The sequence below is a fragment of the Aquiluna borgnonia genome, from assembly GCF_013283855.1.
Lineage (GTDB): Bacteria > Actinomycetota > Actinomycetes > Actinomycetales > Microbacteriaceae > Aquiluna > Aquiluna borgnonia.
Genome location: NZ_CP054056.1, coordinates 54,880 through 110,207 on the forward strand (window position 1 = coordinate 54,880; position 55,328 = coordinate 110,207).

A 55,328-nucleotide genomic window follows, 5' to 3' on the forward strand; every position below is an offset into this window, starting at 1 on the left:
AACAGCTGGGCTGAAACCAGGGCCAACTGCCAGAGGAATCCCGGGTAACCCTGGAACTCAACCTCTTTGGTAGCTGCCGCATTGAAATCAAAGATGGTTCCCTCCATGGCAAAGGCAGACACCAGGTCTGTCTTTGCGGGAAGCAGGGAGGTTGCAATCGCGCCTCCGGAAACTCCAAACATGCCAAGTGATGAGGCAGGGATGCCCTTCTCGGTGTTCAACCACTTGGCCACCTGGGCGAAGTCCGAGGACTCTTCCTGCCCTGCCGAGTGACGACCATCGGTGCAGGTGGACTCTCCGGTGTCTCGCTGATCAACCAGCAGCACGTTGAACCCACCCTTGACCAGCATTGCGGTTGGCAGCAGGGTGTTGAAGTCTCGCTTTGAAGTTCCGATGCCGTGGGTGACGATTACGGTTTTGTTGGTTTCTTGGCTGGCAGGTATGTACCAGGCGGCAAGCGTTACACCCTCTGCAACATCAATCCGAACATCCTCAACCTTGGCATTTTCTAACCACCAGTCACTGAGGTCATGCCCCACCCACTTGTTCCAACCATCCCCGGGGAACGGGCCAGAGTTGTAGCCGGCCACAAAGAATTGCTGCGGAGTGTTTTCTAAATCGTCTGCGTTTATCGCACACGGCACCTTGGTGCCAGAGGTGTAGACATAGTCACCGAGGAACAGTCCAGCACCAGCGACCAGAACCAACGCTCCGGCCGCAATGCCTGCAATCAACTTTGATTTCCGCATTCTGGGAGGGTAACACAATTCACAAGATCAAGACTTGGGTGAGTTGGCTGTGTGGGCCGTGCATCAGCTCTTTAGCTTTGTAGTCTCCGAACTAATCCCCCTGCAGCAATAATCCAAGCGAGAGCAGAAGGGGGTTTGCTGGAGACCGCTCGAAGCCAAGTTTGAGATAGAACTCGGCAACTGATTCATCTAGGGCATGAGCCATAAGTCCAACCAGCCCGGCTGCTTGCTGAACCGCTAGGCACTTGATCACGGCGTCCTTGACCATGGCAGCTCCAAGACCCAGGTGCTGGAACGACTTGTCAACTCCCATTCGGGTTAGCAGCATCATCGGCACCGGATGCTGGCCAAGGTTGTTTCGTTGCGCTTGGGGCAGTTCTGCATAGAGCAGCGAGGCGGTAGCGAGTGAGAAAAAACCAACCACCTTTTTGTCCGAGAGCACAACAAATGTCCTTGAACTGTTAGCTAGTTGGGCTTTGAGCGCAGAGTTCTGCAGCCACGAGTTGATCACGTTTGAACCGCAGTCAAAACCCCAAAGGTGGTGCTCGGGGCCAAGCGGCTCGGGTTTGGTCATCCCTCCCACGGGCTCTTTACATTCAGGATCCCCGCAATAACTTCCCGGTTCTTCTCAACATCATTGGCCCGGGTCAAAAATGCGTCGTAGTCTTCCTCGCTAAACACAAATACCCGCTGATCCAAAAGAGCATTGGTAGCTTCCTCGACCGCGCTTTCCAAAACAAAGTCCGAGACGCTTCTGCCCCGGATTTGCGAAGCTCTAGCCAGCAGCTGTTTCTGCTCGCTGGTTGCTCGAATGTGGATTCGTTCTTCTTTTGCCATAGTGCTAGTCATACTATTCCTTGTGTGTCGATTGTGCACCCAAACTCACACTAAACATTCAACTAGCTTTTTCTAAATTTGGCTTGCTTTTATCCACAGCACGACAACTGCAGCCGCTCAGTCGCAGGCACGTGGTAGGTGGTTGAGAGTTGGGTTAACTCTTGGATTCGGTAAACCCCGAGGGCTCAGTCTGGCTTTTTGTCCGATAAATTGAAGTTCTAGAATTTGGGGGAATTCATGAAATCCAAAATAATTGCGGCCATTTCTTTAGCAGCCATCCTGAGTCTCGGAGCGATGCTGCCGAGCGAGGCTAAGACGTTTAAGAACTGCACAGATCTGCGGAAAACCTACAAGTACGGTGTCGCCCTCAGCTCGAAGTCAGCCAACAAGGGTAATGACCAAATTTTCACTCCAAAAGTTTCCCCTGCTCTTTACAAGGCCAACAAATCAAAGGATGCTGACAAAGACGGCATAGCCTGCGAGGTTACGAAACCCAAGGTGGTTGCAAAGCCCATCCCAGCTCCAGTTCCAACGGAGCAGCCTCTTCCAGTCATCACCCTCGATGCCCTTGATCCGAAGGCCACAAATCTAGTCGCCCAGCAGTTAGTTGCTGCCGCCATCGCCAGCAGCTCTCCAGTTTCAGAATCTCTACTGTCGGTCCAGTCCGGGCCAAGCCTCAGCCAACAGGACCTCGGGCCGGTCAAAAATTCCGTTCTGACTGCCGTAAAGCTGTTTCGACCTGTTGTGCTGCCTGAAAGGTGAATGTGAATTGGTTCACCGGCGCTGATGCTGACTGGGTTGACGATGCCATCAGGAATTCCGGCGCAAACCCAAATGCCACCCCCACCAGGGAAAGCTACTCGTCGTGGATTAGAAGCCTAAACAGTTGCAACATGGGTAATGCCGGAATTGGCTCAAAAGGCCCCTACATAAATCAGTGCCTCAAGGGTGCCCCCGCAACTCACGAGACCGAGACTGCATCCCACGAGTATTTCCACACTGTTCAGTCCAGCACAATGACTTGGTCCTCTCTTCCGCACTGGTTCATCGAGGGTTCTGCAACCTTTGTGGGAATTCACGTAGGTGGAAACAGCGCCGGAGAGTTCAAAGGAACTCGGGCGTTCACGGTCGGCAGGTGGACCGGTGGACTAGATCAGGGAATCCGAGACGCCGTCAGGACTGCGGATGCCAACGCAATTGTGCAGCGCTTCAAGGATCTTCAAGGAAGCCAAGCCCCCGGGCAAATTCAGACCAGCGGCTACGCTCTGGGCATGTTCCTGACCGAGGCCTTGGTTGCCTCGAAGGGTTTTGATCACTGGGTTGAATACCTAACGACAATTAAGTCCCTTGGCTTCGCCCAGGCCACCGAAAAGTCCTACGGACTCACCTTGGACCAGCTCTATGTCAAGGTAGCCCCATACGTAATCAGCCAGCTCAAAGGAAACTAATGTCAGACCCCCTAGCTAGCCTTCAGGAGCAAGCTAGGGGGAGACATGATTCGATTCTTGAAGTGGCTATTTGGTTTTGACTTTGGTTCTAGAACCACAAGCATCAGCCCAACCAACACACCGGTAACAATGGATGAGGGTGACTATCACTCTGGACCACATGGCTACTCGCCAAATACTGCCTATCCGCAAACCCAATACGGTTCAGGCTTTGACGAGAATGCTGAGTGGAATGAGGATGAGAGTTAGGCCCACCGGAGCCGGGGGTCCATGCACTGGTCTTTGGCGAAGCCAAATCCTTTGAGCAATTTAAGTAGCCTGAAATTTCTCATCGTCTCATCGTCTGTTTACTTTTCGTCCTTGTCAACTTCATGTTGACCGACAAAGTTCACCACATGAAAACTACACTGGTCTCATTTATCGCAGCCGGCTTGACCGGTGTGCTTCTTCTGTCCACTCCAGCGGTTGCTGAAACCGACTTCTTGGTCACCGAACTTTCAATTATGGATTCTGGCTCTGGCGAGGGTGGCGCAGAGATCCCCACCTACCACGCCGGCTCTAAGCAGATCTTTGCAACCAACGGTGTCAAGAACGCCATTGACATCTATGACATCTCTGACCCGGAATCCCCTCTGAAGGTGACCTCCGTTTCCATGGACAGCTTCGGTGATGGCATCACCTCGGTTGCCGCTGGAAAGAACGTGATTGCTGTGGCGGTAACCCGCAAGGCTACCTTTGCCGCCGATGGAACGCCGAAGCTCAACACCGGCCGAGTTGTGCTCATGTACCCTTCCGGAAAGCTAATTAGAAGTGTGGACCTGGGAGCAGTCCAGCCGGATGCTGTCACCTTTACCCCAGATGGATTGACCGCACTGGTCGCAATCGAGGGTGAGCCAATCTGCGCCTTGGACAACCCTGCTACCGCCGGTGTTGACGAATCTACCGACTATGCATTGGCAAAGGACCCTCGTGGTGCGGTTGCAATCATCGACGCACGCAAGCCAAGAACCGCCAAGGCAAAGCTGGCTGGTTTCTCCAACTTTGACGCCGATGAACTCAAGGCAAAGGGCCTAGTTATTTCTTTGACCTCAACTAACCCTGCCGTTGACCTGGAGCCAGAAACCGTCACCGCCCCAACCAACCTCAAAGCCTACGTTTCCCTCCAGGAAGCAAACGCCATCGCTGAGCTGGACATTAAGTCTGGAAAATTTACAAAGATCTACAGCGCTGGGACAACCGATCGTTCCGTCGTCCCCTTTGACTCCTCAGACAAGGATTCCTCCGCAGGTCTTCGCACCTACAACAACGTCAAGGGACTTGCGATGCCAGACACCATCGCCTCCTACACATCTCAGGGCTCAACCTATGTTGTGACCGCCAACGAGGGTGATGACCGTGCCGACTGGACCTGCTTCAGCGCCATTGATGATGCACGCGTGAAGGACCTGGACGCGAACACCACCGCGTTCCCTACCTGGGATGTGCTCAAGACCGACGCTGAGCTCGGGCGATCCAAGGTGAACCCAAACATCGGTGATGCAGACGGCGATGGCAAGTATGAGCAGTTCTTCCTGCTCGGATCTCGCTCGATGTCAATCTTCAAGGATGGCAAGCGCATCTACGACAGCGCAGCCCTGCTGGAAGAACTCCAGATTGAGCAGTTCGGTGTAGCTAATATCAACGGTTCACACTCCCTTACTGCCAGCACCATCAGTTACAAGGCTCAGGACCGCTCCGACGACAAGGGCCCCGAGCCTGAAGGCGTGGCAGTGGGAATGGTTGGCTCGAGCCGAGTTGCGGTTCTTGGCCTAGAGCGCATGAGCGCCCTGGTGTTCTTCGACATCACCAACCCAGAGGAGCCAGAGGTTATCCAGTGGGAGCAGTTGATGCCAACTAATACCACCGCCACCAGCAACTTGTTCAAGGGTGACAAGTGGTCCCCAGAGGGAATTGTGTTCATCCCAGCGAACAAGTCGCCCAACAAGAAGGCCCTTGTAATTACCTCCTACGAACTGAGTGGAACCATCTCCATCCACCAAATCGAGAAGTAAAACCAAACCAAGGAGTCCCGTCCCAGCCCAAAGGCTGGGGCGGGATTCCTGTTTTACTCGGGAATACCCTCGCTTGCGAGGTTTTGCTTGTGAGCCTTCGCCTCGTCCACCATGATCACTCCGAACCCCAAACCGCATGAAGGCTTTGACGATGGGGTTGAATGGTGTGCAAGTGAAACATTGATAAGAGATGGCCGAGGGGGTTGTGGCAAAGTTCAAGATCACACCCGGGACGATCGTCATCGGGGCAATAGTCCTTTGGGTCGGTTCATTTTTCTCAGGGTCCGACACGGCCGTTCAGCCCGAGCAAACCTCGAGTAAACCGCTAGCAACCAGGCCTGCCCCAGGTACCAGCACACCCCAGAGAACCACTTCACCAGAGCCAACCACAACCCCGGCAGCCACCACGGAGGCTGCCGAGCAGGTGGCGCAGGCCTCCGAGCTCAGCGCCCTGCTCTCAGCCCTAGAAATTACCCCTGAGATGAATGACGGTTATGACCGAGATCTCTTTAGGCACTGGGTGGACAACGATGGTGATGGCTGCGACACCAGGAAAGAGGTTCTGATTGCAGAGTCTCTCGAGCAGGTCAGTATTGGAGACCGGTGCAAGGTGCTGAGTGGTAACTGGTATTCCAGCTATGACGGCAGGGTGTTTACCGATCCTTCAGACTTAGACATCGATCACTTCATTCCCCTGAAAGAGGCCTGGGGTTCTGGGGCTTACGCCTGGGATGCGGACAGGCGCAGAGCATTTGCTAACGACCTCGGGATTGATGAAGCTCTTATTGCTGTGAGTGCCGGGTCTAACAGGTCAAAATCAGATAGAGACCCCAATGAGTGGTTACCAACCAACACCGACTACACCTGCGACTACATAGAGAACTGGATGGTGGTCAAGATCCGTTGGGAGCTAACAGTTGACCAGGCTGAGTTCAATCAGCTCAGTGGTCTTGCGACTAGGTGTGCAAACTAGTGGTTTGAAATAAAGAATTTCTTGAAGATGGCAATCTGACTACGGATCAGAAGGTTGGGGGTTCGAGTCTCCGAAGACCCCAAAAGAGTGAGTCAACTTTCTAAATTTGCCCAGCACCTGCGAATTGGCTATTTGCCTCAGCATTTACCTCAGAACAAATGAAGAAACTTTCAGGATTCTTTACCTCCTGAGCCTCTCCGCGGTGCTGACGGCTTCTAATCTGAGTGTTCGCACTGGACTACGTGAGCTCTTTGGCTTCTAGTTATTACAGAAAGCGTATGATAACTTTCAATTTATGAAAGATACGACTGTGCCCCTTATGCCGATTCTGCGAAGTGCGGTGCAGGGGAAATTGCTGGCGCTACTGATTGTGAATCCCCAGCAGGAATTCTCAATGACGGATCTTGCAGGGCGAGTCGGGACTTCGCTGCCGACAGTTCTGCGTGAGATAAGAAAACTTGAACAGGTTGGTTTTGTTACCGTGCGGCCTATGGGAAACATGCAGCTGGTTCGAACCAACATTGAGCATCAGCTCTTCAAGCCCCTTGCCGAAATAGTTCTCTACAGCTTTGGCCCGATTGAGGTGTTGAAGAACCTTTTTGTTGAACTCTCCGGTCTTGAAGAGGCTTGGATATATGGATCTTGGGCGGAACGCTATTCTTCGATAGCAGGGGCTGATCCCGGTGACATTGATCTGTTGGTAATAGGCGATGTGGACAGAGCCAAAAGTTTTGATTTAGCGCAGCGTGCCAGCGCCATGATTGGCAAAGCGGTGGCTGTGTATAACTTCCGCAGGGAGGACTGGGATAAGTCAGAATCATCGTTTGCTAAAACCGTAAGGGGTAAACCGATGATTGCTGTGATCCGAAGTGATTCCTAAAGAGCTACAGCCACTGATTCGTGCTGGGCAGCTGGATTCCATGGTTCAAACTCCGGAAGCCGTTATCCATGAAATTGACATCGCTAAGCGTCACTATGCCACGGCCAGACGCTCTCTGACTGTTGACCCAGAAGGTGCTTTTCAACTTCTTTATGATTCGGCTAGGAAGGCTCTTCAGGCCCTATTGGCGGCTCACGGTTATCGGGTGAGAAAACCGCCCAGAGGCAACCACTACACATACGTCTTAGTAGCAAGAACTTCGCTGGTGAACCAAGAGATTTGGCTGCCGCTCAATTGGATGCGGGAGCTACGAAATCAAACCGAATACTTTGACCCAGCAAGGCAATCAGCCTCTGAAGAGGATTGCGTCCAAGCTTTAGTGCACGTTGCACGAATGCTTGAAGACGTCGAATTTCGGCTGTTGGATTACCTGAAATAGCAGCAAGCCACTTATTTGGCGGGGCAGAGCTCAGACTCTTTTTCGAAGCTGGTGAAGAGTTCGTTGACACTTAGGAGCGTGGTGTTGCCATCACCATCTGCAATTGCCTGGGCCAGTTTGCTGGAAATCTCCGACAGTTCTGTGGCCCAAGGGGCAAGGTCTGATTGAGACTGTTTTGCGGTTTGGGCCAGTGCTCCTGAGGCGTTACTCAGGGTTAGGCGAATCTCCCCCTCCCCAGCACTTTGGTCCTCGAAGGTGCTGATCATGGAGTCGATTTCTTTGGAGATCTGCTCGCAGCTCTGAGCGCTGGTTAGCTCAACGGTTGCTGCGCAACCGGTGAGGGAGAGAGAAAGCGCAAGAGCTAGAGGGAGTAGTTTCATCGTTTCCTTTGATTATCGGGAAAGCATAATGGTGCAGTTTTGTCGGGTACTCAAGTGGCAACCACTGACTCACTCAGCGCTAGCCAAATAGCTCAGGCAGTGTGTTCTTCCAGCTCTCGCGAACCCTGTTCAGTTCAAGGCTTGCGATGTCTTTAATCTCAATAGCTTCGGAGGCTTTGTCCGTGACACCGATGCGAAGCACTGGAACTCCTCTAGCTTCGCAGAGGGCCTGGAACTTCACATCGTCCTCTCGGCCGACACTCACTAGCACTCTGGCCTGAGACTCAGAGAACAGCGCTGCAGTTTGGTCAACGTCGTCGCGCTCCATTAGCTCGTCCAGCCAGATTCTGGCGCCGACGTTAAACCTCAGTGCTGATTCAACTATTGCCACACCCAAGCCGCCCTCCGAGATATCGTGGGCGGAGGCGATTAGTCCTTGGATCGCTGCTCCATGAAGCAGCTCTGCGAGCAGCTTCTCTTTTTGCAGGTCAATCTTGGGTGGGAAACCACCGAGGTGGTTGTGAATGTCTTTTGCCCAGGCGGAGCCGTCAAGCTCGTCAAAGGTGGTGCCGAGCAGGTAGAGGTTGTTGCCATCGTCCTGCCAACCCGAGGGGATTCTTCTGGCTACGTTGTCGATTACGCCAAGGACACCAACCACCGGGGTTGGGTAGATTGCGACGTCACCGGTTTGGTTGTAGAAGGAAACGTTTCCACCGGTGACTGGAATGCCCAGCTCCTGGCAGGCATCGGCAAGGCCCGCGGTGGCCTGCTTGAACTGCCACATCACCTCTGGGTTCTCGGGGCTTCCAAAGTTTAGGCAGTTGGTTACCGCCCTTGGCTCAGCGCCGGTAACCGCAATATTTCGGTAAGCCTCGGCTAGCGCCTGTTGGGTCCCGGCGTAAGGGTCTAGGTAGCAGTACTTGCCGTTGGCATCGGTTGCGAGCGCTACACCGAGACCAGAGTCTTCTTTTACTCGAACCATGCCGCCGTCATCCGGCATTGAAAGCGCTGTGTTGCCCATGACGTATTTGTCGTATTGGGCGGTGATCCAGCTCTTGTCTGCCTGGTTGGGAGATGCCACCAGCTGCATCAGCTGGGTGGCGAGCTCGGTTGCGGTTTCTGCTCTCGGCAGGGTTGAGGAGGAATTGGCGTTCAGGGCGTCCTGGTATTTGGGGTATTCAACTGGGCGCTGGTAAACAGGTCCGTCGTGAGCCACGGTTCTCGGTGGCACGTTCACGATTTCTTCCTCACCCCAGTTGATGTAGAGGCGGTCTTCGGCAATTACCTCACCGATTACATCGTGTTCCACCTCCCACTTCTGAGCAATGCGGTTGAACTCCTTGAGGTGCTTTTTGGGAACAATCGCACACATGCGCTCTTGCGACTCACTCATCAGAATCTCTTCCGGGGTGAGGTTCTCATCGCGCAGCAAGACATTCTTGAGCTGCACCTTCATGCCCATGCCACCGTTCGAGGCAAGCTCGCTGGTGGCGCAGGAGATGCCGGCACCACCGAGGTCTTGAATGCCGGCTACCACGCCGGCATTGAATAGCTCCAGGCAGCACTCGATGAGCACCTTCTCGGCAAATGGGTCTCCCACCTGAACCGCAGGGCGCTTGGTTGGACCGGTTGACTCAAAAGTTTCTGAGGCTAGAACGCTGACGCCACCGATGCCATCGGCTCCGGTTCTAGCGCCAAACAGGATCACCAGGTCACCGGCGTTAGAGGCCTTGGCAAGTTTTAGCTCATCGTGTTTCAGGGCACCAATCGCCAGTGCATTGACCAACGGGTTGCCCTGGTAAACCTGATCAAATACGGTTTCACCGCCGATGTTTGGTAGTCCGAGGCAGTTGCCGTAGAAAGAGATTCCAGAAACTACGCCGTGAACGACTCTTGCGGTGTCCGGGTTCTCGGGGGCTCCGAATCTCAACTGGTCCATAACCGCAATTGGCCTGGCGCCCATGGAGAGAATGTCTCTCACGATGCCGCCAACTCCGGTGGCGGCACCCTGGAAGGGTTCAATGTAGGAAGGGTGGTTGTGGCTCTCGACCTTGAAGGTGACCGCCATGCCCTCACCGATGTCAACTACGCCGGCGTTTTCTCCCATGCCAACCATGAGGTGCTTCTTCATCTCCGGCGTGACCTTTTCGCCAAACTGGCGGAGGTAGATCTTGGAGGATTTGTAGCTGCAGTGCTCAGACCACATCACCGAATACATCGCAAGTTCGGATGAGGTTGGACGTCTGCCCAGAATCTGCTTGATGCTCTCGTATTCGTCCTGTTTCAGCCCGAGCTCTTTCCAGGGCTGAACCTTATCGGGGTCGTTCTTTGCCGCCTCAACGGTGTCGATGTGGATTGCCATTAGCTTTTCACCAGTGCCTTCAGTACTGACTGGAAGAATTTCAAACCGTCGGTGCCGCTGCGCATCGCCAGATCGGTGTCCGGTCCAAAGCCCGCCTCAACCGCGTGCTCGGGGTGGGGCATGAGCCCCACGACATTGCCGCGCTCATTGGTTAGGCCGGCAATGTCGTTCATTGAGCCGTTTGGGTTTACATCTAGGTAGCGAAACACCACTCGGTTTTCGGCCTCAAGCATCTTAAGGGTGTCAGGGTTTGCGATGTAGCCACCCTCCCCGTTTTTCAACGGGATGGTGATCTCATCGCCAACCTCAAAGAGGTTGGTCCAGGAGGTTTGGTTGTTTTCAACCTTCAGTCTTTGGTCGCGGCAGATAAAGTGCTGGTGTTCGTTCCTGATTAGCCCACCCGGTAGCAGGTGAGATTCGACCAGCACCTGGAAGCCATTGCAGATCCCCAAAACTGGAAGTCCCTGACCGGCAAGCCGGATCACCTCTTTGGTCGCGGGGGCCTTGGCCGCAATCGCTCCGCAGCGCAGGTAGTCGCCGTAGGAGAATCCGCCGGGTAGCACGACGGCGTCAACCTTTTTTAGATCCTCATCTGCGTGCCAGAGCGGAACCGGGGTTCCGCCCGCCAAGCGAATAGCTCGCTGAGCATCCCGGTCATCCAGAGTGCCCGGATAGGTGATTACGCCGATCTTCATTAGTCCTCTTTGGTGATTGCAACTACGTCTTCGATGACGTCGTTGGAGAGGAATGAGGAGGCAATCTCTCTGGCACTGGCGAGATCCGCTTCGGTAACTTCGCGCTCAAAGTGAATCTCAATGCGCTTGCCGATGCGAACGTTTGAGATTTCAGTGTGGCCCGAGCGGTGCAGGGCATTGGCTACGGCTTTTCCCTGGGGGTCTAGCAGATCCTGCTTGGGCATGATCTCAACGATGATCTTTGGCACTTTTCCCCTTCGGTTTGCTGGGCTTCCAGTTTCGGGATGGATAGATGTCTCGCGCCGCATTGCGTGAATGTCAACAGTTTAGCGAGGGATTAGTTGGCTATTCACAGACTTGCAGAATGCCTCGTTATCAACAGGAACCCAAATCCCTTTTACCGGTAAACCCCGGGGTCGGTAGCTTGCATTTGGGCACATAATTCTGGTCAAAATGACCTGAATTTTTTAGAATCTAGAAATGGTGAAATTTGTGGCACTTACCGAGGCAAAAGCACAACTCTCAGAACTGATTGATCGGACACTGGAGGGAGAAGAGGTAATCATCACTAGGCACGGCAAGCCGGTGGTGAAGCTGGTGCCCTATGAAAAGCCAAAGCTGGTTTATGGGTTGCTGGAGGGGAAGCTGTCAAAGGACTGGGCGGAAATTAACTTTGACGACAGCAGCCACATGGATGAGTCTTGGGCCGCTTGGAGGCAGAAGATTGAGCGGCTCGGAAATTGAGGTCCCTGCTCGACACCAATGTGCTGACACATCTGCACCTCAAGCCCGCTCGGATAGGACCGCGCACCCGCCAATCTCTCGAGAGTGCCGTGGCCATCTATTTCTCACCGATCACTATTTTTGAATGGCTGCAAAAAGACGATTTCCTAGGAACCAATACGGAAAGGCTCACCAAGTTCAGCGTTGAGATGGGGTTTCAAGAGCTCCCACTCACCGCAGCCGCTGCATTTCAGGCCAAGAGATTTGGAATTCTAAGAGGCAGCGACCCATTGGATTTCTTGATTCTCTCTCAGGCTGCACAGGATGGTTTGGATCTGTTCACATCCGACAGCCGACTTCTTGACCTAGGTCTTGACTTTGTGAGGGACTCGAGTCTGTAGTCACTACCTGGCTTTGCGCAGCAGTCAAGATCGATGGCTTATCCACAGATTTTCCTTTTCAATATTGATACCAGTTTGATACCATTACCGTTATGGCCATGACACTAAGACTTTCCGAATCGCAGGATGAGCTCCTGACGAAAATTGCTCAAGAGCTCAACTGCTCAAAACACCAGGCCGTCATTAGGGCCCTAGAGGCTTTCGATGCCAAAGCGCATAGAGAAAAACAAATTGAATACATCACCAAGTTGGTTCTAGAGCGCGACAAAGAGCTGCTGGAACGATTAGCCGACGCATGACCCAGTACTTGGATTTGGAGTCTGTGATAGCGCAGGTCCAGAGGTTGGGATTTTTTGTCAAGGATCCTGGTCTACTTGACTCGGCGCTAGCAAGGCCACGAACGACAATTTTCGGAGAGGATGCCTACCCGTCGCTCGAACGTAAGGCTGCCGCGCTGATGCATTCGATTATTAAGAATCACCCAATGGTTGACGGCAATAAACGCACTTCTTGGTTGGTCCTGAACACATTTCTATTCATCAACGGCTATTTCCTGGAGATGACTACTCAGACTGCGTTCGACCTGACAATCGGGGTTGCAACTGACAAGCTGGATTTAAGAGCCGCCTCTGAAATCATCGCTCGCCACATGGCTTCAATTAGCTAGCTTCTCGCAAAGCTCTCAATCGGTGGGCAGGTGCAGGTTAGGTTTCTGTCACCGTAGGCACCATCAATTCTTCTAACCGGTGGCCAGTACTTGCTCTTGTGCTGGTCCGGGCTTGGGAAGACCGCCAACTCTCTCGAGTAGGGGTGATTCCATTCGGAAGCCAGGTGGCTGGCCGTGTGCGGGGCGTTAACTAGTGGGTTGTTGTCCTGTGGCCAGACTCCATCTTGAACCTGCTGGGCCTCTGCACGAATCGACAGCATTGCCTCAATGAAGCGATCTAGCTCGTGCTTTGGCTCAGACTCGGTCGGCTCAATCATCAGAGTGCCAGCAACCGGGAAACTCATGGTTGGGGCGTGGAAGCCATAGTCCATTAGGCGCTTGGCGATGTCGTCGTTGGCAACACCGGCATCCTTTTGAATTGGGCGGATGTCGATGATGGCCTCGTGGGCGACCAGACCGTTTTTTCCGGTGTAGAGCAGCGGGTAGGCGTGAGCCAGTCGCTTCGCAACGTAGTTGGCGCTCAGAACCGCAACGGAAGTCGCCGCCATTACACCTTCGGTTCCAAGCAACTGGATGTATGCCCAGGAGATTGGAAGGATGCTTGCCGAGCCGTAAGGAGCTGAGGATACCGGGCCGTAGCTGGGAACTGTTCCCTGAGCCATCGAGTGACCGGGGAGGAAGTCCCTGAGGTGAGACCTGGCAACCACTGGACCAACGCCAGGGCCACCGCCACCGTGTGGGATGGCAAAAGTCTTGTGCAGGTTCAGGTGCGAGACATCGCCACCGAATACACCGAACTTGGCAAAACCAACGACCGCATTGGTGTTCGCACCGTCGATGTAGACCTGACCGCCGGCCTGGTGAACCAATTCGCAAATCTCAACGACGGCCTCTTCGTAAACGCCGTGGGTCGAAGGGTAGGTGATCATCAGTGCGGATAGCTCGTTGCCGGCCTCGGCAATCTTGGCCTTGAGGTCTGCAACGTCTACGTTGCCATCCTCATCACAGGCCACTACGACTACGTCCATGCCGGCAAGCACGGCGCTCGCGGCATTGGTGCCGTGAGCGGAGGATGGAATCAGGCAGATGTTGCGCTGCAGGTCACCGCGAGAGTGGTGGTAGCCGCGGATGGCCAGTAGGCCAGCCAGTTCACCCTGGCTACCGGCGTTTGGCTGCAGGCTAACTGCCTCGTAGCCGGTGATGTCACTGAGCCAAGAGGTCAGTTCGTCGATCAGCTTCATGTAGCCCTGAACATCCTCGCGAGGTGCAAAGGGGTGCAGCGAGGCGAATTCTGGCCAGGTGACTGCTTCCATCTCGGTTACCGAGTTCAACTTCATGGTGCAGGAACCCAGCGGAATCATGCCGCGGTCCAGCGCGTAGTCGAAGTCTGCAAGGCGCTTGAGATAGCGCAGCATGGCAGTCTCAGAGTGGTAGGAGTTGAAGACCGGGTGCTCCAGGTAGCTGGAGTTTCGGTGGTTTACCAACCGATCGGTTGCATCGGCAGCCACTGGAGCTGCGGCTCCAAAGCAAGCCGCCAAATCTGCCAGGTGCTGCCAGGAGGTGCTCTCGTCAACCGAGATGCCAAGGGTTGAGTCATCAACCAGCAGCATGGTTAGGTCCTTGGCCCTAGCGCTCTCGTAAATCTTCTTGGCGTCACTGCTCACCACGCGAATGGTGTCAAAGAAGTTCTCGCTGACCAAGCTGTGTCCGGCAGCACTGAGCACCTTGGCCAGTGCACTGGCCTTGTGGTGGATTTCAGTTGCGATGGCCTTTAGGTTGTGCGGTCCGTGGTAGACGGCATACATACCTGCCATTACCGCAAGCAGCACCTGAGCGGTGCAGATGTTTGAGGTTGCCTTCTCGCGGCGGATGTGCTGCTCGCGGGTTTGCAGAGTTAGCCGGTAGGCAGGGTTTCCCTCGGCATCCACCGATACACCCACCAGACGGCCAGGCATGATGCGCTCTAGGCCCTGCTTGACAGCGAGGTAACCAGCGTGTGGGCCACCAAAGCCCATTGGCACACCAAAGCGCTGGGTGGTTCCGCAAACCACGTCTGCCCCCATTTCACCCGGAGGTGTAATCAGGGTCAGCGCCATTAGGTCGGCGGCTGCAATGGCCATGCCGCCCAGCTCGTGAATGCGATCGGCAGCGGATGCGAAGTCTGAAATGGAGCCAGTCGCACCGGGGTACTGGATGACCATGCCAAAGCTCTGCTCGGTCATCTCACTTGGAGCGCTGAAGTAGCGAATATCAATGTTCAGCGGCTTCGAGCGGTGCTCCAGCAGCTGCTTGGTTTGGGGGAAAAGGTCGTGGTGTGCGTAGAAGACGTTGGCTTCGCTCTTTGAGCTGCGCTTGGCAACCATCATGGCCTCAACAACTGCCGTTGACTCATCGAGCATCGAGCATCGAGGCGTTGGCGGTGGTCATGCCGGTTAGTTCGGTGACCATGGTCTGGAAGTTGATGATTGCCTCGAGGCGACCCTGGCTGATTTCAGGCTGGTAGGGGGTGTAGGCGGTGTACCAGCTTGGGTTCTCCAGCACATTGCGCTTGATGACCCCGGGAGTGTAGGTGCCGTAGTAGCCAAGCCCGATAAAGCTCTGAGTCAGGCGGTTGGTTCCGCCGATTTCACGAAGCCTCGCCAGCGCATCCTCTTCACTGATTGGTGCCGGCAGGCTGCTGGCGCCACGGTAGTGAATGGAATCTGGCAGAGCCTTTTCCATCAGCTCCTCGAGCGAGGAAATCCCCAGGTACTGGAGCATTTCCTGCTGCTCGAAAGCGCTTGGACCGACGTGTCTTAGCTGGAACTGATGATGCTTGGCTAGCAACTATTACTCTCCGATTAGTGCGTTGTACTGGTCAGCGGTTAGAAGTTCAGGTAGTGCGGTGAATCTGATCTTGATGAGCCAACCAGCACCAAAGGGATCCTGGTTTACGGTTTCCGGGCTTGAGGTCAGTGACGAGTTAGCCTCAACCACCTCACCATCCATTGGTGCGTAAAGCTCTCCAACGCTCTTGGTGGATTCAATCTCACCGCAAATCTTCATGTGCGCGGTGTTTGAGCCAACCTTCGGCAGGTCAACGTAGACGATCTCACCCAGCGCATCGGCGGCGTACTGCGTGATACCGACCGTGGCAACATCGCCTTCGACCAGCACCCACTCGTGCTCCTTGGTGTACTGCAGGTTTGTAGGGTTAGCCATTCTCTATCTCTCTCGCTTGTAGAACGGAAGTTTCACTACCTTGTAGGGCACTCTCGTGCCTCGAACATCTGCCTCTAATTCTGAATCGATTGGCAAATCCAAATCGGCTCTCAGCATTGCCATGGCAATCGGGTAACCCAGGGTGGGACTCAGCGCCCCGGAGGTCACCTTGCCAATTGGCTCGCTTCCACCTGGGAGATAAATCTCATAGTCAGCCCTTGCGGCTCGCTTGCCATCGCCAACCAAACCGTAGAGCTTGTGCTTCAGCTGACTTGCCTGTTTGAACAAGATAGTGCGGGTAAAGAATTCCCCTTTGTCAAAGGCAACCACTCGGCCTAAACCGGCTTCAAAAATTGTGATCTCGCGGGAGAGCTCATGTCCGTAAAGCGGCATTCCGGCTTCAAGACGCAATGTGTCTCGGGATGCTAGCCCGCAAGGCATTAGTTCCTCGCCACCAACTTCCAAAAGCTTGCGCCAAGTTGAGACCGAGGCAGCCTCGGGGACAAAGATTTCAAAGCCGTCTTCGCCGGTGTAGCCGGTGCGGGCTAGGTATACCTTTACGCCGTCCAGGGTGGCTTCGGCAATTGAGTAGTACTTCAGGGTGCTCAGGTCAACATCGACCACGCGCTGCAAAATGCCTGCGGCCTTGGGGCCCTGAATTGCAATCAGGCCCCAGTCCTCGGTTTGGTCTTCGAGCTCAACCTTGAAGCCGTAGTCCATCAGATCTTGCATCGCAGTAATGACCGCATGGCGGTTGGAGGCATTTGCCACCACCAGGTAGTCATCCTCGGCAAGTTTGTAGACGATCAGATCGTCAATGACCGAGCCATCCATTGAGCAAATTAGCGAGTACTTGGCCTGGCCGATTTTTAGGATGGCGATGTTGGAGACCAGGACCTGGTCTAGAAACTTGGTGGCCTCGGGGCCTCTCAGCCGCAACTCACCCATGTGGGAGATGTCAAACAGACCTGCGGAGGTTCTCACCGCGTGGTGCTCCGCTAAGTCTGAACCGTATCTAACTGGCATGTTCCAGCCGCCGAAGTCCGTGAAGCTGGCTCCCAGCGCTACATGCTCTTCATTGAGTGGTGTCGTAAGCACCACTCCACTCTACCCCTAAGAAAGGGCAGTTAATTTCTGCCTCAGGGCCTGATATTTCTCGGAAGTCTGGGAAACAATTTCTGGAGGCAAAGCCGGTGGTTCTCCGATCTGGTCCCAGTGTGCCGAAAGCCAGTTTCTGACAATTTGCTTGTCAAAACTTTGATCTCTAACTCCCTGCTCCCAGAGAGCCTTGTCCCAGTATCTGGAGGAATCCGGGGTAAGGACCTCGTCTCCCAGGGTCAGCAGATTGGTTTTGGGATCGTTTCCAAATTCAAACTTGGTGTCTGCAAGAATCAGGCCGGCCCGCTCCGCTAGGGCGCTGGCGGCAATAAAGATGCGCAGTGACTCATCCCTGAGCCGTTCGGCTACTGCCTTGCCGACCAGCTCTACGGTCTGCTCGTAGGTAATGTTCTCGTCGTGCTCACCCTGCTCGGCCTTGAAGGCGGGAGTGTAGATCGGGTGGGGGAGTCGGGCTCCAAACTCCAGACCCTCAGGTAGCGAGATTCCGCAAACCTTGCCGGTGGCCTGATATTCCTTCCAACCCGAACCCGAGAGGTAGCCCCGCACCACGCATTCCACCGGATACATCTGCAGTCGCTTGGCAACCATGGCTCGGCCCTGAACCGCTAGGGGAACCTCAAGTTCGCTACTGCGGTGGTTGGGAGTCTCGATTCGGTCAAACCACCAGTTGGTCATGGAGGTTAGGTTTTCCCCCTTGCCCGGAATCTCGGGCTGCAAAATGTGATCAAAAGCACTCACCCGATCGCTGGCAACAATCAGCACCAGGTGCGCAAAGTTTGGGTCCTCGGGGGCGTAGAGCTCCCTCACCTTGCCGGAGTAGATGTGCTTGAAACCCGCTAGCTCAATCACAGGGCAACCTTCAGGGCAATGTCGTGTCGGTAGTGGCCGCCCTCGAGGGTGATCCGCGCCATACCCTCGTAGGCCAGGGTTCTGGCCTGCTGGAAGCTGTTGGCAAAACCGACAACCGAAAGGACTCTGCCGGTTGGGCTGGCCTTGCAAACCTCAACACCTTCAACTTGCTCGGCAGCGCTGATGCCGGTAACTTCCCGGACCGGAGCGTTTTGCGAGGGGTAACCCTCCGAGGCCAGCACCACTGTCACCGCAACCTCGCTGGTGAATTCGGCGCTCGGCCCAACATCTAACCTTCCCGTGGCACTGCGCATCAGCAGGTCCGCCAGATTGGTCTTGAGCCGGCGCAGCACCACCTGGGTTTCAGGGTCGCCAAATCTCGCGTTGAACTCAATGACCTTGACGCCCTTGGAAGTGACAATCAGTCCGCAGTAGAGCAGACCGACAAATTCAGTTCCACGCCTGCGCATCTCATTGATCGTTGGCTGAGCAACCCGCTCGGTAATTTCTTCAATAAAGCCCTCTGGTAACCAGGGAAGAGGCGAGTAGGCTCCCATGCCTCCGGTATTCGGTCCCTGATCGCCATCCAGTGCGCGCTTGTAATCCTGAGCCGGGCTCAGAGGCATGACGCTCTTGCCATCAGAGAGGAAGAACAGTGAGACTTCTTGGCCATCCAAAAACTCCTCAACCAGCACCCCGCCATCGATGAATCTTTCAGCATGCTCCAGCGCGGCTTCGCGGTCTGAGGTGACAATCACTCCTTTGCCAGCGGCCAGGCCATCGGCCTTCACCACATAGGGGGCTCCGAGCAGGTCCATGGCGTTTTCTACCTCCGCCATTGAATTGCACTGCTGGGCCATGCCGGTTGGAACATCGGCTGCTGCCATGATCTCCTTGGCAAACTGCTTGCTGCCTTCAAGGGCAGCCGCCGCTTTATCTGGACCAAATACTGCTATCCCCTGAGCACGAAGTGCATCGGCAACTCCCGCAACCAGCGGTGCCTCGGGGCCGATGACGGCCAGGTCCACCTGCTCCGACAGAGCTAGCTTTGCGACCTCTAAAGAATCGGTTGCCACGATTTCGGGTCTGACCTCAACCTCTTTGGCAATCCACTCGTTGCCCGGTGCGCAAATAATGCTCTGGGCCGGGGTGCCGGTTCTGATCAGCGCCTTCACAATGGCGTGCTCTCTGGCACCTGAGCCAATAACGAGGATTTTCACCCTTCGAAGTTTAGCTTGGGCCGCCTCCTAGACTTATCGGTTGTGGAGAGCAAACAGGTAAGGCCAAAGACTGAGGGTTGGACCCAGCGCAAAGACGCCGAAGGTAAGCCGCTATTGCAGTTTGCCGAGGTAAAACGCGGCAAGCCTCCGGTTCACCTCGCTGACCTCTCTATAGGCGATAGAACTGAGCGAATCAAAGAGCTCGGCATTGCGGGGTTTAGAGCAAAGCAAATCTCCACCCACTACTTCACCCACTACAGCTCCGACCCCGAGACCATGACCGATCTGCCCAAAGAGGGCAGAGCAGAGTTGGTTTCCAAGGTTTTGCCACCGCTGCTAACCCAGGTCAAGCGGTTGCAAACCGATAAGGGCGACACCATCAAATTCCTCTGGAAGCTCTTTGACGGAGCACTTGTGGAGAGCGTTTTGATGCGCTACCCAAACCGCATTACGCTCTGCATTTCCTCGCAGGCGGGCTGTGGAATGAACTGTCCGTTTTGTGCCACTGGGCAGGCCGGGCTCACCAGAAACATGTCTGCGGCAGAAATTGTGGATCAGATTGTTCAGGCCAACCGCGCTATCCGCGCCGGTGAACTTGGAGCAAATCGCCATGAGGACGAGCGGGTTAACAACATAGTTTTCATGGGCATGGGCGAACCACTGGCGAACTACTCCAAGATCATGGACGCCATCAGAACCATGGTTGAGCCTCAACCCAACGGCCTTGGCATGAGTGCCAGACAGATCACGGTCTCCACGGTGGGGTTGGTACCCGGCATAGAGAAGCTGGCGCAAGAGGACCTGCCCCTAACCTTTGCCCTCTCGCTGCACGCCCCAGACGACAAACTAAGAGATGAGCTGATCCCGGTGAACTCGAAGTGGAAGGTCGATGAGGCTTTGGATGCTGCAAAGGCCTACTACGACAAGACCGGGCGCAGAGTCTCTATCGAATACGCGCTGATCCACAATATGAATGACCACGACTGGCGAGCTCAGCTTTTGGCAGACAAGCTCAATGACCGCGGCAAGGGTTGGGTGCACGTCAATCCAATTCCGCTGAACCCAACCCCGGGCTCCATCTGGACCTCCTCAACGAAGGAGCAGATCAACTCTTTCATTGACATCCTGGACCGCAACGGCATCCCCACCACGCTTCGCGACACCCGCGGCAAGGAAATTGATGGGGCCTGCGGGCAGCTAGCGGCTGCCAACTAGCAATTTCTGTCTAGACCCCCTAGACTAAATGCATGAATCCCGAATCAATTCGTTTTGGCCTTGATACCTTCGGCGATATGTCACTGGATGACAGCGGCAATCCAAAGTCAGCCGGGCAGGTCATTAGAGATGTGGTTGAGCAAGCCAAGCTGGCGGATGAACTCGGCCTCGACAGCTTCAACATCGGCGAACACCACCGCGATGACTTTGCAGTTTCCTCCCCGGACACCGTCTTGGCTGGAATCGCTACCGTAACCAAAAACATCAAACTCGGATCCGGCGTGACGGTCTTGTCCTCTGAGGATCCGGTTCGGGTGTACCAGGCCTTCGCAACCATCGACGCGCTGTCCGGCGGTAGGGCTGAGATCACCGCGGGACGCGGTTCCTTCATCGAGTCCTTCCCGCTCTTTGGCTATGAACTAAATAACTACTCAGAGCTCTTCGAGGAGAAGCTCGAGTTGTTGGTGGAACTACTCAAGGAAAAGCCGGTCACCTGGTCCGGCACCATGCGCGCGGCACTTAACAACCAGGAGGTTTACCCCAAGACTGAGTCGGGAGCCATGCCGCTGCGCGTTGGCGTTGGCGGATCACCAGACTCGGTGATCCGAGCTGCCCGCCTCGGGATTCCAATGGCACTTGCAATCATCGGTGGCGACCCGGCGAGGTTTGCGCCATTTCGCAAGCTGTATTCGGAGGCCCTGGAGAAGTTTGGCCGTGAGCAGTTACCAGTTTCGATCCACTCCCCGGGTCACCTTGCAGATACTGACGAGCAGGCAGTCGAAGAGCAGTGGCCGCACTACCAGGAGATGTTCGGCCGGATCGGCCGGGAGCGCGGTTGGGGTCCGACCACCAAGATGCACTTCATCTCCGAGGTCAACGGTGGGTCGATGTATGTCGGTTCACCGGAGACCGTTGCCAGAAAGATCGTGCACGCAATTCAGAGCGTCGGTGCCAATCGTTTCGACTTCAAATACGCCAACGGGCCGATGCCGCACTCCAAGTTGATGCACTCTATTGAGCTCTACGCAACCAAGGTGGTGCCCAGGGTTAGAGAGCTTTTAGCTCAGGGCTAGCCCGGGACTTTTGTCCCAAAATGTTCGAACTTGTTCGTTTCTGTCTATTTGTGATTATTTCGTTATGTTAATGGTCTATTGAGCCAATTTTTGCGAGCTATCCTCATACCAAAGTCCATCTACAGGAGGTTCAATGTTGAACAAAATCGCCGGTCACCAGGTTGACCGTCGTCTGCTTCTCAAAGGCGCTGCAGCTGGTGGCCTAGGTATTGCAGGCGCCACAATGCTGGCTGGTTGCGCCCCAGGGTCATCCGGTCCAATTTCCTTCGGTGCTCGCACCGTTGACGAGTCTCCAACCATCCAGCTAAAGGGATTGGTTGACGCCTACATTGCCAAGACTGGCAACGAGGTTACCTACAACGCAACTGAGTCAAACGCCTTCCAGAACAACCTCTCGCAGTACCTTCAGGGAACTCCTGACGACTGCTTCCAGTGGATGGCCGGCTACCGCATGCAGTTCTTCGCAGAGCAGGGACTACTCGTAGACCTCTCTGACGTCTGGAACGAGATCGGTGACCAGTACAACGAGTCCTACAAGATTGCAGCAACCGGTCTTGACGGCAAGCAGTACTTCGTGCCACAGAGCTGGTACCCATGGGGTCTGCACTTCCGCAAGTCCACCATGGCTGAGATCGGCATGAACCCAGAAGACCTATACAACTGGGATGACTTCATGGGTGCTCTCGGTGAGTTGAAGGCAAAGGGCCTAATCGGTCTAGCCTCAGCTGACAAGGGTGGCTGGGAAGCAATGGGAACCTTCGACATCCTGAACGCCCGCATCAACGGCTACCAGTTCCACGTTGACCTGCTTGCAGGCCGCGAGAAGTGGACCGATGACCGAGTCAAGGAAGTCTTCCGTCACTGGGAGATGCTGCTGCCATACATGAACACCAACGTGCTTGACCTGGAGTGGGACGGCGCAATGCAGCTGCTGCTTCAGAAGCAGGCTGGATTCTTCTTCAACGGTTCATGGTTCGGCGCAAACTTCCTAGAGCAGAGCCAGGAAGACTACGACGACCTATGGATCGTGCCATTCCCAGAGATCAACCCTGACTACGCTCGCGACACCATCGATGCTCCTATCGACGGCTTCTGCGTAGCGAAGAACGGTGCGAACAATGAGGGCGGCAAGGACCTAGCCAAGTTTGCCGGAGACATGGAGGGTGTTCAGGCCATGCTTGACACCGGTATCCCAATGACCTCCGCTAACAACGGTCAGGACCGCTCCAGCTACGACGCCTTCCAGACTCAGCAGCTTGCTGTTATGAACGAGGCCAAGTACATCACCCAGTTCCTAGACCGCGACACCCGCCCTGACTTTGCCGGCCCAATTGTTGGACCTGCATTCCAGAGCTGGTTCAAGGACCCATCCTCAACCGACTCGATCCTTGAGTCGCTGCAGTCGCAGTGGGATGCTCTACCTGCTCTTTAAGCAGTAAACGCAATTAGAAATCAGTGAAGAGTATGGCGGCGACGGAGACAACTAAGTCACGTCGCCGCCGTACCTTTTCTGGCAGGGACAAGGTAACCCTCGGATTCTTCATCGGAGTCCCAACCTTCATTCACATCGCGCTGGTTTGGTTTCCGGCGCTCGCCACCATTTTTCTCTCTTTCACCTACTGGACAGGTATCCACATCTCGGATATCCAGTGGGCCGGGTTGGCAAACTACGAAAACATCTTTTTTGAAACCCCCAGGTTCTGGGAGGCCGTTCGAGTCAACGTAATTTGGTTGGCTTGGTTCGCATTGATCGCCACCCCGCTGGGCATCTTGCTGGCCTATCAAATTGACCGCGAGATCCGCGGCCACACTTTTTACCAGTCCGCCTACTACCTGCCGGTTGTCCTTTCACTAGCGGTAATCGGAATCATCTGGAACTTCCTGCTTCGCCCCGACGGTTTTGTGAACGGGCTAATGGGGTTGCCCATTTCGGAGGCAATTTCCTTCTTTGGCGATGACCGCTACAACCTCTGGGTGATCTTGGTCATGGCTTCCTGGCGCCACATCGGCTACATCATGCTGCTTTACTTAGCTGGCCTAAAGGCAATTGACATGACGCTGCGCGAGGCAGCCGCGATTGACGGTGCGACTGAGTGGGAAACCTTCAAGAAAGTAATTTTCCCTGCGATGGGACCTGTCAACATCATCGTGATCGTGATCACCATCATCGAGTCCCTCAGGGCCTTCGACATGGTTTACATCATCTACGGTGGGCGCGGTGGTTTGCCCATTCTGGGAGTGCTGGTCTTTGAAAACATTGCCGGAGAGGGAGCCTCCATGAAGGGTGCTGCCTACGCGGTAATTTTGTTCTTGCTTTCGATTGTCCCGATCATCGCTTACCTCCAGCAGCAGTTCAAGGAGGATGTCCGATGACCTCGGTTGTGAAAGACAAGAAGACCAAGAACTCGCAAATCATCAAAGATCGCATCATCTCGGTCTTCATTGGAATCTTTGCTCTGGTTTGGCTCTTCCCGATCGTCTGGACGCTGTTTTCCTCGCTTCGCCCCTACAAGGACATTCGTGCCAACGGCCTACTGTCTTGGCCGAGCGAACTGAACTTCGACAACTACGTTGACGCTATTGAGCGCATGGACTTGGCGCGCTACTTCTACAACACCGCGATCATCACCATTCCGGCAGTCTTCCTCACCCTGTTCTTCGGTTCTCTGCTGGCCTTTGTGGTGACCAGATATTCATTCAAATTCAACGTTGCGATGCTGCTGCTCTTCACAGCCGGAAACATGCTCCCCGCCCAGCTGGTGTTTATCCCGGTATTCAAGATGTATTTGGCCATCGGTGATTTGGTTGGCGATCGCAGGATCTTGTATGACTCCCCGTGGGGCGTGGTGTTGATTCACGTTGCCTTCCAGATGGGCTTTGCCACCTTCGTCCTCAGCTCCTACATGAAGACGATTCCAAAAGAGATTTCAGAGTCGGCAATGGTTGACGGGGCTTCCGTGTTCACCCACTTCTTCCGAGTCATGCTGCCGCTACTTAGACCGCCGCTGGCTTCGCTCGGTGTGCTGATGACCACCTGGATCTACAACGACTTCTTCTGGGCGCTGGTTCTTATGTCCACCGACAGCAAGCGACCAATCACCTCGGCACTTGGTCGACTGCAGGGTGAGTTCGTAACCGACTACAACCTGCTGGCAGCTGGAGCCATGATTGCAGCCGTTCCAACGCTTTTGGTTTTCTTTGTGCTGCGCAAGCAGTTTGTCTCGGGTCTGACCCTGGGCGCCACCAAGGGCTAAGCGCTCACCAAAACCGCTTCGTAGCCTCGCAACACAAAGGTTTGGCGTCGCTTTGGCTCGCTAACCAATTCAATGTTTGGAAACCTTCGCATCACCATGGGTAGTGCGGTGGTCATTTCCATTCGAGCCAGAGGCGCTCCAATGCAGAAGTGGATGCCGGCTCCGAAACCGATGTGAGGGTTTGGATCTCTTTTTAGATCGAGCGACTCAGCATCTCTAAAGACGCTCTCATCTCGATTCGCACTCCCCAGTAGTGCCGCAATCTTCTGCCCCTGCTCAATCACCACGCCGCCGACTTCAGTGGTTTGGGTCGCGGTTCTTTCAAACAGGTGCAGCGGGGCATCGAACCTTAAGAATTCATCCACTGCGGTGGCGGCGAGTTCCTCAGGCTGCGTGAGCAGCAAGTGCATTTGCTCGGGGGTGTTTAGCGCCGCCACAAAGCCATTACCGAATCCATTCACGCTTGCCTCGTGCCCGGCATTGAGAAGCAGTACGCAGGTTGCAATCAGCTCGTGAGCGTTGAGCTTTTCGCCGTCTTCCTCGACTGCGGCCAGTTCAGAAATCAGATCCGTTCCAGGGTGCTGTTTTCTCTCGACCATGAGGCTGTGGACATAGTCAGCAAATTCGCTCGAGGCCCGCTGGGCCGCTAACTTGTCTTCCTCACTGGGTGAAACCTCATACATCTTGACAATCGCTTGCGACCAAGGTCTCAGCAGGTGTTCCTCCTGGGCGGGAAACCCGAGCATTGAAGCAATGACTCTAACCGGAAGCGGTTCGGCAAAATCTGCGATCAGGTCAAAAGACCCACCGGCAAGTTTCTCTCGAGCATCATCGAGCAGCTGGTTTGTGATGCGCTCAACATCCGGCCGCATCTGCTCGATGCGCTTTGGGTTGAACGCCTTCATAACCAGTGAGCGAAGCCGAGTGTGCTTGGGAGGCTCGGAGTCCAAAATTGAGTCCGCGTGCAACCAGTTAAAGGTATCCCACTGTTCGGCCGGAGCCTTGGGTTCAAAGATTCGTCCCAACGAGCGGTTTCGCAGCACCGCATTCGCATCCGAGTAGGTGGCGGCTAGGAAGACTCCCAGCTCTTCACTCCAAATCGGTCTTTGGTGTGAGCGCAGCTCTTTGAGCGCCGGGTAGGGATCTTGAACGAACTCTGGATCTTGGAAACTAAGCATTTTTTGGAAGCAGTTTGATTTTTTCTATGGGGAGGCGGTCAGCTTTGAAGGTATTGACCTTGTCATCGGAGGGGTAGCCCAACGCAATCCCACATAGCAGGTTGTAATCCTTGGGGATGTTGAATTCATCTCGAATTGGCTTGGCCCACAGAGCAGTTGCACCCTGGGCACAGGTGCCGAGTCCGTGAGCGTGGGCAGAGAGCATAAGGTTCTGCATCATTAGTCCGGCATCCGATACCGAGTATTCCCCCAGGCCGCGGTGGGTGAAAATAAACAGTGACACCGGGGCTCCGAAAAATTCGTAGTTCCTCCCCCACTGGGCTCTTCTAGCCTCATGGTCATCTCTTGCAATTCCCAACAGACCGTAGAGCTCTGCTCCAACCCTCGCGCTTCTCGGCTTGAGTTCCGCCGGGTATTTTCGGTTGACCTTGTAATCGCTCTGCGGCAGCCCGTACCTGGTGATAAAGATTTTGATCTTGCCCCAGAGTCCTCCGGCCAGCGCCTTAGCGGCGCTGTCCCAGCGGTTTAGGAGCTCTGTTGAGATTCGATCTCTGGCCTGACCCGAGGCAACCGCAACCAGATAGGGTCGAGTGTTAGACCAGGAAGGGGCCGTCATGGCGTCGGTCAAAAGTTGATCGATTAGCTCCTGAGGAACCGGCGTTGGAAGGAAGTCTCGAGTGGTCCTGCGAGAGGCTACAAAGCTACGCCACTGCTCGGCGGTGAGGTTTTCGGGCACCTCACCACACTACGCTAAAAACCCAGTTCGACCCGGCTCTGCGAGAACTCGGTAGCGGTTCCGGTGAAGGTAAAAATCAGTGAGTTTCTGCCCTTGGGTTTGAGCTCTAACCAAATCTTCATGCCCTCGCGGAGTTTGTTCTCCGGGCTGTAGATTTTGGCCCAAACCTCTCGCTTGCCCTCAAGCCTGCCGTGGTTTATCACCTGATAGGTGACGGTGGTTGCGAACTCATTTTCAACCAGGGTTGGCTCGCTGAGAACCTCCAGGCCATCGAGCTCTTCGATGCTGCCCCAGGACTGCTGAGGGTAGTAAACGGTCTTGCCAAGTTCGAGCTGTGAGACCTCGCGCCGGTTTGCCTCAAGTTGAAATTGAAAGCCCAGGGGAATCAGGCTGATTATTGAGAGCACTACTCCAACCAGCATGCTCACTCTTTGCCCCTTGGGGGTGAGTAACCACGGTCTTTTCATGCTGCCTCTGCTCTATCGGATAAACGCTAGTGCTTGAGCCACGCAAGTGTTCCCAGGCGGTAAAATATTCTTTCACCCTACAAACAGTGGTCGTGAATTCCGCCAGAGGAGCTCACCTCAGCCGGAATAGCTTTCGTAACTGATTAGAACCAGAGGGTAATCTCAAGTGATCAAAATCCACTCCGATGTTCAAGATGCCTTGAACAGCAACCGTCCCGTTGTAGCGCTGGAATCCACCATCATCTCCCACGGACTGCCAAGGCCTCGAAACCACGAGGCAGCGCTTGAATTCGAGCAGATTCTGAGGGACAAGGGCGTGGTTCCGGCAACCATTGCCGTGATCAACGGCGTTCCAAACATTGGTTTGGACGAAGCCGCCCTGGATGTAATTGCAAACCAAGACATAGCCAAGGCGTCGGTCCGCGATTTGCCCATTCTCGCTGCCAAGGGTCTTTCCGGGGCAACCACGGTTGCCGCCACAGCATTTTTGGCTGCCAAGGCCGGGATTCGAGTCTTCGCCACCGGCGGACTGGGCGGTGTGCACCGCGGAGCAAATGAAACCTTTGACGAGTCGGCAGACTTGACCATCGTTTCTCAGGTTCCGGTGGCAGTGGTTAGCGCCGGAGTAAAGAGCGTGCTAGACATTGCGGCAACGCTGGAGCGCTTGGAAACCTTGAGTGTCCCAGTCATCGGATACAAAACCAACATCTTCCCAAGTTTCTGGTTGGAAAAATCAGACTTCACACTCGAGTACCAGGCGGATTCCGCTGAGGAAATTGCCCGAATCATGCAGGCACGCTCAAGCCAGGGCGGCATCGTGGTTGCTAATCCAGTGCCAACTGAAAAGGCCTGGGAAAAGCAAGAGCATGACCGGGTGCTGGCAACCGCCTTTGCTGCTGCCGAGGCTGCTGGAGTAAGGGGTAAGGATGTCACGCCGTTCCTACTTCAGTACATCGTCGAAGCCTCGGGCGGCAAGAGCCTCGAGGTGAATCTCGATTTGGCACGAAACAACGTTTCGGTGGCTGCCGATATCGCAACCGCGTGGTGCCGACTCTAAATGCCAAAGGTGCTGGTCATTGGCGATGTGATTGATGACATTTTGGTTCGCCCGGTTGGGCTGATTCGAAATGACACCGACACCACAAGTGAGATAACCAGTGCTCCCGGGGGTTCGGGGGCTAACTTTGCCTGCTGGCTTGCAAGCCTGGGTGTTGAGACTCACTTCGTTGGCAGGGTTGGGCAAGCGGATCTGGAGCGGCACTCTGAATCTCTCGCTGCCTTTGGTGTGATCCCTCACCTGCAATCGGATTCGATTCACCAAACCGGCAAGATTGTGGTTTTGGTCGAGGGTCAAACCAGGTCGTTTCTAACCGATCGCGGAGCCAATAAATACCTTGACCTAAACCAAATTGACCTTGAGTGGTTTGGTGATGCGCTTTACATTTCCGGTTATTCCGTTTTGGATCAGGCGGCCAAAGATCTCAAGAGTCTGTTTGAGAGAGCAAGGCCTGGGCTGGTGGTTTGTGACCCGGGATCCGCCGGCTACATTGCCGACCACTCGGTACTGGAATTTCTAAACAGACTCGAAGGCGTGGACCTTGTAACGCCCTCGCTGGAAGAGGGCAGAATTCTCACGGCCGAGTCAGCACCATCGGTCATCGCGGGTTTGCTGGCAAGGAGATTCCCGATGGTCGCTTTGACTCTTGGTTCAGTTGGTGTTCAGCTGTCGCAAGGTGAGGAGACCGAATTGGTCGAGGCGATCCCAGCAGACATAGTTGACGCCACTGGCGCAGGCGACGCCTTTGCGGCGAAGTTGTTGGAGCAGATTCTTGGAGGCAACAGCCTGAGCACATCCGCCCAAGCAGCTGTTAGGTTTGCCGCCAAAGCGGTCACGGTTGTTGGCGGTAGGCCAACCTCTAACTAGTTTGACTTAGCGTCAAACTCCTGCAGGATGGCCGCGGTTCCAGAGGCACCAACCCTGGTGGCGCCAGCCTCAACCATGTCGATTAGCTGATCCAAAGTCCTGATGCCGCCCGAAGCTTTGACCCCGAGCTCTGGGACGGTTGTGGCCATGAGCTTGACGATCTCAGGGGTGGCTCCGCCGGAGGCAAACCCGGTGGAGGTCTTCACGTAGTGAGCACCGGCTGCCCTGGACAATTCGCAAGCTCTGACAATTTGGTCATGCGTGAGCTCTGAAGTCTCCAGGATCACCTTCACCAGCGCGCCCTGGGCAGCTTCCACAACGGCGGCTATGTCGCCTTGAACCTGAGCATCGAGACCTTCGATCAGGTGACCGTAGTGGATGACCATGTCGATTTCGGTGGCCCCTTGAGCCACGGCAAGTTTGGTCTCAAAAGCCTTTACGGCAGTCTCATTGGTTCCGTGTGGGAACCCCACCACAGTTGCCAGCCCCAGTGCGGAATCGCCCAGGAGCTGCTTGGCGAGGGTCAGGTCTGAGGGCCTAAAGCAAACTGCCGCCACGTTGGCCTCCAAGGCAACTTCTACCGCCTTTTCAATATCCTTTGCGGAGGCCGCGGGTTTTAGCACGGTGTGGTCGATGTAGCTTGCGATTTGTTCGCGGGAAAAGCCTCGGTAGGTCATGAGCTAAGTCTAGAAGCTGGGCTTGGGGGTGGAATCCGGCAGAAACCTTATTCCCGTGAGATCCTCACTGGTTTTCCACAGCGCCGCAGAGATTTGTAAGTTTCTACTGCGTCGAGACCCTCGGATGTTTTTTGGGTCGCCCCAGAGTTCAAATTTGGGACCGATGAAATCTCCAGATTTCAGATTCGCATCCACCGCCGCCAGGATTTGGGACCTAGCACCGGTCTGAGCATCTTGCGCCATGGGATCAAGTGGGTGGGGGAAGTTTGCCTGCAGACCGGTTCTGGCCCAGCCGGGGTGAGCAGCTATGGACTTCACCTTTGAGCCGGTGAGCCTAGCCCGCAGATCTAGTTCCCTGGCGAAATACAGGCAAGCGAGCTTGCTGTCCGCGTAGCGCTGCCAACGGTTGTAGCTGGCAGGGTTAGAGCCTCGGATTTCTTCGATGCTGGCGGTATTGATTTTGCCTTTTCGGTGCACCACCGAGCTCAGAGAAATCACCCTTGGGTCTCTAGCCTCATTGAGCCTTCCCCAGAGCAGGGCGGTGAGCAGGAAGTGCCCGATGTGGTTGGTGGCCATCTGGGATTCGATGCCCTCGATGGAAAGCGAAAAATCTGGTCCCATCAGCCCGGCGTTATTCATGAGAACATCCACTGGTTGATTCACGTGGTTGGCAAATTCACGCACGGTGTCAAGGTTTGAGATGTCTAGCACCACCTCGCGAATTTGCAGGTTGGGGTATTGCGACCTCAGCGAATCCGACACGTTTATAAGGCGCTGCGCCCCGCGGGCAATCAGAGTCAGGTCATAGCCCTTCTCAGCCAGAGCGTTGGCCGAGGCCAAACCAAGGCCAGAGCTGGCACCGGTAATGATTGCGTGGGGATTCACACCAAGAAGTTACCTCAAAAGGTCTGGATAAACTAATGGAATACCGCTCGAAGCAGGCTAATTTGAAGCTCCCCACGTCCTTGATGCTCAAATTAGGCATACCCCAGATCATCGGTTGGGGCTCGGGGTTCTACCTACCTGCGATTTTGGCTGTCCCTATTTCCGCTTCCCTCGGCATAAGCCAGGACATCTTCTTCTGGGCATTCACGCTCTCGCTTTTGGTTGCAGGCCTGGTTGGACCGAGGGTCGGCAGGGCCATAGATCGATTCGGTGGTCGAAGAGTTATGCCGATTGGCAATATCGTCTTTGCCGCTGGTTTGAGTCTGATGGCAATGTCCTCTGAGGTTTGGATGCTGTTTGCCGCCTGGATGATTACCGGACTCGGAGCCTCGGTTGGAAACTACGACGCAGCTTTCGCGACCGCCGTTCGGCACCTCGGGCAAAAAGCCAATCCGGTAATTGCTGGAATTACTCTGTTTTCTGGCTTTGCATCCAGCATCTCTTGGCCACTCACCAGTTATCTGCTGGCTGAATTTAGCTGGCAGAGTGCAGTTTGGTTCTGGGCCGCCATGCACATTTTTGTTGCCATGCCGATTCACCTTTCGCTTCCGAGGGTTGAAACCCGTGAGGTTCCCGCGGTCACCGGGCCAATCAAAAAAGTTATGCGGCGCAGGTTCAAGCTCGATCCGCTCACCTTGGTATTTGCCCTGATTTTTGCCCTGGAGGGCTTCATCGTGACGGGTATCAACACCACGCTTCCGGTTTTGGTTGGGGGATTGGGCGCGGACACCAACTTGGTGCTGTTGGCCTCGGTGGTGTTGGGCCCAGCTCAGGTGCTGTCTCGGGTTCTGCTGATGCTGGTTGGAAAGTACTTGGGACCGATGCAGATAGCCGGGATATCAATAGTCGCTCACCCGCTGGGCGTCGCTCTCCTGATGATTTTTGGTGAGGGTGCAATTTTGTGGTTTGTAATACTTCAGGGAGTTGGAGTTGGCCTGAACCCGTATGTTCGAGGATCACTGCCGCTTCTATTCTTTGGTTCCGATCGCTACGGCCAGCGCCAGGGCTACATCATGATGCCATCCAAGATTGTTTCGGCGCTCAGCCCGACGCTGATCACCGCCATGCTCATTGTCAGCGCTCAGCTGGCTGTGACGGTCAGCATGGCGGTTGGTGCCATGGCCCTGGTACTACTGGTTCTGCTCAGCACGCTGCATCGCAGGCGGAGTGCGGTTGACCCGCAGTTCAGCGCCGCATCAGGTCTTGAGAATTAGCACTTTCAACCCAGGCCTCTAAACCGCTCCAGCGTCCCCAGCCATCATCGAGGGAAAAGTGGCCCGCGCCGGGGAACAGCGTGGACTGGATATTGAGGCCCCGGTAAAAATCAATGCCGTTGGGCTGCCAGCGATCTTGGTCGCTTGCAACTGCCGATACATCACTGCCCCATTGAAGAACTGCCTCAGCAAGCCCGGGGACTGAGAAGTTCATGGGTTCCCCCTCGATTCCGGAGGCATCAGAGGTCATCACCGGATCTGGAATTGCCACCAGTAAAACTCGATCAAAGGGCCTATTGAAGAGGTTGGTCATCGCACCGTGGAGCCAATTGATGGTCCCGAGCGAGTGGGCGATTGCAATCTTTTCTCCTCCGTCAACCTCATCCATCATGTTGGCCTCCTGACGAAGAAGCTCTTGCCAGTCATTGGGGTTTGGGGTGTCGGGGTTGGGAAACTGCGGATACCAAACCTGGTGGCCCTGGGTTCTGAGTGCAGCGGCAGTAATTCTGAGCCAGTGACCCTCTGGCCGCTTGTTGGTCCAACCGTGTAGCAGAAGTACTTTCTTCACGGTAAAAGGTTAGGTGAAGTTATCCACAGTCTTCAATCGGCACTTACTTAGCTAGCCTTAGCTAAGTTACAATTCACTCATGACCTACGTTTTCAATATGCACGAGGCCAAAAGCAAGCTCTCCAGGTTGATCGAACTTATGGAGAGCGGTGAAGAGGTGATTTTGGCTCGCGACGGCGTTCGGGTTGCACGGCTGACCCCCGAGACAAAAACACCAAGGCCCAAACTTGGAGAATTTATCCCCATAATTCCTGAGCTAACCGGCAGCGAGAACCTCTCGCGGCCTGGAGTGGGCTGGGAGGAAAACCTTTCCCGCAAGAATCAGATGCTTTTGGAGCTTCTGGCCAAGGAGAGTAATGAGCAGCCTGCTGCTTGACTCAAACGCCCTGATCGCATACTTGGCCAACTCGCGAAAGATCGGGCCAAAGACCAGGGCCCTTCTGGATCGAAGTGAGCTGCACTTTTCCTCACTCAGCTTGGCTGAGCTTAGGTTGAAAGAAGCCCGAATCATTGGTTTTCGACTTGGTTTCGGAGCGAAGACTCTTGTGAAACTGGGTTTCAGGGAGATTCCCTTTACGGCAGCAGATTTAGAAGGACTTGTGCAGTTGCCAACCAGGGACCCCTTTTACATTCTGCTGTTTGCTCAGGCCAAAAACCGAGGGCTAACCTTCGTCACGGCAGATCTAGAAATTGTTGAGGCTGGACTCAGCAATGTGATTGATTTGACCAGCTAGGAAGCCATGGGGTCGGCAATGCCGACGTAAACGGTCTCCAGGTACTCTTCGATTCCCTCGAGGGAACCCTCGCGGCCTAAACCGGATTGCTTTACGCCACCAAACGGTCCGGCCGGATTGGAGACCAAGCCGGTGTTCAGTCCAAACATTCCGGTTTCTAGGCGCTCGGCCAACCTCAGTCCACGGTTGAGGTCCTTGGTGAAGGCGTAGGCAACTAGACCATATTCGGTGTTGTTTGCCATCTGAACCGCCTGGTCCTCGGTGCTGAAGGTGCAGATGGGAGCGACCGGTCCAAAAATCTCATTCTGCAAAATTTCACAGCTCTCGGGCACTGAGACCAGCACGGTTGGTGGATAAAAGAATCCTTCACCCTCGGGGATTGCACCACCGGTCAGTAGCTTCGCACCCCGGTCAGTGGCGTCTCTAACTAGGGCGTGGATCCCACTGCGAGACTTTTCATCAATTACCGGACCGATGTTGGTACCCTCACCAACCCCTCGACCCACCTTGAGGTTCGAGAAGCGGGCAGCGAGTTTCTCGGAGAACTCCCCAGCCACCGACTCGTGGACGATGAAACGGTTTGCTGCGGTGCAGGCCTCTCCCATGTTGCGAAGTTTGGCCAACATCGCGCCCTCCACGGCGGCATCAACGTCGGCATCCTCAAACACCAGGAACGGTGCGTTGCCGCCAAGCTCCATGGAGACCCTGAGCACCTGCTCTGCAGCGTCGGCAATCAGTCGTTTGCCAACCGGCGTTGAGCCGGTGAAGGAGAGTTTTCTCAGCCTGGCATCTTTGACTATTGGACCGGTTACCTCCGAGACTCGAGAGGTCTGAATCACGTTCACGACTCCGTCCGGGACACCTACCTCTTCCAAAACCTTGGCGAACAGCAGAGAGGTCAGCGGAGTCAGCGCAGCTGGTTTCAGAATTGAGGTGCAGCCTGCGGCGATTGCGGGCCCAATCTTTCGGGTCGCCATAGCAAGCGGGAAGTTCCACGGGGTAATCAACAGGGCTGGTCCAACCGGTTTCTTGAGGACCATTAGTCGGTTTTTACCATCTGGAGCAGTCTGGTAGCGACCGTTGACGCGAACCGCCTCCTCAGAGAACCAGCGCAGGAATTCGGCTCCGTAGGCAACTTCACCCTTGGCCTCTAGGAATGGCTTTCCCATCTCGAGGCTCATCAGAATGGCAAAGTCATCCTGCATGGAAATCAATTTTTCGAAGGCCGCTCTCAGCAGCTCGGCTCTGACTCTGGGTGCGGTCTTCGCCCAGCTGGCCTGGGTCTGATGCGCCGCATCGATTGCCAGCTGACCGTCTTCGTAGGAGGCATCGGAGATGGTCTTTAGGACTTTTCCGGTTGCCGGATCGTGGACCTCAAAGGTTTTATTGTCGCTGGCATCCCGCCAAACACCGTTTATGTATAGCTGGGTGGGGACTAGGTCTAGAACTCTTTTTTCATCGGCTGGGGTAATCAACTGCCACTCCTTTGTGCCCCTATATCCTGCCACTTCAGACGCAGTGAATTCACCACTACAGACACGGAGCTAAATGCCATGGCCGTACCAGCCAGTAGCGGGTTCAATAGTCCCAGGGCTGCAAACGGAATCAGCAGGACGTTGTAGCCAAAAGCCCAGCCCAGATTTTGCAGAATGTTGCGATGTGTTCTTTTGGCGAGCTTCAGGGCAAAGGCAATTGAGTTCGGATCATCATCCAGAATGGTTATCGCGCTGGCAGCCTGAGCCGCGTGGGCTCCCGATCCCATTGCAATTCCAACGTCTGCAGCACTCAGGGCCGCAACATCGTTGATGCCATCGCCAACCATTGCGGTCACTTCGTCGGCAGCCTTCAGTAGATCAAGCTTTTCCTCTGGAGATACCCCACCTCGGAAGCTATCCATGCCAAGTGATTCCGACACAAATTGGACCCTGGCGCTTTGATCGCCCGAGAGCAACATGGTTTCAAGCCCCATCTCTTGAAGCTTGGATACGGCCTGCTTGGCTCCGGGTCTAATTTCATCGCTAAGTTCAATTAGCGCATGCGCCCAACCCTCCCAAGCCACCACAACCAAGGTGTTGGGACCGGCAAGCACTAGAGCCTCGTCAAGTTCTACCTGGTTTGTGTACTGCCCAGGTTTTTCAACGCTGACCTTAAGACCATCTACCATTCCCACAGAACCTTGGCCCGCTATCTCTCGGGTTTCGCTGGCTGCCAGTGAATCATCAAGCTGAGCAATCGCCAGCGCCACAGGGTGCTTTGAACTGCGTTCTACAGCAGCCGCCATGGCGATGGCGCGTTCTTTCGAAACCCCACCCAACCCGATGGCTGAAACTACCTTGAGCTTGCCATCGGTGAGGGTGCCGGTCTTATCAAAAACCACCCTGGTCACCTTTGAGAGAAGGCGAAGGGAGTCTGGGTTTCGAATCACAATCGAGCGCTTGGTGCCAACCGAGGTTGCAACCACCAGGGACATCGGAACTGCGATTCCCAGCGCACACGGACAAGCAATTACCAGTACGGCAATTGCTGCTTGAACGGCAAAGTCCAACTCAGCCCCGAAAGCTAACCAGAGCAGCAGAGTTACTAAAGCAATCACGATCACAGCTGGCACAAAAACACTCGAGATGCGATCGGTTAGCGAGGCCAACTTGGTTTTCTGGGCGGTAGCCTCCCGAACCAGGTCGGCGATGCGGCTTAGTCGCGAAACCGAAGCACTGCCGAGAGCCTCAATTTCGATTTCTCCGCCCACAACTGTGGTTCCGGCGCTTAGGGTGTCGCCCGCTTTGAACTGCGCCGGGAGCGATTCTCCGGTGAGGGTCGAGGTATCGAGCTGTGCGAAATCGGACATCAAAGTTCCATCAACGGGCAGTCGCTCCCCGAAGGCAATTAGGACTCGCATCCCCTTCTTCACCTCGGAGGATGCAATCACCTCGCGATTGCCATCGCGAATGATGGTTGCAGTTTCGGGGATGGCTGCTAACAGTGCCCGAACCGAATCCGTCGCGCTGCGCCTGGCTCTGACCTCAATGAAACGTCCGAAAAGCACAACGGTTGGAACTACCGCGGCAACCTCAAAGTAGTTGTGGGTGTGGCCCTGGGCGATTAGGTAGACGCTGTAGCCGTAGGCCACCAGAGAACCCAGTGACACCAGGGTGTCCATGGTGGTGTCCAGGTGGCGGAGGTTTTTGACTGCAGCGCTGTGGAATGGGTAGGCAACGTAGGCCAAAACTACGGTGGCGGCCGCCCAAACCACCAGGTGCGATCCCTCAAACTTCAGCTGCTCGACCATTCCCAGCAGCATCGCCAGGGTGGAGAGTAACCCACCCACCCAGAGCCTTGGCAAAAGCGAACTAAGTTCAGACCTACCCTCACCAACCTGGTAGCCGGCACTTGTAACGGCACTCTTGATGGTGTTTAGGTCAACCGGGGTGCTCAGCTGCAGGTGAGCTTTTTCAGTAGCAAAGTCAACGTATGCGGTAACCCCGGATACCCGATTAAGATTCTTCTCCACCCGCCTGGCACATGCCGTGCAGGTCATTCCCTCGATATCGAGTTCGAGAAGTTCAGGTTTAGGCATTCAGCTCGATAAATTCGGTCGCGGTGTAGCCAGCTTCGGCCACGGCCTCGGAGAGTTGCTCGTTGCTCACGCCCTCAGCCTCAACGACTGCGTTACCTGCCGTGTGGTCAACCTTGACGCTTATGACACCTTCGAGGGTTGCCAGCTCGTTGGTGATGGTCATGGCGCAGTGCCCGCAGGTCATTCCGTCAATTTTGATTTCTAGCTTGGTCACTCGTGCTCCCTGTGGTTGTAGTTGCAGACATCTCCTGAGCAAAGCCTAGGTTTGTCTTTGGAAAATTTCATGTGAATCCAGCATCCCGCGCAAAAACCAAAGGCGGCTTCGGCAAATAGCAAAGATAAACAGAGCCCACACCACGCCAGCACAATCTCATTTCGAATGCCTAGCCAACCCATCGCGAAGCAGGCGATTAGAACCATCACAAATCCAATGGCCCAGGCGGTTTGTTTGGGTTTTGCATCCACCCATTCCGGGCGCTGGTTTCTGACGAGGAGGTCTGATATCACCAGGCTTGGGGTAAAGCGCTGACCGGCAAAAAGCCTGAGGAACATGTCGAACATGAACACTGCACCAAAGAATCTCATGAGAGAAAAATCCCCGGTGGTGAATGCGATTAGCCAGCCGGCAAAACCGAGCACAAAGAGCAGTCCAGCCGCTCCGCGAATAGCTCGCTCGTTGAATACCGGAAAGTCATATTCCTGAATCAGCACCCCAAATGAGGTGTGTTTAGGCGCTGAAGAGTTCGGCAATTCGGTTCCAGCGTTCTTTGTTGAGCGAGTACCAAACCCAGGTTCCGCGGCGCTCGCGGTTCAGAATTTCAGCCTCCACCAAAACCTTGAGGTGGTGGCTCACGGTTGGTTGAGTTAGGCCAAGGGGTCCGGTCAGGTTGCAGACGCAGTCCTCCTGCTGATCACCCCTGGCGATCATTGCAACAATCTGGAGTCTGGTCGGATCAGCAATGGCTTTGAGGGTGGCGGCGGTGGTCTCGGCGTGCTCGCGCGCGAGTGGGCTGGAGCCCGCCGTCGGGGCACACTCCAGTAACTCGAGCGGGATGTTTTTCACCATGTGTTAACCTTCTTGGATAGATAATCATCTATGCGCTCAACTACCCTAAACCATGAAAGTTAGGAACTTCCTGTGCCTTTTGCAAAGTATTTAGCCGAGTTACTCGGCGTCGCCGGAATCGTTGCCACCGTCCTCGGTGCGGGTTTCATGGTTTCTAACCTGGGTGCCGAACCGGCGGTTGGACTGGCACTGATTGCCATGGCGGTTGCTGCCGTGCTTTTCATCGTGATCTCGATCTTTGGTCCGATCTCGGGAGCACACCTCAACCCGGCTGTGACACTGGTGATGCTGGTTCAAAAGTCGATCTCGCTGCGCGATGCAATTTTCTATGTCGCATTCCAACTGCTCGGAGCCGTTGCCGGCGCTGCGACTGCAAACCTGATGTACGAGCAGGCGGTAATTGGTGCCAATGGGACGGTTCGCGGTGGTACTGGACAGTTGATTGGCGAGTTCGTTGCAACGGTGGGACTGGTGTTCATTGTGCTGTCGCTAATAAAACTCAATCAGGGTGCGCTGATCGCTCCTGCGGTAGGGCTTTGGATTCTCGCTGGTCACTTCTTCACCAGCTCAACCTCATTCGCAAACCCAGCAGTGACCTTCGGCCGAGCCCTTTCTGGTTCGGTGACTGGAATCGAGTGGGGCTCGGTTCCAGCTTTTGTGGGGGTCCAGCTGGTTGCTGGGTTAGCCGCTCTAGGTCTTTTCAAATTGGTATTCAGCTCTAAGTAAGGAAGAAAATGTCAAACCCAATCGCATCAGTAATGTTCGTCTGCATCCACAACGCTGGGCGCAGCCAGATGGCAGCCGCTTACCTGCAGCACCTGGCCGGAGACCGAGTAGAGGTTCGCTCCTCCGGAACCGCTCCTGCCGACACCGTGAACCCAGCGGTGGTTGAGGCCATGCTGGAAGAGGGCATTGACATCTCTGGCAACACCCCAAAGATTTTGACCGACGAGGCAGTTCTAGCCTCCGACTACGTCATCACCATGGGCTGCGGCGACAAGTGCCCGTTCTACCCCGGGAAGACCTACCTTGACTGGAAGCTAGCTGACCCAGCTGGTCAGGGAGTCGACTTTGTTCGTCCAATTCGCGATGAGATTCGCGGCATGGTTGAGGACCTAATTTCCAAGATCGACGCCAAGGCTGGTAACTAGCCGTTCAGCGGACATTTACCCACGAAACACCGCGGGTAAACCTGGTAAACCTAGCCTTTGGGGATGGTCACCAGGGTTGCAGTCGTTACAGAGAGCTTTTTGCCTCAGATTAACGGCGTCACCAACTCAGTGGTTAGAGTCCTGGAGACTCTGAAGCAGCACGAGATTGAAGCGGTGGTCATCGCCCCAACTTCGCCATCGAGCATGCATCTTGGGTTCAAGGTCCAAACCACCGCTGCGCTTCCGCTGCTGCAGTTTCCGGTTGCAATGCCCGGACCCAGCATCACCCGCTACCTCGATGAATTTCAGCCGGATTTGATTCACGTCGCAGCACCTTTCATGATCGGTGCTCAAGCGATTGCCTGGGGCCAGCGCAACAACGTGCCGACGGTTGCTATCTACCAGACCGATGTTGCCGGATATCTGGAGCGCTACAACCTTGCTTTTGCCAAGCCTGTGCTGGAGAGAATTGTGGCCAGCATTCACGCCGGAGCCACTCTAAATCTCGCCCCCACCGAGGAGACCGCGCAGTACCTGCGAGGCATCGGTGGCGGTCGAGTAAAGGTTTGGGGCAGAGGGGTCGACCTCGATCTATTCACCCCTAAGAACGTGGACGATGCCGAGACCCAAGCCATCAGGTCTCGCATCGCTCCCGACAATTCCAAGGTGGTGGGCTTCGTCGGACGCCTAGCGGCCGAGAAGCAGGTCCACCGCATGGCAGAGCTCTTTGGACTCCCCAACACCAGGTTCGTGATTGTGGGTGATGGCCCGGAGCGTGAGCGCCTACAGGAGCAGTTCGCAGGCTTCCCGGTCACCTTCACCGGTGCACTCAGCGGCCTTGAGCTGGCAAGAACCTACGCGGCCATGGACGTGTTCGTGCACTTTGGCACCGAGGAAACCTTTGGGCAGACTATTCAGGAGGCGCAAGCTTCCGGCTTAGCGGTTGTCGCCCCCAATGTTGGCGGCCCGAAGCACCTGATTCGCCACGGTGTCTCGGGATTTCTGGCTGATCCAACCAAACCAAATTCCTATCGAAAACTCGTTGCTGAGCTCTTGGCTAGTGATGGTTTGCGCCGCGATATCTCAACGGGAGCTGTGAGAAGTGTGGAGGGCCGCTCATGGGCTGCCAATAACGCTAAACTCTTGCAGTATTACCGAGATGCGCTGGCTCAAACCGTTGAGCTGAGAGCGGAGCAAATTGAACTGGCTTGATGCGCAAGAAATCATCAACGCGTTTGGTGACTACGTCGCAATCGCCGTCACAATAATCATTTTTCTCGAGACCGCTTTCATTCTCACCTCATTTTTGCCTGGCGATTCACTGCTGTTTCTAACCGGTCTTGCCCTCGCCACCTCAACGGCGTGGCTGCCGGACTGGGTTGGGTTTATTTTGATTTGGCTGGCTGCATTTTTGGGCACTCAAACCGGTTACTGGGTCGGTTACAAAATTGGACCGCCGCTGTTTGAGCAGAACCGAAACTTCATCCTGAATCAAAAAGTCTTGGACCGCACCCACGAGTTCTTCGAGAAGTATGGAACCAGGGCAATCGTGCTGGCGAGGTTTGTGCCGATCCTCAGGGCCCTAATTCCAATGCTCGCGGGCATCTCGCGGATGGACATCAAGCGCTTCACCAGACTGAACCTCTTGGGAGCAACTCTCTGGATTGGGGTTTTCATGCTGGCCGGCTACTGGCTCGGGCAGATCCCTTACATCAAGGAAAACCTTGAGACCACCGTGATTCTGATCATCATCGGAACCTCACTGCTTTTGCCCATTGAGCTGCTGCGCGATCGGCTGGCCAAGAACATCAACCAGCGCAAAACTAAGCGCTAACCAACTCCCAGGTTGGGTGCTGGTCCTTGGGCGCATAGGGGGTTAGCTGCAGGTGCTTGGGCAGCATGCCATCCCCTGAGGTCTTGCCCTTGAGGCGGCGATCAAAAAATGGAATCACGTCTCTGCCAACCCACCGCACCGTCTCAATTAGGCCCCTCGAAACTGGCGCGAGCTGGCTTATGTCAGGCTGGGGGAAACGGTAGTTGAGGTTTAGCAGTTCAGCGGCCTGGTTGGCGATCGCGATGTGGCCGTGGCCCGAGAAGTGAACCATGTCATCGGCCCAGAAGACCAACTGCTCAAAATCTCTAATTCCGTAAACATCCAGGACCGGCAGGTCAAATTCGTCCGCGACAGTTTCGATCAGGGTAGAAAACAACTCGGCTTTGTGTCGCAGTGGCTTGAAAACTCGAAGGTGAAGCGGGTTGATGGTATTTGCCACCACTACGTCGCAGCCGGCGGCCAGCAGCTGCTCAATTCCATCCCTGAGCAGTTCGCGCAGCTTTGGAAGCGACTGGGGCTTTGACATCAAATCATTGGAGCCCGCCATAACGGTTACCAGGTCTGGCTGAAGGTTGAGCGCCGCCGGCAACTGCTCGGTCATGATTTTTGAGAGCTTGGATCCTCTGAGCGCGAGGTTGGCATAGTGGAATTCGTAATTAGAATCGCTGGCTTCGCGGGCGAGAATGCCTGCTAGGCGATCGGTCCAGCCGTTGTGATAGCGGTCAGCTTGAAAGGTGAAGTCACCCAGGCCCTCGGAGAGCGAATCTCCGATTGCCACGTAGGAGCGGTAAGGCTTACCAATCACGACACCATGGAACGTTTGCATGGTGAACCAAAGGTTTCCACTAACCCTCGTGTTGGTTGACTGCCGGTAAATGTTCACAGCGCTGTGGAAACATTCAGCATCAAATTTGACTTTTGACCTTTAGTTATGGATGATTTCAGCAATGTCTACTCGAGTGAAGTCCATCGCGCTGGTTACCAGCGCCATGATGTCCTGCTCGATGTGTATGTGCATGCGCATGTGCCGCTAATCGACCCAGCTAGTTCGATTCAGCCAACGGCACCAGCACCCCAACAAACGCACGTGATTCGTGCACCAGTTTCCGCACACACTCTAAGGACCTAAAAATGACAAACCTCACCACCACCAAGCTGGAAGCCAAAGGCTTCGCCCTCTACGTTGGAATCTCAGAGCAGGACGCCGAGGCCGCTGGCCTGAGCCTCGCCGAAATTGCCACCGAACTTCGTGCCACCATCGCTCGCCTGCTCCCCGAAAAAGCCAGCGAAACCTATGCCACCCTGGCCTTAGCTCCGGAGGGCGTAACCGGGCGAAACCTAGACATCACTCGCGTTGCACTGAAAGAGCCCAAGGCCACCGCAACCAAAGAAACCAAGGCAGCCGAACAGGAAGCCGCCAAAGGACTGGTGGTTGATCTGGTTAGGCGCCGCCTGTTTGTTGATGGCCGTAACGCTCAGCTCACCTGCAAGGAATTTGAGCTTTTTGCCTTCCTGATTGAGAACACCGGCAGGACCGTGACTCGTCAGGAGATCGCGGCCATCTCGGAACGCTGCGGAGAACCAACCCCGAACGCAAGAACCATAGACGTCCACGTCAGAAGACTACGCGGAAAGATTGAGGGCTACGAAGACGTGATTCGGACCGCTCGTGGTCAGGGTTACCGATTCGATAAGCACCCCGATGTCCTAATCGAGGAGCTCTAGACTCAAAAGATGCAAGATTTCCACCAGGGGTTAGACACCATAACCAAGCGGGTTCTTAGCCTGGTGGAGAAAAAACTCACACCGGTGATTTTGATTGACGGTCGAGCTGCCAGCGGAAAATCCTCCCTCGCAAAAGAGCTAAAGAACCGGCTTTTCAAAGAGCTTGAGCAGGCGCCCCGGGTAATTCACATGGATGACCTCTACCCGGGCTGGGAAGGACTGGAGGCTGGTTCTCACTACCTGGTGAGGCAAATCCTCTCACCACTGGCAAAGGGCGAAATCGCCCACTGGCAGATTTGGAATTGGGAGCAATCTAAGCGCGGCAACCCCGCAGAGCCGGGGGATGGCCACCGAGAGTTTGAAGGCGGGACACCACTGATCGTCGAGGGTTGCGGAGCCCTCTCGCGGGCAAGTTCAGAGTTAGCGGACCTGAGGATTTTTCTCGAAGCGGATGACCAACTTAGAAAACAGCGCTGGCAGGAGCGTGACCAGGGTCGCTTTGATGATTACTGGGCGATTTGGGCCGCGCAAGAGGATGTGTTTTATCAGCAGGAAAAATCTGAGTCGTTGGCAGAGATCAGGCTAACTAGCTGACGCGGTTTGCTTTCCAGGTTCGGTAACCGGCAATCAGGCTCAGGCAAATAACCACGATTGCGATCACGTAGACAAAAGACTTCACCCATGGAATTGAGTAGGCAAAGAATCCCGAGAGGGTTAGTCCAACTCCCCACAGCACAGCCCCAACCAGGTTGGCGCTGAAGAACTGGTAGTAGTTCATTTTGCCGATGCCGGCGATTGCGGGAATCAGGACTCTGGCCCAGGGAACGAATCTGGCCACAACTACCGACCACCAGCCGTAGCGGTCATAAAACTGCTCCGAGCGAATAATCGCCTTCTTGAGCCACTTCCCCTCGCGCTTATCGAGGTATGGCCGGCCAAAGTGCCGACCCAGGGTGTATCCAACCTGATCTCCAAGCCAAGCCGACATTCCAACTCCAATGGCCATTACAAAAATGTTGATGCTGTCCTGGTGGGCGGCGGCTATCAGGCCTGCGGCAAATACTAGGGAGTCACCCGTGATGAAGGGGATAAAGGCTCCAACAAACAAGCCGGTTCCAGCGAAAACCAAACCAAAGACCGCGAGGTAAAAGAGCACAGGCCCAATTACGTCAAACCAAGCAACGATGTCGTCGGTCACCGAGGCGCGGAAGGGGGTTAGAAACACCGCCTAAGTCTACCCCGCGAGTGTTTGGGCAAACTCAGCTGGCTTTCATCTCTACACTTGGAAAAATGCAAAATGGTTCAAAGATCGCCGCTTTAGTCCTCTCCGCCCTGGTTCTAACAGGCTGCTCAGCACCGGAGCCCGTACCGACCGCCACCGCAAGTCCAACGGCAACGGTCACCGAGGAGCCAACACCAGAGCCGGTCTTTTTGACAGCACCGCTAACCGGTGTTGAGTACCTCGAAGGCACTAACCCATACCTATTGCTCCCTGCTGTTTCAGCAAAGATTGACAACACCTATAACGGCCGGCCTCAGCTCGCTCTAAACGATGCCGACGTAGTTTACGTAACCAGGGTTGAAGGTGGCATGACCAGGTTGCTGCCCGTCTGGCACTCGAGAATGCCAGAGAGCATTGGACCGGTTCGTTCGGTTCGTCCAGTGGATGCCAGCATCATTGACCCCTACTCCGGAGTCTTTGTTTACTCCGGTGGACAGAGCCCATTCAAAAATGCTGCACGTGACACCGGCCTTGTTATGAGTGACGAGGACACCGAGCAGAGCAACGACACCTACTACCGCGAGAAGTCCCGAGTTGCCCCCTGGAACCTCTTCTTCAGGGCGCAACTGCTTCAGTCAATGCATCCAGAGCAAACCCCACCGCAAGCAGGTTTTGAATTTGCGGCGATTCCCAGCGCAGTCTCGTTGGGGACAGCGGTGACTGAATTTGAAGTCAAGTACCCGCAGCTTCGCTCAACATGGATGCCCGGTACAGCCTCCTTCCCATGGGGAGCCTCCTCAGAGCCAGCTTGGATCAGGTGGATGGATGGTTCAGAGCACCTTCAAGAAGGTGGAGACCAGGTGGTGGCAAAGAACGTAGTGGTGATGGAAGTTGAGCACGACCTGAGCTTTGTTGATCCTAAGTACGGAGCCATTCCAAAGGCCAAACTGATTGAGAACCAGGGTGTAGCGCACGTCTTCTCTGACGGTTTTTACCTAAGGGGAACCTGGTCCAAGGCCGGAAGTGAAGCCCCGATCAAGCTCTCCCTAGAGGGTGGCGAACCTCTAACGCTTGCCATTGGAAATACCTGGGTGGAGATGATGGACCTACCCAAGTCCAAGCTGAAAATCACCGAACCTGAGGTCGTGAGCGAGTAACACAGTGCTATCGTTCAGGAACATCATCGCCTGAGGGGGCAGCGTGAAAAAAATCTTCCTGTCGGCACTTTTAGTTGCGGGACTTCTGCCAATTGCTCCGGCTGTATCGAACGCAACTGGAGCCCTAGGGCCTGGGGAGATAGACACCAGCAAGTACCAGTACATCTCTCTGCAGGATGCCTCTTTTGGCCCCTGGGATTCTCGAATAACCTCTTACGGCGGTAAAAATGATTCTCAGCGTTGTAGCGACTGGTCTGGAATATGTTCGCTGGAGCGAACTAATGAAAGGCAAATCTCGGCAAACCTAAACTTTGAAGTTTGCTCCGAGACTCAAAAATTCGACTGCGTCCAATCGGTGGTGATTGGTGGTCAGCAGGCACAGCTATATTTCCTCGACGGCGCAAAAACGGCGGGTTCACCCGCCCACACTCTCCCCAGTGGCTCAGGCCCAGCACTGGCCTCCATCGGAGATGAGCTTTTTATCGTGAGCTCCAGAGGTGAGTACCAATACGATCGAGATAAGCGCTACTTCCTCACCAGGGCTCTCGATGTAGACGTAGTCCCTGTGGAAACTGCGGTCAGTCTCAATCTCAAGGAGGGGGCATCAGCCGCATCCGGCTCTCCTGCCACCGCAGATCAAACCTGTTATTACACCGATGGCTACCACTGCTATGTCGAAGATCGCCAACGTCTTGCGAAAAGGCAAATTGACCTTGTGCTGCACCTATCGACCAAATGGAGCGGTTTCTTCAAGGGAAGGCTCACAGACCCGCTCCTAACCGTGAAGAAGCAGGGTGGGGTTCAGGTGGTTTCGGTTAGCGCTAAGCCGAGCGAAACTCACCGCGTGTTTTTCAAAATCGACTGGGACAAATTTGGCGACAAAGAGCAGAAGGCTCTGTGTTTTGGAACAAGTTGGTGCCAACCCATGGAAAAGGGGTCAACCGGCACCAGGAACTATCTATCCTCGGCCCCATCAGCCTTGGCTATTGTTCAGGCTTTCGCCGCGCACCACAGAGATACCTCCTACCTTGACGACTTTGAGTGGTCATTCGGTATTGGAAGATACGAAGGGTCTGATTGCCTAGGTCCCAACAAGGGACTACTTGGGATGGTGACCTCAAATGCTCCAATATTCCAGGCCACGCCCCCGACTTACAATTTTGGCTACCTCACCTACGACATTGCAGGGCTGCACTACAAACAGGATGGCAAAACCCTAAATCTCGGAGAGTATGACCTTCAGCTCCGCTCCGATGTGGCCAGGTGCCTTTACGGCTTCAGCAAAGCACCGGTATCCGCCACTGTCCAGGTGATTTCAGATGCTGGGAAAGAGGTGGTGGCAACCACACTCGTTTCCGAGTCTCAGGGCTTCGTCAGACTCAGCGCTAAAAATTTCACCTACTCGCAAAAGAAAATTAGGGTCAAACTAACCCAGCCCGCACTTACTGCTCTGGCGCCTTTTGCGAGTAATTCATCAACTCTAGGCAAGTCGCAGGCAGCCGCGCTTTCTAAGACCTTGAAGGCTGTCCAGAAGAATGCTGGCCTAACCTGCACCTCGATATTTAGCTCGGAAGCCAACCGCAAACTGGCACTGAAACAAGCCACTGCCGTTTGTGCAGCGGCGAAAAAGTTGCGGCCAGATCTGAAGACCGAAGCGGTGGTTGCGCCGCTTTCCGGCTCCGGGCAAAAAGCTGGGGTAACTTTGCTTCGAAGTTACTAAAGCCCACAAACCCTGGAGATTTCAATTGCGCGGAGTCAAAAAAGAGAATCTCCCGGAGAAGCCTTGTGAGCGCTGCGGCAGGCCCATGGTTTGGCGCAAGAAGTGGGAAAAGACCTGGGATCAGGTGCGGTTTTGCTCTGAGAAGTGCAAGCGGACTAAAGATCTTTAGAGAACTCTTTTAGCCAACCGCGCAGGTCGGAGCCAATGTCCTCGCGGTCAATACCAATCTTGAGCGTTGCCTTGATGAAGTCCAATTTGTCACCGGTGTCATACCGCCTACCGGTGAAGACCACGCCGCGAACCCCTCCAGCAACCTCAGGGTGTTCAACCGCGTACTCGAGAGCATCGGTTAGTTGAATCTCCCCGCCACGACCCGGATCGGTCTTCTCCAGAATGTCAAACATCTCTGGACGCAGAACATAGCGTCCAATCACGGCGAGGTTTGAAGGCGCCTCTTCGGTTTTTGGCTTCTCGACCAGACCGTTCACCTGAACCACATCGGACTGATCGGTGGCATCAACCGATGCACAGCCGTAGAGGTGAATTTGGTCCTTTGGCACAACCATCAGGGCAATCACGTTGTCGCCGGTTTGCTCGTGAACCTCGAGCATGCGAGGAAGGATTGGGTCTCTGGTGTCAATTACGTCATCACCCAGAAGAACGGCAAAGCTGTGCTCACCAACATGGCTCTTGGCCCTCAGGACAGCGTGCCCGAGGCCGCGCGGGTCGCCCTGTCGGGTGTAGTGGATGTCAGCCAGCTGCGAAGACTCTTGGACGGCGAATAGCTTTTTCTCGTCGCCTTTTTTGGCCAGCACGTGCTCTAGTTCGGCCACCCGGTCAAAGTGATTCTCCAGGGCATTCTTGTTTCTTCCGGTAATCATCAAAAGATCCGCCAGGCCTGCGGTTACGGCTTCCTCAACCACATATTGGATAACCGGCTTGTCGACAATCGGGAGCATTTCCTTTGGCATCGCCTTGGTGGCCGGGAGGAATCTGGTGCCGAGTCCTGCAACCGGAATTACAGCCTTGTTTACTTGAAAACGTCCCTGAGTCATGGCTAAAGCCTAGACTCAACTCTCAGGAAATGTTGATGTATGAAAGTTAGTCTTTCTTCAAATCTGACATAGGGGAAGCGTTTGCTCGTTCGATTTTTAGGCGGTTTGGTCACCACGGTCATGGTTTTGCTTGGCGTCGCTGCCCCGGCCACTGCTCTAACAAACGAGCCCGCCTACGACGCCCTGAACGTGAGCTCCTCGTGGGATGCCGGCTATCTCGGCCAGAACGTGACAATCGCCCTGATAGACCAGGGTGTCAATCTGAATCACGAATATTTTCAGGGTCAAGTCGTAGACGGAATTTGCGTTTATCAGTCCAACTCCTCCTCGCGCTGCCCGAACGGCACGCGCTTTCAAACCGGAGTAGCAGCTGCCTCTCAGCGCGCAATTCGCGGCTGGCTGGTCGAAGAGGAAGACCACGGCAACATGGTGGCGGGAATCGTTGCCGGAAAGCCCAATACGCTGGCGCCCGGAGGAATTGCCCCCCAGGCCAAGCTCCTGATGGCCAACACCGATATGCAACCGGCCTCCGTGGTAGCAGCCCTTGACTACATTTACGAGAACCGCGAAAAGCACAACATCGTTGCGGTCTCAATGAGCTTTGGAATCCTCGGCCTGTCCTCGCGCCAGGATCTTTTGAACTGCAACACCAACCCCGTTTACGCAGGCGTTAGAGCATCGCTAAAGAGACTGCGAAGTGTTGGAATCATTCCTTTCGCAGCGGCAGGTAACGGCTTCTACCTTGACTCCGCTGAGTCATGGGCACCAACCTGCCTGGACGAGGCCGTATCGATTGGCTCGGTTGACTCCTCAGGAAACATAGCTGTCTACAACACCATGAGCACCAAGGTCGAGCTGCTTGCAACCGAATACGCCATCAGTGCCAGCACCTACGGCTATGCCCAGGCCAGCGGAACCTCGGCAGCCGCCCCCTCGGTGGCAGCCAGTTTTGCGCTTTTGAAGCAGGAGTTCAAAGACCAGAACTCCGAGGTAATCCTCAGCGCCATGAAACTCTCCGGCAAAAAGATTGATGACGTAGTCCGCAAGGATGTTCCAATGGTTGACTTGGCTGCGGCCAGGGCACTGCTTGCCAAGACTCCAATCAACGAGGCACCGGTTGCCCCGGTGGTTGAGCAGAAAATCACCGTTGGTGCCTACAACGGTTACGTTGCGATCTACACCCAGGGCCACGAGGGCAGCAAGCTCACCGCAAAGGTGGCCGGCAAGTGGCTAACTGTCAACCCGATCACCAACCAAGCGGGAAAGAGCTATAGCCTGACCAAGCGCTTCACCGGAGCCGGTTACAACATTGCGGTCGATGTCTACATCGATGGCGTGAAGCTAAAAAGCACCCAGGTTTTGACCAGGTAGTTATTTAGCAAACACAAACTTCAGAAGATTTCCCAGCCCACCCAGCTCTTTGAGCCTCCGGATGCCAAAAGGCAACCTGACAAACGGTGCCCAGACACCAAACACCCGGGTGAAGATCTTTGCTCTTGCAACTCTGTCCCGGTCCGAACCCCAGCGCGAACCCGAGGACTCGGTCGGGTGGGTGGCGATGGTAATTGGAGCAAAGACACACCTTCCCCCGGCGCGCATCAGGTCAACAATAAAAATGTATTCATCACCCAGGTAGTTCTCAGCCCCGGCCCCAAATTGCTCGTCAAAGACCACGCCTAAGCGCCGAACCGCATCGACCCGGATGATCATTTCGTAGGTGGCGGCTCGTGCGCTATTGAAGCTGTTTAGCTCGGCCACCCCGGAAGGATAGCGCTTTCGCAAGGCTCCAGTTTCATCAACCGCCTGGGCAAGCAGGAGTGAGTAGGCGGGATGCTGATCTAAAAACTCAAGCGCAGTCTCCAGGCCGGACTCACTAAACGTGATGTCATCGTCGCTGAAAACCAGGTACTCACCTCTAGCCAGCCAGATCGCCCGGTTGCGAGATTTCGCCACTCCTTTGGATTGAAGAATTTCGAAGCTGGTGTCGGCTCGAGACGCTAGCTGCTTGCTTCGATTAGATTCCCAAGCCTCTCCGCTTGGGTTTTGGACAATCAGCACACTCTCCCAGTTATCGTGAACCGGGGGTTCAACTATGCTCTCGACTCTTGAGGCTAGGGTCGAGTAACCCAGGGTGAGCTTGATCATTAGAAGCTGTTTGCCTTCGCCCTGGCAAAGCGCATCAGGGATGACGAGACCGAGCTGAAGGTGGTGTTCTGCAGCCTTAGGGCCAGGAACAGCACGATGGAGTTAGAGAGCGATACCCAGCCTTCGAGGCTGAACCAGATCAGCACAGCCAAAAGCACTACAACTCCGAAGCTAGCCATCAGGGTCGCAAACTCAGCCTGCTGAATTCTTGAACCGAGTCGCTCCGCTGGAGTCACAGCTTTCTTGGCTCGTTTTTTCTCAACGAAACCGCGCTGCTTCTTGAGTTGGCGTTTGAAAATGACACCCATCAGCTGCAGCACGATGGCAATCAGCAAAAAGTTGAGTGCGCCAAAGTTTGGCGAGAGAAACACCAGGAAGCTTGCAATCACCAGCAGCTGGGTGATGAACGAGAGCACGTTTACCAGCTCAAGGCCCATTGCCCACTCCCAAGACTCCTTGGTTGAGCTCTTCTCCCTTGTGTCGGCACCGAACGCCTTGTCAAAGAATTTCACGCGGTAGGTCTTCTGCAGGTAGTTGATGGTTCTGGTGGAAATGAACAGCACCGCAAAGAGTCCGAGCTGAAGAATGATTTGACCGGTTGGTAGTGATGAACCAGAGATAACCAGGTCCGTGAACAACTTGGCAACTAACAGTTCTGTCACTGGAATCAAAGCGGCAATGAAAACCAACAGCCAGAGCTGAAAGCGGTAGCTCTTGGTTGGCACCAGGAGCTTTACCGCACCAAAGAGCTCGGAGAAGATTTTCCTCAAGGGTTACTTCTTCCCAAACCTCGAAAGGGCCTGGTGGATGTGCTCAATGACCTCATCCTTCTTTGCCTCGCTGACCCGGATATCCCTGATCAGGTTGTCAAGGTTCTGACGGCTTAGGTCAAGCCCAACCACCTGCGGATTCATGACCTCAACTCCGGCACCCAGTGCGTAATCCTCATACTTGATGCCTGAGCCGTGAACGTTTTCCTCGTAGCCCTCGAAGGTAACCAGACCGCAGGGGATGCCGTAGGACTGGCAGGTAATCATCACGTGCATTGCTGAGGTGAGGACCTTGTCGTACTTAGCCAGGGTTGCAACGAAATCTGCAATGGTGTCGGGCTTTGACATCAAGACCGAAAGCTCATCCATGTGCTCTGGCAGCTGCATTGGAATTGAGGTGTGAGAGAAGTGGCGGATAAACGCGATGCGACCGTTGGTCTCACCTCTGGTCACGGGAATGATTCTGGAGAGGGCAAGACCAGGATCTCCAAAGTTTTCAACCGATGGTCCACCAGATTCTTTTAGTACCCGAGCGGTGATTGGGCCGCGGACCGAGACGTAGTCAGCTTTGCGGTTGAGCTCAACGTCATCTGTTGAAATACCGGTTCCCAAGACCACGGAGTTTGCCTTTATGAAGCGGCCAATTGAGCCCAGGGCAATGATGTGCTTTTTGGCCGCTGGCTTCACCGGGGACTGCAGGGTAATCCTGGCCGGGGTGTAGTGGGAGACAATCAGCGGGCTCAGCCAGTCACCAAAGTTTCCGGGGAATGGCTTTGACCACCAGGCCAGGCGAATCAGATCGTCGGATTCTTTACCCGCATAGCTCAGGAACGCCTCGGAGGCGTGAATTATGGAAGCTTCACCAAAGCTGGGGATGTACTTATTTTCAAACTCAGCCCTGGCCTTCACAAAGAGTTGGGCGTCACCCTTGATACCGCCACCGAGCATCTCACCAACCATGCGGGAGCGCTCTGGGTCAATGCTCTTGGCCTTGCCCGAGGTGAGTAGGCCGGTTACACCGGTTGAGTCGGCAAGTCTGCGCAGTGGCTTCTTGATTGAGTCCGGCAGTGCCTTCTCAATCTTCTTGGCCTGCTTCAAGAGCTTCTTCTTGGTTGAGGTCTTGGACCCGGTGCCGTGCTGCACCACCTTGTCCTTGAAGTCAGCCACGTTGCCCGAGGAGCCAAAGACGAAGAAGGAGTCTCTCGAGCCAGGTTCAACCAGTTTGCGATCGCGAACGATTGCGGTTGCGGGGATCATCTGGAAAGTGAGCTTCTTGGCATTTGCTCGCCAAGCTTCCTCAAGGAAGTAGTCGTCGGTGGCCTTGATATCGGCGCGTTGCTCGAGTTCGTAGGCATCTTCAACCAGCTTGCGGCCCTGCTCGGTAGCGTTTACGCCCCAGAAGCTAGGCTCCCAAAACCTGGTGCGGTTGTGGTAGCCAATCTGCAGCGGAGAACCAAAGCTGCGCTGGAAACCAATTAGGTCTGCGGTGGTGTTGGAGATGTAGTCCGGTAGGTGAGTGATGCGGCAGTCAACATCGATCCAGAACACCATCTTGTCGGGGTGCTTGTGACAGATGTCGCGAATAAAGCCAATCTTGCGGCGGGTGACGTCGGCCCAGTCTTCACCTGGGTTCTTTTGAATTTCCAGTAGCTCGTGGCCAACGCCGATGGCGGTTAGCTGCTCTCTGAGCTCTCTGGCGTGACCGCCGTAATACTCATCGGGGGTATAGAAACTACAGATCACTACGTCGCGGTTACTCACGCGTGAAATCTACCAGCTAGGGCCTTTTAATACCCCTAAATAGCCCCCACCAAAAACCCGCGCCCCAGCCGTAGTGCATGGTTGGGAGCACAACCATCAACCAGAGCTTCTGGTTGATGGTGATCGCCATGGCTCGCAGCGCAACAAAGCCGATCGCAAGCAGGTAAATCCAAATCGGGAACCAAAACACGGTAACCATCACGAGTATCGGTGGAATCCAGTATCGGATGGAGCTTCCGGCAGGATTCTCTCGAGTCAGCGCCCCCCGCCACATGCCGGTCTTGAAAAACTGCTTAGCCAGCGACTCCCAGTTGCTTCTGGGGAAGTAGTCAACCTGAAGCCGCGGGTCAAACCACACCACCAAACCCTTGGCGCGCAGTCTTTGGTTTAGCTCCCAATCCTGCCCTCGCACCCAAGACTCGGAGAACCCGCCCACTTCCTGCAGCGCCGACTTACGAAAGACTCCGAGGTAAACGGTCTCGGCAGGGCCGGCTTCACCGCCGATGTGAAATGACCCACCACCTAAGCCGATGCGGTTGTTGTAGCCGTAGGCGACAGCGGATTGGAAGTCCGTCTTACCCTTGGCGACCATCATGCCGCCCACATTTGCAGCGCCAGTCTGGTTGAGGATCTCTACTGCCAGTTGGGCGTAGCCCTCAGGCAGCGCGGAGTGGGCGTCAACCCTTAGCACCACCTCGTATTTAGATTTTTCAATCGCAAGGTTGAGGGACCTTGAGGTGAGGCCGGTTGAGTGAACCAGCTGCAATTTGGCGCCGTACTTGCGCTTTAGTTTTTTTGCCACCTCGTTGGTGAGATCTTTTGAGGGACCCAGGGCAACAACCAGCTCCATCTCACCCTTGAGCTTTTGGGTGAAGACCGAGTCAACGGCTTGGGCTAGGTAATGCTCCTCGTTGAGCACCGGCATAACGAAGGAGACATTCACCAGCTTCTTAGCCATTTTGAATGTTTCGTCCCAGGGCAATGACCTTCCAGCCAGCCTGCTGCCACCTTGCTACATCAAGTACATTGCGGCCATCAATGACCGTTTTGGTCTTTACTAGCTCACCAAGCTCTGCGGGGTCTACCTCGCGGTATTGCTTCCACTCGGTGCCCAGAATCACCAGGTCTGCACTCTTGACCGCCGCCATCAGATCCTGCTCGGAGCTAAGTTCCGGCGCTCGCGAAGCGAGCGGCACAAGTGAAACCGGATCGTGCACAGTTAGATGGGCGCCCTGAGCCTGGAGTCGCTGTGCGATCTCCAGGGCGGGGGAGTCCCTGAGGTCATCGCTATCTGGCTTAAACGAAATGCCAAGCATGGTGATCGCCTTGCCGGAAACCTCGCCCAGCTCGGTGTTTGCCAAGGAAACAACCCTGTCTCGGCGGCGCAGGTTAACCTGGTCCACATTTCTCAAGAATTCAACTGCCGAACCAACTCCAAGCTCGTCAGCCCTAGCCATAAAGCCTCGGATGTCCTTGGGGAGGCAGCCGCCACCAAAACCGATTCCCGTTCTCAGGAACTTGTTCCCGATGCGCTCGTCGTAACCAATCGCCTTGGCAAGTGCCACGGCGTCCGCTCCAGAAACTTCCGCCACCTCAGCCATGGCGTTAATAAAGCTGATTTTGGTCGCCAGAAACGCGTTGGCCGCAACCTTCACAAGCTCAGCGGTTGGGACATCCAGTTCGAGGAAGGGGGTGCCACTCTCAAGGATTGGAGCGTATACGTTCTTGATTACCTGAACACTGTGCTGGTCAAAGGTCCCCACCACGATCCGGTCTGGTCGAAGCGAATCCTCCAGTGCGGTGCCCTCTCGCAGGAACTCCGGGTTCCACGCCAGGTGAACATCAAATCCGGCAATCGCGTCCATGCGTTTTTTTAGCTCGGCCGCGGTGCCAACCGGAACGGTTGACTTTCCCGCCACAACCGCATCCCTGCCAACCCAGCGGGCCAAATCCTCGGCAGCTGAAATCACATATGAGGTGTCGGCAGCATCGCTGCCGGCGCGCTGCGGCGTGCCGACGCAGATGAAGAAAATCTCTGAGGCTGCCGACTCGGCATCGTGTGCGGCTTTGAAGGTGAGCTTTCCGGTGGCCAGCGTTTTGGTCAGCGCGGTGTCCAGACCGGGTTCGTGGAAGGGCAGCACTCCCTGGCTAAGCGCCGATAGTTTGCGGGGATCTGGCTCAATGCCGATCACCTCGTGACCCAGCTCCGCCATTGCAACGGCGTGTGTGGCCCCCAAATAACCAAGTCCAATAACTGTTACCTTCACGAGGCCAGAGTTTACTTGGCAAACCCAAACTTTTAGCTGACCGTAACGGCTATTGACAGCTTGCGTATATTGGAAGCGATGGCCAATCAAAATCCAAACGAAGATCTCTACGCAGAAGATCCACTCGAGCAGCTCCTGGACCAGGAGTCTGACGAGGAGTTTGGGCTACCCGAGTTCAAGGATCACTTTGCTGATTCGCTCACCCCTGCGGTTCTCAAGGACTGGACTGCCAAGGATTTTGCGAGCATCTACGTTCGCTTTCGCCCGCACCTAGAGCGCCACGCGAAGCGTTTTCTCGTAAACCCCTCTCAGGTTGAAGAGGTGGTGCAGGATGCGTTCCTATACCTCATGACCACACTCCCTGAGCTCGATTCTGAGCTTGGAGTATTGAAATTCCTTAAGTGGAAAGTCAGGCTGCTCTGCCTAGATGTTATTCGGGCCAACAGCCGAGCATCTTTTGCACCTATCGATGAGCAACCAGAATTTGCAGCCAAACTCCCTGAGATGAGCGAGGGCCTTGAGCACGCCGATGATGCCGCCATCGTCAGCCTCGCTCTTGCCAAGCTCCAGCCTCGTCAGCGCGAAGCCCTGATCGCCACCCTCTACGAAGAGAAGAGCACCGAGGTTGTTGCCGCTCAGATGGGCCTCACCGAGAACGCTTTCCGCCAGCTGCTGTTCCGCTCCCGCGCATCCTTCAAGAAGGCCCTGGTCGGAGAAGCCGAGACCCAGGGCAAGTCAATTTCTCAAATCCTGTCAATCGCTGCCAGAAAGGCAGCTGCCGAGAGCGGCAAATACATCTCGGCTGCCGGAGCATTCCTTCTTGTCCTAGCAATTGCCATCGGCGTTGTGCCAAACCTTTCGGGTCAAACCCAGCAGATCATCGCAGCCTCAGAGCCAACCCC

The 55,328-nt window shown here is 55.0% G+C and carries 62 protein-coding genes and 1 pseudogene (2 of these 63 only partly in view); 32 read left to right on the forward strand and 31 right to left on the reverse strand.

The genetic code is table 11. From position 1 onward, the window contains the following. The 3 genes from HRU87_RS00320 to HRU87_RS00330 all read right to left on the reverse strand — a co-directional run. Window positions 1-749 carry the 5' portion of an alpha/beta hydrolase gene (locus HRU87_RS00320; protein WP_173492993.1) on the reverse strand. Its footprint begins 262 nt before the window's first position, so 749 of the gene's 1,011 nt are visible here — the first part of the coding sequence; it begins with the start codon at window positions 747-749; its stop codon lies beyond the left edge, outside the window. Window positions 750-840: 91 nt separating this feature from the next. Then, the gene (locus tag HRU87_RS00325) at window positions 841-1,323 is read right to left on the reverse strand and encodes a GNAT family N-acetyltransferase (protein WP_173492994.1); all 483 of its coding nucleotides are present in this window, start codon (window positions 1,321-1,323) and stop codon (window positions 841-843) included. Next, window positions 1,320-1,586, reverse strand: coding sequence for a type II toxin-antitoxin system TacA family antitoxin (locus HRU87_RS00330; protein ID WP_173492995.1), 267 nt, complete (start codon window positions 1,584-1,586; stop codon window positions 1,320-1,322). The genes HRU87_RS00325 and HRU87_RS00330 overlap by 4 nt, the downstream gene beginning before the upstream one ends. A 237-nt stretch (window positions 1,587-1,823) precedes the next feature. Between HRU87_RS00330 and HRU87_RS00335 the strand changes: the two genes are divergently transcribed. The 7 genes from HRU87_RS00335 to HRU87_RS00365 all read left to right on the forward strand — a co-directional run bounded on the left by HRU87_RS00335 (window position 1,824) and on the right by HRU87_RS00365 (window position 7,377). Continuing rightward, the gene (locus HRU87_RS00335; RefSeq protein WP_173492996.1) at window positions 1,824-2,348 is read left to right on the forward strand and encodes an excalibur calcium-binding domain-containing protein; all 525 of its coding nucleotides are present in this window, start codon (window positions 1,824-1,826) and stop codon (window positions 2,346-2,348) included. Between the two features lie 2 nt (window positions 2,349-2,350). Further along, on the forward strand, window positions 2,351-3,034 hold the full coding sequence (locus HRU87_RS00340; protein WP_173492997.1) for a hypothetical protein: 684 nt from the start codon (window positions 2,351-2,353) through the stop codon (window positions 3,032-3,034). Window positions 3,035-3,079: 45 nt separating this feature from the next. Continuing rightward, complete coding sequence (locus tag HRU87_RS00345) at window positions 3,080-3,283, forward strand: hypothetical protein (protein ID WP_173492998.1); 204 nt, start codon at window positions 3,080-3,082, stop codon at window positions 3,281-3,283. A gap of 146 nt (window positions 3,284-3,429) precedes the next feature. Continuing rightward, entirely contained in the window at window positions 3,430-5,085 is a 1,656-nt protein-coding gene (locus tag HRU87_RS00350; protein WP_173492999.1) for a choice-of-anchor I family protein, read from the forward strand. A 205-nt stretch (window positions 5,086-5,290) separates the two neighbouring features. Beyond that, a complete protein-coding gene (locus HRU87_RS00355; protein WP_213086396.1) occupies window positions 5,291-6,058 on the forward strand; it encodes an HNH endonuclease family protein in 768 nt (255 codons plus the stop codon). A 295-nt stretch (window positions 6,059-6,353) separates the two neighbouring features. Next, window positions 6,354-6,938: a winged helix-turn-helix domain-containing protein gene (locus HRU87_RS00360; protein ID WP_173493001.1), complete on the forward strand. Its 585-nt coding sequence runs from the start codon at window positions 6,354-6,356 to the stop codon at window positions 6,936-6,938. Then, window positions 6,928-7,377 carry a HEPN domain-containing protein gene (locus tag HRU87_RS00365; protein WP_173493002.1) on the forward strand — a complete coding sequence of 150 codons (450 nt, stop codon included), beginning with the start codon at window positions 6,928-6,930 and terminating at the stop codon, window positions 7,375-7,377. Before HRU87_RS00360 ends, HRU87_RS00365 begins: the two co-directional genes overlap by 11 nt. A gap of 11 nt (window positions 7,378-7,388) precedes the next feature. On the opposite strand, the gene HRU87_RS00370 is transcribed toward HRU87_RS00365, so the two are convergent. From HRU87_RS00370 to purS, 4 genes are all read right to left on the reverse strand, one after another. After that, on the reverse strand, window positions 7,389-7,757 hold the full coding sequence (locus HRU87_RS00370) for a hypothetical protein (RefSeq protein WP_173493003.1): 369 nt from the start codon (window positions 7,755-7,757) through the stop codon (window positions 7,389-7,391). Between the two features lie 79 nt (window positions 7,758-7,836). After that, window positions 7,837-10,119, reverse strand: coding sequence for a phosphoribosylformylglycinamidine synthase subunit PurL (purL, locus tag HRU87_RS00375; RefSeq protein ID WP_173493004.1), 2,283 nt, complete (start codon window positions 10,117-10,119; stop codon window positions 7,837-7,839). Continuing rightward, window positions 10,119-10,814, reverse strand: a complete 696-nt coding sequence (gene purQ / locus HRU87_RS00380; protein WP_173493005.1) for a phosphoribosylformylglycinamidine synthase subunit PurQ — start codon at window positions 10,812-10,814, stop codon at window positions 10,119-10,121. Before purQ ends, purL begins: the two co-directional genes overlap by 1 nt. Further along, a complete protein-coding gene (purS, locus tag HRU87_RS00385) occupies window positions 10,814-11,062 on the reverse strand; it encodes a phosphoribosylformylglycinamidine synthase subunit PurS (protein WP_173493006.1) in 249 nt (82 codons plus the stop codon). Before purS ends, purQ begins: the two co-directional genes overlap by 1 nt. Window positions 11,063-11,294: 232 nt before the next feature. On the opposite strand from purS, the gene HRU87_RS00390 reads away from it, so the two are divergent. The 4 genes from HRU87_RS00390 (at window position 11,295) to HRU87_RS00405 (ending at window position 12,605) form a co-directional block, all read left to right on the forward strand. Continuing rightward, window positions 11,295-11,558: a type II toxin-antitoxin system Phd/YefM family antitoxin gene (locus tag HRU87_RS00390; protein ID WP_173493007.1), complete on the forward strand. Its 264-nt coding sequence runs from the start codon at window positions 11,295-11,297 to the stop codon at window positions 11,556-11,558. Next, window positions 11,555-11,938: a type II toxin-antitoxin system VapC family toxin gene (locus HRU87_RS00395; RefSeq protein ID WP_173493008.1), complete on the forward strand. Its 384-nt coding sequence runs from the start codon at window positions 11,555-11,557 to the stop codon at window positions 11,936-11,938. Before HRU87_RS00390 ends, HRU87_RS00395 begins: the two co-directional genes overlap by 4 nt. Before the next feature lie 92 nt (window positions 11,939-12,030). Further along, entirely contained in the window at window positions 12,031-12,237 is a 207-nt protein-coding gene (locus HRU87_RS00400) for a CopG family transcriptional regulator (protein WP_173493009.1), read from the forward strand. Further along, window positions 12,234-12,605: a type II toxin-antitoxin system death-on-curing family toxin gene (locus tag HRU87_RS00405; RefSeq protein ID WP_173493010.1), complete on the forward strand. Its 372-nt coding sequence runs from the start codon at window positions 12,234-12,236 to the stop codon at window positions 12,603-12,605. Before HRU87_RS00400 ends, HRU87_RS00405 begins: the two co-directional genes overlap by 4 nt. On the opposite strand, the pseudogene gcvP reads toward HRU87_RS00405, so the two are convergent. The 5 genes and pseudogenes from gcvP to purD all read right to left on the reverse strand — a co-directional run bounded on the left by gcvP (window position 12,602) and on the right by purD (window position 18,994). Then, window positions 12,602-15,365: pseudogene (gcvP, locus tag HRU87_RS00410) on the reverse strand (aminomethyl-transferring glycine dehydrogenase). The gene HRU87_RS00405 and the pseudogene gcvP sit on opposite strands and share 4 nt — an antisense overlap. 69 nt (window positions 15,366-15,434) lie before the next feature. Further along, window positions 15,435-15,806, reverse strand: coding sequence for a glycine cleavage system protein GcvH (gcvH, locus tag HRU87_RS00415; protein ID WP_173493011.1), 372 nt, complete (start codon window positions 15,804-15,806; stop codon window positions 15,435-15,437). 3 nt (window positions 15,807-15,809) lie between these two features. Then, complete coding sequence (gcvT, locus tag HRU87_RS00420; protein ID WP_246247279.1) at window positions 15,810-16,904, reverse strand: glycine cleavage system aminomethyltransferase GcvT; 1,095 nt, start codon at window positions 16,902-16,904, stop codon at window positions 15,810-15,812. Window positions 16,905-16,919: 15 nt separating this feature from the next. Next, a complete protein-coding gene (locus HRU87_RS00425; protein ID WP_425483690.1) occupies window positions 16,920-17,771 on the reverse strand; it encodes a phosphoribosylaminoimidazolesuccinocarboxamide synthase in 852 nt (283 codons plus the stop codon). After that, the gene (gene purD / locus HRU87_RS00430; protein ID WP_173493014.1) at window positions 17,771-18,994 is read right to left on the reverse strand and encodes a phosphoribosylamine--glycine ligase; all 1,224 of its coding nucleotides are present in this window, start codon (window positions 18,992-18,994) and stop codon (window positions 17,771-17,773) included. The genes HRU87_RS00425 and purD overlap by 1 nt, the downstream gene beginning before the upstream one ends. 42 nt (window positions 18,995-19,036) lie before the next feature. On the opposite strand from purD, the gene rlmN reads away from it, so the two are divergent. The 5 genes from rlmN (at window position 19,037) to HRU87_RS00455 (ending at window position 24,536) form a co-directional block, all read left to right on the forward strand. Then, window positions 19,037-20,209 (forward strand): dual-specificity RNA methyltransferase RlmN, encoded by a 1,173-nt coding sequence (gene rlmN, locus HRU87_RS00435; RefSeq protein WP_173493015.1) that lies wholly within the window; start codon window positions 19,037-19,039, stop codon window positions 20,207-20,209. A 32-nt stretch (window positions 20,210-20,241) separates the two neighbouring features. After that, window positions 20,242-21,282 carry an Atu2307/SP_0267 family LLM class monooxygenase gene (locus HRU87_RS00440; RefSeq protein WP_173493016.1) on the forward strand — a complete coding sequence of 347 codons (1,041 nt, stop codon included), beginning with the start codon at window positions 20,242-20,244 and terminating at the stop codon, window positions 21,280-21,282. 133 nt (window positions 21,283-21,415) lie between these two features. Next, a complete protein-coding gene (locus HRU87_RS00445) occupies window positions 21,416-22,714 on the forward strand; it encodes an ABC transporter substrate-binding protein (protein WP_173493017.1) in 1,299 nt (432 codons plus the stop codon). A gap of 32 nt (window positions 22,715-22,746) precedes the next feature. Next, complete coding sequence (locus HRU87_RS00450) at window positions 22,747-23,655, forward strand: carbohydrate ABC transporter permease (RefSeq protein ID WP_173494201.1); 909 nt, start codon at window positions 22,747-22,749, stop codon at window positions 23,653-23,655. Next, a complete protein-coding gene (locus HRU87_RS00455) occupies window positions 23,652-24,536 on the forward strand; it encodes a carbohydrate ABC transporter permease (RefSeq protein ID WP_173493018.1) in 885 nt (294 codons plus the stop codon). Before HRU87_RS00450 ends, HRU87_RS00455 begins: the two co-directional genes overlap by 4 nt. Here HRU87_RS00455 and HRU87_RS00460 read toward each other — a convergent pair. From HRU87_RS00460 to HRU87_RS00470, 3 genes are read right to left on the reverse strand one after another with little or no spacing between them, the layout of a single operon-like run. Beyond that, window positions 24,533-25,714, reverse strand: a complete 1,182-nt coding sequence (locus HRU87_RS00460; protein WP_173493019.1) for a cytochrome P450 — start codon at window positions 25,712-25,714, stop codon at window positions 24,533-24,535. The genes HRU87_RS00455 and HRU87_RS00460 overlap by 4 nt on opposite strands. Further along, the gene (locus HRU87_RS00465; protein WP_173493020.1) at window positions 25,707-26,450 is read right to left on the reverse strand and encodes a nitroreductase; all 744 of its coding nucleotides are present in this window, start codon (window positions 26,448-26,450) and stop codon (window positions 25,707-25,709) included. The genes HRU87_RS00460 and HRU87_RS00465 overlap by 8 nt, the downstream gene beginning before the upstream one ends. Before the next feature lie 14 nt (window positions 26,451-26,464). Further along, window positions 26,465-26,878, reverse strand: a complete 414-nt coding sequence (locus HRU87_RS00470; RefSeq protein WP_213086397.1) for a hypothetical protein — start codon at window positions 26,876-26,878, stop codon at window positions 26,465-26,467. Window positions 26,879-27,083: 205 nt separating this feature from the next. On the opposite strand from HRU87_RS00470, the gene HRU87_RS00475 reads away from it, so the two are divergent. Beyond that, window positions 27,084-27,974, forward strand: a complete 891-nt coding sequence (locus tag HRU87_RS00475) for a pseudouridine-5'-phosphate glycosidase (RefSeq protein ID WP_173493022.1) — start codon at window positions 27,084-27,086, stop codon at window positions 27,972-27,974. Next, window positions 27,975-28,841, forward strand: coding sequence for a carbohydrate kinase family protein (locus HRU87_RS00480; RefSeq protein WP_173493023.1), 867 nt, complete (start codon window positions 27,975-27,977; stop codon window positions 28,839-28,841). Here the strand turns inward: HRU87_RS00480 and deoC are convergent. Together deoC and HRU87_RS00490 are read right to left on the reverse strand one after the other, a co-directional pair. Then, window positions 28,838-29,518, reverse strand: a complete 681-nt coding sequence (deoC, locus tag HRU87_RS00485) for a deoxyribose-phosphate aldolase (protein ID WP_173493024.1) — start codon at window positions 29,516-29,518, stop codon at window positions 28,838-28,840. The two genes, HRU87_RS00480 and deoC, sit on opposite strands and share 4 nt — an antisense overlap. A gap of 9 nt (window positions 29,519-29,527) precedes the next feature. Continuing rightward, window positions 29,528-30,403 (reverse strand): SDR family NAD(P)-dependent oxidoreductase, encoded by an 876-nt coding sequence (locus tag HRU87_RS00490; protein WP_173493025.1) that lies wholly within the window; start codon window positions 30,401-30,403, stop codon window positions 29,528-29,530. Window positions 30,404-30,438: 35 nt separating this feature from the next. On the opposite strand from HRU87_RS00490, the gene HRU87_RS00495 reads away from it, so the two are divergent. Beyond that, window positions 30,439-31,677: an MFS transporter gene (locus HRU87_RS00495; protein ID WP_173493026.1), complete on the forward strand. Its 1,239-nt coding sequence runs from the start codon at window positions 30,439-30,441 to the stop codon at window positions 31,675-31,677. On the opposite strand, the gene HRU87_RS00500 is transcribed toward HRU87_RS00495, so the two are convergent. Continuing rightward, on the reverse strand, window positions 31,649-32,245 hold the full coding sequence (locus HRU87_RS00500) for an RBBP9/YdeN family alpha/beta hydrolase (RefSeq protein ID WP_173493027.1): 597 nt from the start codon (window positions 32,243-32,245) through the stop codon (window positions 31,649-31,651). The genes HRU87_RS00495 and HRU87_RS00500 overlap by 29 nt on opposite strands. Window positions 32,246-32,324: 79 nt before the next feature. Between HRU87_RS00500 and HRU87_RS00505 the strand changes: the two genes are divergently transcribed. Together HRU87_RS00505 and HRU87_RS00510 are read left to right on the forward strand one after the other, a co-directional pair. Beyond that, on the forward strand, window positions 32,325-32,621 hold the full coding sequence (locus tag HRU87_RS00505; RefSeq protein WP_173493028.1) for a type II toxin-antitoxin system Phd/YefM family antitoxin: 297 nt from the start codon (window positions 32,325-32,327) through the stop codon (window positions 32,619-32,621). Next, window positions 32,602-32,979: a type II toxin-antitoxin system VapC family toxin gene (locus HRU87_RS00510; protein ID WP_173493029.1), complete on the forward strand. Its 378-nt coding sequence runs from the start codon at window positions 32,602-32,604 to the stop codon at window positions 32,977-32,979. The genes HRU87_RS00505 and HRU87_RS00510 overlap by 20 nt, the downstream gene beginning before the upstream one ends. Here HRU87_RS00510 and HRU87_RS00515 read toward each other — a convergent pair. From HRU87_RS00515 to HRU87_RS00535, 5 genes are read right to left on the reverse strand one after another with little or no spacing between them, the layout of a single operon-like run. Beyond that, complete coding sequence (locus HRU87_RS00515) at window positions 32,976-34,451, reverse strand: NAD-dependent succinate-semialdehyde dehydrogenase (RefSeq protein ID WP_173494202.1); 1,476 nt, start codon at window positions 34,449-34,451, stop codon at window positions 32,976-32,978. The two genes, HRU87_RS00510 and HRU87_RS00515, sit on opposite strands and share 4 nt — an antisense overlap. Next, the gene (locus HRU87_RS00520) at window positions 34,451-36,553 is read right to left on the reverse strand and encodes a heavy metal translocating P-type ATPase (RefSeq protein ID WP_173493030.1); all 2,103 of its coding nucleotides are present in this window, start codon (window positions 36,551-36,553) and stop codon (window positions 34,451-34,453) included. The genes HRU87_RS00515 and HRU87_RS00520 overlap by 1 nt, the downstream gene beginning before the upstream one ends. Further along, window positions 36,546-36,767 (reverse strand): heavy-metal-associated domain-containing protein, encoded by a 222-nt coding sequence (locus tag HRU87_RS00525; protein ID WP_246247282.1) that lies wholly within the window; start codon window positions 36,765-36,767, stop codon window positions 36,546-36,548. Before HRU87_RS00525 ends, HRU87_RS00520 begins: the two co-directional genes overlap by 8 nt. Further along, the gene (locus tag HRU87_RS00530) at window positions 36,764-37,303 is read right to left on the reverse strand and encodes a DUF4395 domain-containing protein (RefSeq protein WP_213086398.1); all 540 of its coding nucleotides are present in this window, start codon (window positions 37,301-37,303) and stop codon (window positions 36,764-36,766) included. Before HRU87_RS00530 ends, HRU87_RS00525 begins: the two co-directional genes overlap by 4 nt. Continuing rightward, window positions 37,281-37,619, reverse strand: a complete 339-nt coding sequence (locus HRU87_RS00535) for an ArsR/SmtB family transcription factor (RefSeq protein WP_173493032.1) — start codon at window positions 37,617-37,619, stop codon at window positions 37,281-37,283. Before HRU87_RS00535 ends, HRU87_RS00530 begins: the two co-directional genes overlap by 23 nt. Window positions 37,620-37,691: 72 nt before the next feature. On the opposite strand from HRU87_RS00535, the gene HRU87_RS00540 reads away from it, so the two are divergent. The 4 genes from HRU87_RS00540 (at window position 37,692) to HRU87_RS00555 (ending at window position 40,604) form a co-directional block, all read left to right on the forward strand. After that, on the forward strand, window positions 37,692-38,345 hold the full coding sequence (locus HRU87_RS00540; RefSeq protein WP_173493033.1) for an aquaporin: 654 nt from the start codon (window positions 37,692-37,694) through the stop codon (window positions 38,343-38,345). Window positions 38,346-38,353: 8 nt separating this feature from the next. Then, the gene (locus tag HRU87_RS00545) at window positions 38,354-38,770 is read left to right on the forward strand and encodes an arsenate reductase ArsC (RefSeq protein WP_173493034.1); all 417 of its coding nucleotides are present in this window, start codon (window positions 38,354-38,356) and stop codon (window positions 38,768-38,770) included. Window positions 38,771-38,833: 63 nt separating this feature from the next. Next, window positions 38,834-39,982, forward strand: coding sequence for a glycosyltransferase family 4 protein (locus tag HRU87_RS00550; protein WP_173493035.1), 1,149 nt, complete (start codon window positions 38,834-38,836; stop codon window positions 39,980-39,982). After that, on the forward strand, window positions 39,969-40,604 hold the full coding sequence (locus HRU87_RS00555; protein ID WP_173493036.1) for a DedA family protein: 636 nt from the start codon (window positions 39,969-39,971) through the stop codon (window positions 40,602-40,604). Before HRU87_RS00550 ends, HRU87_RS00555 begins: the two co-directional genes overlap by 14 nt. On the opposite strand, the gene HRU87_RS00560 is transcribed toward HRU87_RS00555, so the two are convergent. Beyond that, a complete protein-coding gene (locus HRU87_RS00560; protein ID WP_173493037.1) occupies window positions 40,594-41,430 on the reverse strand; it encodes an SGNH/GDSL hydrolase family protein in 837 nt (278 codons plus the stop codon). The genes HRU87_RS00555 and HRU87_RS00560 overlap by 11 nt on opposite strands. A 305-nt stretch (window positions 41,431-41,735) precedes the next feature. On the opposite strand from HRU87_RS00560, the gene HRU87_RS00565 reads away from it, so the two are divergent. Both HRU87_RS00565 and HRU87_RS00570 read left to right on the forward strand, forming a co-directional pair. Then, complete coding sequence (locus HRU87_RS00565; RefSeq protein WP_173493038.1) at window positions 41,736-42,329, forward strand: winged helix-turn-helix domain-containing protein; 594 nt, start codon at window positions 41,736-41,738, stop codon at window positions 42,327-42,329. A 9-nt stretch (window positions 42,330-42,338) separates the two neighbouring features. Further along, window positions 42,339-42,923, forward strand: a complete 585-nt coding sequence (locus HRU87_RS00570) for a nucleoside/nucleotide kinase family protein (protein WP_173493039.1) — start codon at window positions 42,339-42,341, stop codon at window positions 42,921-42,923. Here the strand turns inward: HRU87_RS00570 and HRU87_RS00575 are convergent. Then, window positions 42,916-43,554: a DedA family protein gene (locus HRU87_RS00575; RefSeq protein ID WP_173493040.1), complete on the reverse strand. Its 639-nt coding sequence runs from the start codon at window positions 43,552-43,554 to the stop codon at window positions 42,916-42,918. The genes HRU87_RS00570 and HRU87_RS00575 overlap by 8 nt on opposite strands. Before the next feature lie 65 nt (window positions 43,555-43,619). Here HRU87_RS00575 and HRU87_RS00580 point away from each other — a divergent pair, with 65 nt between their 5' ends. From HRU87_RS00580 to HRU87_RS07200, 3 genes are read left to right on the forward strand one after another with little or no spacing between them, the layout of a single operon-like run. Next, window positions 43,620-44,708 carry a DUF3048 domain-containing protein gene (locus tag HRU87_RS00580; RefSeq protein WP_173493041.1) on the forward strand — a complete coding sequence of 363 codons (1,089 nt, stop codon included), beginning with the start codon at window positions 43,620-43,622 and terminating at the stop codon, window positions 44,706-44,708. Between the two features lie 43 nt (window positions 44,709-44,751). Further along, window positions 44,752-46,428, forward strand: coding sequence for a hypothetical protein (locus tag HRU87_RS00585; protein ID WP_173493042.1), 1,677 nt, complete (start codon window positions 44,752-44,754; stop codon window positions 46,426-46,428). A gap of 25 nt (window positions 46,429-46,453) precedes the next feature. Beyond that, window positions 46,454-46,597: a DUF2256 domain-containing protein gene (locus tag HRU87_RS07200; protein ID WP_173493043.1), complete on the forward strand. Its 144-nt coding sequence runs from the start codon at window positions 46,454-46,456 to the stop codon at window positions 46,595-46,597. Here HRU87_RS07200 and galU read toward each other — a convergent pair. Next, window positions 46,584-47,483, reverse strand: a complete 900-nt coding sequence (gene galU, locus HRU87_RS00595) for a UTP--glucose-1-phosphate uridylyltransferase GalU (protein ID WP_173493044.1) — start codon at window positions 47,481-47,483, stop codon at window positions 46,584-46,586. The genes HRU87_RS07200 and galU overlap by 14 nt on opposite strands. 81 nt (window positions 47,484-47,564) lie before the next feature. Here galU and HRU87_RS00600 point away from each other — a divergent pair, with 81 nt between their 5' ends. Next, on the forward strand, window positions 47,565-48,854 hold the full coding sequence (locus HRU87_RS00600; RefSeq protein WP_173493045.1) for a S8 family peptidase: 1,290 nt from the start codon (window positions 47,565-47,567) through the stop codon (window positions 48,852-48,854). Here HRU87_RS00600 and HRU87_RS00605 read toward each other — a convergent pair whose 3' ends face one another. The 5 genes from HRU87_RS00605 to HRU87_RS00625 are packed head-to-tail and all read right to left on the reverse strand — an operon-like array spanning window position 48,855 to window position 54,426. After that, a complete protein-coding gene (locus HRU87_RS00605; RefSeq protein WP_173493046.1) occupies window positions 48,855-49,628 on the reverse strand; it encodes a glycosyltransferase family 2 protein in 774 nt (257 codons plus the stop codon). Further along, complete coding sequence (locus HRU87_RS00610; RefSeq protein ID WP_173493047.1) at window positions 49,628-50,398, reverse strand: hypothetical protein; 771 nt, start codon at window positions 50,396-50,398, stop codon at window positions 49,628-49,630. Before HRU87_RS00610 ends, HRU87_RS00605 begins: the two co-directional genes overlap by 1 nt. 3 nt (window positions 50,399-50,401) lie before the next feature. After that, entirely contained in the window at window positions 50,402-52,159 is a 1,758-nt protein-coding gene (locus HRU87_RS00615) for a polysaccharide pyruvyl transferase family protein (RefSeq protein WP_173493048.1), read from the reverse strand. A gap of 16 nt (window positions 52,160-52,175) precedes the next feature. Next, on the reverse strand, window positions 52,176-53,117 hold the full coding sequence (locus HRU87_RS00620; RefSeq protein WP_173493049.1) for a glycosyltransferase family 2 protein: 942 nt from the start codon (window positions 53,115-53,117) through the stop codon (window positions 52,176-52,178). Further along, window positions 53,110-54,426, reverse strand: coding sequence for a UDP-glucose dehydrogenase family protein (locus tag HRU87_RS00625; RefSeq protein WP_173493050.1), 1,317 nt, complete (start codon window positions 54,424-54,426; stop codon window positions 53,110-53,112). Before HRU87_RS00625 ends, HRU87_RS00620 begins: the two co-directional genes overlap by 8 nt. A 78-nt stretch (window positions 54,427-54,504) precedes the next feature. On the opposite strand from HRU87_RS00625, the gene HRU87_RS00630 reads away from it, so the two are divergent. Continuing rightward, on the forward strand, window positions 54,505-55,328 hold the 5' portion of the coding sequence (locus HRU87_RS00630) for an RNA polymerase sigma factor (RefSeq protein WP_173493051.1). 631 nt of this gene lie beyond the right edge of the window; 824 of the gene's 1,455 nt are visible here — the first part of the coding sequence; its start codon is at window positions 54,505-54,507; its stop codon lies off the right edge, out of view.

Bases quoted from the DNA above. Each gene is read 5' to 3' on its own strand.
- HRU87_RS00325 (WP_173492994.1), bottom strand. From the start codon at position 1,323: ATGACCAAACCCGAGCCGCTTGGCCCCGAGCACCACCTTTGGGGTTTT.
- HRU87_RS00330 (WP_173492995.1), bottom strand. From the start codon at position 1,586: ATGGCAAAAGAAGAACGAATCCACATTCGAGCAACCAGCGAGCAGAAA.
- HRU87_RS00335 (WP_173492996.1), top strand. From the start codon at position 1,824: ATGAAATCCAAAATAATTGCGGCCATTTCTTTAGCAGCCATCCTGAGT.
- HRU87_RS00345 (WP_173492998.1), top strand. From the start codon at position 3,080: ATGATTCGATTCTTGAAGTGGCTATTTGGTTTTGACTTTGGTTCTAGA.
- HRU87_RS00350 (WP_173492999.1), top strand. From the start codon at position 3,430: ATGAAAACTACACTGGTCTCATTTATCGCAGCCGGCTTGACCGGTGTG.
- HRU87_RS00360 (WP_173493001.1), top strand. From the start codon at position 6,354: ATGAAAGATACGACTGTGCCCCTTATGCCGATTCTGCGAAGTGCGGTG.
- HRU87_RS00370 (WP_173493003.1), bottom strand. From the start codon at position 7,757: ATGAAACTACTCCCTCTAGCTCTTGCGCTTTCTCTCTCCCTCACCGGT.
- purL (WP_173493004.1), bottom strand. From the start codon at position 10,119: ATGGCAATCCACATCGACACCGTTGAGGCGGCAAAGAACGACCCCGAT.
- purQ (WP_173493005.1), bottom strand. From the start codon at position 10,814: ATGAAGATCGGCGTAATCACCTATCCGGGCACTCTGGATGACCGGGAT.
- HRU87_RS00390 (WP_173493007.1), top strand. From the start codon at position 11,295: ATGGTGAAATTTGTGGCACTTACCGAGGCAAAAGCACAACTCTCAGAA.
- HRU87_RS00400 (WP_173493009.1), top strand. From the start codon at position 12,031: ATGGCCATGACACTAAGACTTTCCGAATCGCAGGATGAGCTCCTGACG.
- HRU87_RS00405 (WP_173493010.1), top strand. From the start codon at position 12,234: ATGACCCAGTACTTGGATTTGGAGTCTGTGATAGCGCAGGTCCAGAGG.
- gcvH (WP_173493011.1), bottom strand. From the start codon at position 15,806: ATGGCTAACCCTACAAACCTGCAGTACACCAAGGAGCACGAGTGGGTG.
- HRU87_RS00440 (WP_173493016.1), top strand. From the start codon at position 20,242: ATGAATCCCGAATCAATTCGTTTTGGCCTTGATACCTTCGGCGATATG.
- HRU87_RS00445 (WP_173493017.1), top strand. From the start codon at position 21,416: ATGTTGAACAAAATCGCCGGTCACCAGGTTGACCGTCGTCTGCTTCTC.
- HRU87_RS00450 (WP_173494201.1), top strand. From the start codon at position 22,747: ATGGCGGCGACGGAGACAACTAAGTCACGTCGCCGCCGTACCTTTTCT.
- HRU87_RS00455 (WP_173493018.1), top strand. From the start codon at position 23,652: ATGACCTCGGTTGTGAAAGACAAGAAGACCAAGAACTCGCAAATCATC.
- HRU87_RS00460 (WP_173493019.1), bottom strand. From the start codon at position 25,714: ATGCTTAGTTTCCAAGATCCAGAGTTCGTTCAAGATCCCTACCCGGCG.
- HRU87_RS00480 (WP_173493023.1), top strand. From the start codon at position 27,975: ATGCCAAAGGTGCTGGTCATTGGCGATGTGATTGATGACATTTTGGTT.
- deoC (WP_173493024.1), bottom strand. From the start codon at position 29,518: ATGACCTACCGAGGCTTTTCCCGCGAACAAATCGCAAGCTACATCGAC.
- HRU87_RS00495 (WP_173493026.1), top strand. From the start codon at position 30,439: ATGGAATACCGCTCGAAGCAGGCTAATTTGAAGCTCCCCACGTCCTTG.
- HRU87_RS00505 (WP_173493028.1), top strand. From the start codon at position 32,325: ATGACCTACGTTTTCAATATGCACGAGGCCAAAAGCAAGCTCTCCAGG.
- HRU87_RS00510 (WP_173493029.1), top strand. From the start codon at position 32,602: ATGAGCAGCCTGCTGCTTGACTCAAACGCCCTGATCGCATACTTGGCC.
- HRU87_RS00520 (WP_173493030.1), bottom strand. From the start codon at position 36,553: ATGCCTAAACCTGAACTTCTCGAACTCGATATCGAGGGAATGACCTGC.
- HRU87_RS00535 (WP_173493032.1), bottom strand. From the start codon at position 37,619: ATGGTGAAAAACATCCCGCTCGAGTTACTGGAGTGTGCCCCGACGGCG.
- HRU87_RS00545 (WP_173493034.1), top strand. From the start codon at position 38,354: ATGTCAAACCCAATCGCATCAGTAATGTTCGTCTGCATCCACAACGCT.
- HRU87_RS00550 (WP_173493035.1), top strand. From the start codon at position 38,834: ATGGTCACCAGGGTTGCAGTCGTTACAGAGAGCTTTTTGCCTCAGATT.
- HRU87_RS00560 (WP_173493037.1), bottom strand. From the start codon at position 41,430: ATGCAAACGTTCCATGGTGTCGTGATTGGTAAGCCTTACCGCTCCTAC.
- HRU87_RS00565 (WP_173493038.1), top strand. From the start codon at position 41,736: ATGACAAACCTCACCACCACCAAGCTGGAAGCCAAAGGCTTCGCCCTC.
- HRU87_RS00570 (WP_173493039.1), top strand. From the start codon at position 42,339: ATGCAAGATTTCCACCAGGGGTTAGACACCATAACCAAGCGGGTTCTT.
- HRU87_RS00580 (WP_173493041.1), top strand. From the start codon at position 43,620: ATGCAAAATGGTTCAAAGATCGCCGCTTTAGTCCTCTCCGCCCTGGTT.
- galU (WP_173493044.1), bottom strand. From the start codon at position 47,483: ATGACTCAGGGACGTTTTCAAGTAAACAAGGCTGTAATTCCGGTTGCA.
- HRU87_RS00605 (WP_173493046.1), bottom strand. From the start codon at position 49,628: ATGATCAAGCTCACCCTGGGTTACTCGACCCTAGCCTCAAGAGTCGAG.
- HRU87_RS00620 (WP_173493049.1), bottom strand. From the start codon at position 53,117: ATGGCTAAGAAGCTGGTGAATGTCTCCTTCGTTATGCCGGTGCTCAAC.